Here is a 57671-nt window from a genome sequence, read left to right as displayed (position 1 = left end):
ACAAGAAGTGGACCAATGTTCAACGGAGTTGTCCTTTACTAATTTTTTCTTTTTAGACCAATCGAAGTTTTATTTTCGAAAGGATAAAAAAACACTTGCTATATGGGATAAAAAGACGCGTAGCGAGGAAACCATCAAGTTTAAAAATGAGTTAGTTGACTTTGATATATCCGACGATGGCTTTTGGATGGTGACTGTTGAAAAACTAGCGAGTTCAATGCGCAGGGGCCCCTTTCTTTATGATAAAAACAAGTTTCGCTTATGGAATTTAGATCAAAGGGAAAAGCTTGATCGCTTTATTCTTCCTTTTCATGATTTGATAATCCAACTTTCACCCCAAGGCAAATTCTTAATTCTTCGAAATATCGATGGTTTAGTAAAGCTAAGCGTATGGAAAATAAAGAAAGGAAAATTTCTTCCTTTGTGGAAAATTCCCAATCATTTAAATGTAAAAGGATTGAGTTTAAAGAACACACAAAACTTGGATAGAATAAATGCTTTATTGCTTTCTCAATTACAAAATGAAAAAAACTTTCATAAAGACATCTAAACTTATTTAGTAGTTTAAAATCATTTCCCTTAAAATAGACCAATTTTTTAGGAGAAAAATTGATTATAAAAATCACTAATAAAGTGGAATTTAAGAATGAATAAAAAGTTAAGCATTAAAAGCAGTTAACTTAAAATTAAAAATTAAAAAACACTCCTATTTTTTTGACACAAAATCGAAGTAATTTTTTAATTTTGCTTAATTACATTAACTTCTGTCGTTATCCCGTCTAATCCATTTAGTTAAGTTATACTTGTTATAAATTTCATCAAATCTTTTAGCGCGACCGAAATAATTACCAAACTGGGAAAAGTAGAGCTGGTAATCTCCGTGCATAAAAGCCCATTCTCCTTGGTTTTTTAAAATTAAACATTCTTTATAAAATTTTTCATGAGATTTCTTAAAGAATTTTTGAATAATTCCTTGTAAAGCGATATCCTCTTTTGTGCTTATTGAGGAGTTTGAAAGATCTTTGACATCTTCTTGTTGCTCAGCAATAGCTTGAAGTGGAATAGAGAAAATTTCATGCCTTTGCATGACTGCAGCTAACTGAGCAGAATACTTTAAAAATTCTTCAGGTCCAATAGGGAGGAGTTTTTCTTTAAGGCTTGATCGATAAGCTTGGACGCAGGCAAAAATGTCAAAGAAATGTTGCTCGATCTCCCCTTTCGTTTGTTGTCGAAAAATCTCTTCTATTTTTATATCCGATCTACTTTCCACAATCAAAGGCAAAACTTCGACGATGACATGCAATCTAAAAGGGTTGGTAATGAGTTTCCATAATTCGCTATCTTGTAGCTTTTTGAAAGTTTCCCGGTATTTTTCTGCAGTCCACGTAAGAAAAAGATTATTTTCTTCTTTTTGACGCTCTTGTGCAAATTTTTCTAGATAGTCAAAAATTTGTTGTTCGTCAAAAGGTGTTAAGATGAATTTTTGAATCGTTTTTCCCACAGGTTCAAAGCGTTTTGCATCATTCAGTCCTTTCTTACTGACAAAGATAACTTTGGCTATGTCTTTCTCTGCAAAGTTATTAGCTTCATACATGTTCATATTTTTGGTTTCACTAGGAAGCTTAAGAGGATTGATTTCATCCACAGCATCGCAAATAAATACTACTTTACGCTCTTTTAATTCATTTACCTGATCTGGAGTCATTCCGCGCAAAGCAAATGTCTCTTCTATAATTTTTTCAAGAGGATTATTTAAACTTCCTAAATAGGTATAAAAGGGAAAATAGCTGGTACTAGAATAATTTCTTAATAGCTCGTTGGTTAAAACTTTCATGGTAAGCGTTTTCCCCGCTCCCCCGTCTCCTTCTAGGTAAAGGACAGGTGTATTTTCAGTTTCGAAAAAGTTTTTTAAAGCTTTTTTTAAAGGAAATGAGTCAGAAAAGCCTTCGTCTTCCTGGACATTTGGAGAAATGTAATACACACTTTCTTTTTTAAGTTGATCATCTTTTTCTAATTGCTTCGAGATTTGTTTTAAAGCATTGAAAATAGGTATCTGTTTCACAGCTTGATCAAAAAGTTCATTTTGTGGTTTAGAAGCTGGGGAAAAGATCACATCTTGCAGGTTCAACTCTTTGAGGGCTTCTTCAGTTACGCGGCTCACTGCTGGATCGCCATGGGTCTTACAAGCTAATAAGTAGCCTCTGACAATTTCTAAAATCTGATTTCGTTGTTCATCTGACTCTAACTTAAAAGAAATGGGAGAATTAGGTTTTTCTTTACTCACATTATCTTGGTAAATGCGCTGCAAAAGCTGGATAGCGACCTTTTTTAAAGCAAGATCTCTTGGGACATGGGTAGGAATGTGAAGCACTTCTTTGAGTAAATTAACAAATCCAATAAGAAATAAAGGGTGGTGAAACACCCTCATTGCTTTTTTGCTAAAGCTTGCTTCTTGTGTATTTAATTTATCTAATTCACTAAAAAACTTTTCCGGTTTTTTAAAAAGGGTAAAACGCAAGGCAAGTAAACTAGTAAACCATTGTTTTTTGGAAAACCATTTTTTAAAGCGATAATCTCGGTAAGATATAACTTTTTTAAAATCCTCTAACGAATCAAATAAAGAAACTATGTGCCAAGGCTCAAAGATACTGACGCTATCGGCGATTTTGGCAAAACCGCGCAGAAGATAAAAAGTACGGGACAAAGTAGATTTAGCTGTATCTCCAACCGTTGTATCGTCTGAAATTTGAAGAAAGGAGTTTTTGCCGTAATGAGCAAGATAGTCCATCTCTAAGTTATTTTTTAAGTCTTTGCTCTTTGCTATTTCATTAATGGCTTTATAAGCACTGAGATAAACATCTTTGTTAACTCCTTGGACTTCTTGTATGATCATGGTTTCTAGCAAAGCAACGAGCGCTCTTAGGCGATTTTGAATGGAAGGGATGTTTTTAGAACCAGCCTGCGGGACCAAATTTTCTGTCAAAATCACTAAGATTTTTACTAAATCGTTCGCATCAAATTCGTCTAAAATTTTTGAGGAAAGAAAAACATTATCTTCTTCTGCATCCACCTGCTGCTGGTAAATTGTTTTTTGAAAATAGACCAGAATCTTCTTTAAAATTTTTACAATATTTTGATCGGTTAAAGGATTTTCTACAAAATGTTTGGTAACGCTCCTAAAAACGCGCATTTGGTCGTTTTGCTGCAATTTATCAAAGATATCAATCATCTCCTCGATGGCCTCTGAGCGAGGCTGTTGCATGTTAACAAAGGCGTCTACCATCTTCTTAAGCAATATAGCTATAATTGGATCTTGGGAGTTCCCCTGCTTGAGATATTTTACCAAGTCTTTTGTATGCTTAAGTGATGACAAAGAAAGAGACGATGAGTTTAAAGCAGATAAACATAAAGATTTTTCTCCGTCTTTTTGTTTTATCTGAATTCGAACAAATGATTCAAATTTTGTTAAAAAAAGATATCGAAGATCTTCTAAAGTAAATGTCTCCAAGAAACCCAAATCAAGAGCGATAGGCTTTGTTTTTCCTTTTTTATCTTGGAGAGTTGCTCGGCTTTCTTTAAGATTACTTGGGCATAAGTGTAAAATATAATTTTCCCCTCGCGAAGTCTTACCGGCGATTTCTACCATTACGTGAACAGGTTCTTTTGAGATAGCTTGTCCAAACTCTAGATTTAACTGCTTAACACTTTTTTGTTTTGTTAGGTTGATTTGAGGATGTTGTTGGAACATTTGACGGGAAATATTTGCTAAAAGCCAGTCAGTCGAATGGGTTTGAAAAGTTACCTTCCACATTTTCCATTCTGTTTTCTTGTCTGTTTTCACCTCTGCTTTCGCCGTGATTGCTTGCTTTAAAACTATACGCAACCGATATTCGTATTTGAGATGGCTAGGTACCCTACCATTTAGATGAAAAGTAATTAATGGTGTTTTAATAGAAGGTATGAAAGATATTGTAGGTTCTATCATGCTTTTCCTTAGGTTAGAATAATACGTACGTATATAAGCCTTTGAACCAGGGTTTTTACGTTTGATTTACGGATAAAAATTTTTAAATTTTATCTTCCGCTCTTTTTCTAATAATTGGCAATCTTTTTTTTGAATTTCCATGAAAAGAAAGAGCACGGCATAAGATAAGGGCAAGGCAAAATAATCTTAAAACTTTAGCTCAAAATAAATTTTCCTAAATTTGGCAGAGAGGGTAGTAAATGAGTTTACTTTAATATTCTCAAAACATAAGAACTCATTTTAAAAACAGATCTTTTCAAGTTGTTCCCTGCTGGTGCAGCCCTTGTTAATTAATATTTGACAAGAAATTCTTTAAATCATACGAATAATCAAATAAAAAAAATGAATTGCTTTATTTTAGTATAGTTTACTACCCCACAATAGTTGAATAAATCTTTTCCCATCCCTCTTTTTAGGAGAATTATACGATGCTGCTTTCCTCTAGCATAGATTCTAATATTAATTCTAAGATTTTTGTAGATAACAAACAAAATCCCTCATTCCCTTCTCCTTTAGCTATAAAAATTGGGTTAGAAATATTCAAATATTTGGAATCGCTAGATCAAAAGCAAACTAGGCTAGTGTGTAGGAAATGGAAGCAGCTAATCGATAAAGTACATATTGTTGAAAGATATAATATAAGGCTTATGAATGGGGCCGAGGTGAGACAAGAAGCTACTAATTGCTTAAGCAAATATAAAAAATTAAAAATAGAACAGCGCTTTTTTTTAATGATTGTCAAACTTTCGAAAGATTGCATAAAAATAAAGGTCGCAGCTGCAAATGCCTTGATGATTTTAAAAAAAACCAATTTTTCTTTTGTCGGCTCTGATTTTAGAGGGATTCAAGCCCCTGGTGTTAGGCTTGCCCGGGCAAATTTGAATAAAGCTAATTTCTCGGGAGCGAATCTAGAAGGGGCGGATTTTACTGGCTGCTCCTTAGAAAACGTTATTCTTGATGGCGCGGAGCTTAAAGACGTCCAGTTTGGCCAGCTCCCTTATTTAAATCATCTAAGCAATATACTCGCTATGGCTGTGTCTCCTGATGGCAAGCATTTGGCTTCCGTTGATTGGGACAGTTTCTATATTTGGAATTTGGAAACTTTTGAAGCTCAAACGCAAATATTGGCGACAAGAGTTAATCCAAAGTCGGCGTTCCCTAAGTACAATTTTCTCCAGTTTTTTCAGAATGGCCAATTTCTTTTCAGAGCATCGTGCATGGAAAAAGATAAATTGCTTCGTAAAAGGGATGGGAAAATTGAAATATGGAAAACTAATCCTCTAACAATGATCAATTCACTGCTTATTGAAAATATTGAATTTTTTTCCTTATTGGCTCTTACTCAAGATGAAAAAATGCTTATTACTGTAGGCATAAAAGACCAGTTTTCTCCTATGCCAAAAATAGAAATTTGCCTTTGGCAAATAAATTTTAATACCCTCCATATTCCTCAACTTCAACCAAAGCCAGTCAAAAAAAAAATAATAATGGGCTTCTCGGTAATTGCTAGCCGCTATGCCCCTAAAAATTCTATTATCGCTATTCTTGTAATAGAACATGCGAGAGAATGCTTAAGAGGAGAATGTGTCAAATTTTATACCCTCCCTGATTTAGAAGAAGTAAAACAAGGTTTGGTATTTCAGCTATCTGAAAAGAAGAAAATAGCGCCAGGCAATATAATGTTCTATGATATGATATTTACTCCGCAAGAAAGCCATTTTGTCATAATAAATAGGGCTATAGCTGGGGAAAGTAAAAGTGAAGTACATAGTTGGAGTACAAAAAATAATCAAAAAAAATTTTTATTTTTTGAAGAAGGTACTATAACCCACCTCCAATTTTTGTCAGATAACTCACAAATGGCCTACTTTATAACTAGCGGGCGTCATGGTATAACCTTTTTTCGCATACGTGACAAAGATTTCAAATTAAAGTTCAGCGAACGGTTAAGCTTAAAGAATTCTGATGATTGCGATAATTATAAAGATACACTACACTTTATTTCTAATGGTCAGTTTGTCTTCCAGTCTAAAATAAAACAAATTTCTATTGCTTCTTTAAAAGCTTTTGTGGGCAAAAAAGAATTTCCTCTATCTCTTCGTGATATGTATTTTTCCCCAGATGAGCAAAAAGTCTTTCTCTGGAGTTATGAACACCGAAATACTTACTGGCCTAATCTAGAAAACACCTACATTCTTCATAAAGTTGAAAATAAGCTCTATACCTATCAAACTTTTAATGGGAAAAAACTTAGAAACAAAAAATTACCGAAGCCTTTTTCTGCACCGAGATGGTTCGAGGATTGGGGTTGCCGTCTCTCTTCTAATGCCCAATATTGTATTCGAACATGCCCCTCCGAAAGCAATGGCAAAAACAAAATTACTATTTCTCAAGTTGAAAATGAAAAAGTACAAGCTTCATATGCAGGATCTTTTTTAACTTATTCATTATCAAAAGATAATCGTTATCTTGTCTTTATTTACCAAAACCAATTCAAGCTAATTGAAATAGATTTCGAAAAACATAATCAATTAGTGGACATGGATTCCACGCAACAAAAACTTGCTGTTTCTCTTCCTTGTCTTTTGGGCAAAGAAAAAATTAAATATACTCTTTCTGATCATGTTTTTCCCGTCACAACTCTTGCTTTAAGCAATATTGAAACAGGACAAATCAGCATATGGGAGATTAATTGGGAAGCCAAACAAGTACAAGAGGTGTTTCAGTGTTTAACGAAATTGTTTTCCACTGAATTTTGCTTGTATGGTCAATCCAACTTTTATTTTCAACAATCCAAGTTCTATTTTCAAGAGAATGAACAAGCTCTTGTTGTATGGGACAAAAAAACGCATAGTAAGCAAACCATCAAGTCAAAAACTCAGTTCATTGATTTTGTTACATCCCACGATGGGGTCTGGATGGTAACTATTGAAAAAATAGTAATTTCAATGCATAAGGGAAAATTTTTCGAAGATAAATCCAGGTTTTGCTTAGTAAATTTAGATCAAAGGAAAAGACTTGATCACTTCATCCTTCCTTTTGGTCGTTCAATAATCCGACTTTCACCACAAGGTAAGTTTTTAATTGTTAACCATATGAGTGATTTTGAAGAATTAAGTATATGGAAAATAAAGAAAGGAAAATTTCAACTTTTATGGAAGACTCCTCATTATTTAAACGTAAGGGGATTGAGTTTAAAGAATACACAAAATTTGGATGTAAAAAATACTTTATTGCTTTATGGGCTTAAAAATCGGGTTTCAGAAGAACTCTAATAGAGGAAATCATAAAGTATATCATTAGTTAATTCCCTTTAGAGACCTGTTTCTTTTTCTATGGTTAGCATTAAGTTAAAGAATGAATGCCCTTTCTTCTTATTAAAGCTTATTTTGCAAGAAATAGTTTTATTGAACACTTTTCAACAAGCTTGGTTTTCTTTCATTCGATATATGCAAATTACGAATCTAATCTATTCAAGTAGTGTCATCGTGTTTTAAACTATCTAACAGAAAGTAAAATACTGCATTTCAATCTCCTTTATTGAACCTATTTTTTTATAATAATTACGGGAATTTAAAACTAAACTTGATAACAAAAATATAACTAAATTTTTGCTAAGGAAAATACATTAAATTTAAAAACATTAGATTTTTTTGAAAGTAACTTAAAAATTATAAGTATCCCTAAAGAAAAATAAAGAAATTAAAACTTTGTCCTTTCAAATATAAAAATTTAATTTTAAATAAAACTCTTATTTAGTCTAGTTTATATACCACGCAAACAGTTGAATAAATCCTTCCTCACCCTCTTTTTAGGAGAATTATACGATGCTGCTTCCCTCTAACATAGATTCTAATATTAATTCTAAGATTTTTGTAGATAGCGAACAAAATCCCTTATTTCCTTCTCCCTTAGCTACAAAAATTGGGTTAAAAATATTCAAATATTTGGAATCGCTAGATCGAGAGCAAGCTAAGCTAGTGTGCAGAAAATGGAAACAGCTGATCGATAAAATACATATTATTGAAAGGTATAATACAAAACTTATGAATGCGGCCGAGGTAAGACAGGAAGCTACTCATTATTTGCGAAACTCTAAAAAATTAAAAGCAGAGCAACGCTTTCTTTTAACAATTGTTAGGCTCTCGAAAGATTGCATAAAAATAAAGGTCGCAGCTGCAAATGCCTTGATGATTTTAAAAAAAACCAATTTTTCTTTTGTTGGCTCTGATTTTAGAGGGATTCAAGCCCCTGGTGTTAGGCTTGCTCGGACAATTTTGGATAAGGTTAATTTCTTGGGAGCAAATTTAGAAGAGGCGGACTTTACTGACTGCTCCTTGGAGGACGCTATTCTCGATGGTGCGGAACTTAAAGACGTCCAATTTGGCCAGCTCCCTTATTTAAACCATCAAAGCAATGTACTCGCTATGGCTGTGTCTCCTAATGGCAACCTTTTGGCTTCCGTTGATCAAAATAATTTCTATGTCTGGAATCTGGAAACTTTCGAAGTTGAAAAGCAGCCCTTGGAAATAAAAAGTCCTCAAACTTTTCCCCAGTTTCTTCCACTGGAAACAGAAAATACTCAGCAAACTTTTCTCCAGTTTTTTCAAAATGGTCAATTTTTCTTTAAAGCATCTAGTAAGAAAGAAGGAAAGGCGCCCCAAAAAGCAAGAATTGAAATATGGAAAACCACACCCCTAGAAATGTCCAATTCATTAGTTATTGATGATATTGACTCTTTTTCGTTATTGGCCCTTAGTCAAGATGGAAAAACGCTTATTACTGTAACCACAAAAAAAGTTAAAGGGTTTTATGGAGAATTGTATTTTGATAAAAAAACAGAAATTCGCCTTTGGCAAATAGACTTTAATGACCAAAATCTTCCTCAAATTATCCCTGTCAAGACAAAAACAATAACAGGTTCAGCACAGGAGTGTAGCTATGCTCCCAAGACCTCTATTATCGCTATTATTATCGCTTTTAATGCTTCTTTCCCTAACAGTCTTAAACTTTATACCCTTCCAAACTTAGAAATTAAACAGGAGTGGGCATTAAAATCATTAGAAGAAAAGAGAAAATTCCTAAACAGTATGATATTTACTCCTCAAGAGAACCAGCTTATTATAAATATTGTTACCAAAACAGATAAAATTAAAAGCAAAGTATATTCTTGGAATATAAAAAATAAGCAAAAAAAGAAACTATTTTCTGAAGAACATCCTATAAAAGACCCCCAATTTTTGCCAGACAGCTCACGAATAGCTTACTTTGTAGCCAAAGGACATGAAACTTTTTTTTGCATACGTAACAAAGATTTTAAATTAAATTTTAGTGAACGGTTTTCTAACTTCAGCTATAGGTATAGGATTATAGCTCAAAGTTTTATTTCCAATGGCCAATTTATCTTCCGACCTAAAATCAACCAAATTTCTATTACTCTTTTAAAAACTTTTGTAGGCAAAAAAGAACTTCCTCTATCTATTCGTGATATGTATTTTTCCCCGGATGAGCAAACAATCTTTTTATGGAATTATAATAGTGACGTTCGCGGTTCTCCAATAAACAATTTTTTTAGCAATACTGAAAATAAGCTCTATACCTATCAAACCCTTAATGGGAAAAGACTTGGGTATAAAAAATTACCAACATCCTTTTCTGAGTTAACATGGGGGCGGGGTTGTCAGCTTTCTTTTGATGCTCAATATTGTATTCGAAAGTATTTTCCTGAAAGCAATGGCAAAAACAAAATTACTATTTCTGAAGTTGAAAATGAAAAAGTACAGGCTTCATATGCAGGATCTTTTTTAGATTATTTTTTATCAAAAGATAATCGTTACATCGTCTTTATTTATCAAAACCAACTTAAATTAATTAAAATAGATTTTAAAAAACACGATCAATTAGTAAACGTCGATACCACAGAACAAAATCTTATTGTTTTATCTCTCTTTCTTTTGAGCAAAGAAAAAGTTGTATATACTTTTTCTGATCCTTTATTTCCCATTACAACTCTTGCCTTAAGGAGTGTTGAAACAGGAAATATCAGCTTATGGGAGATTAATTGGGAAACTCAACAATTACAAGGGTTGTTTCTGTGGTCCACGGAATTACCTTCTCCTAATTTTTGCGTGTTAGGTATACCGAAGTTATGTTTTCAAAAATCAAAGTTCTATTTTCAAAAGAATAATCGAACTCTTGCTATATGGAATAAAGAGACATTTAGTGAGGAAAACATCAAGTTGAAAAATGAGTTAATTGATTTTCTTGTATCCCAGGATGGCCTTTGGATGATGACTATTGAAAAACTAGTAAGTTCAATGCATGATAGCGTCCTTTCCGAAGGTAAATCCAAGTTTCGCTTATGGAATTTAGAACAAATGAAAAAACTCGATCATTTCACTCTTCCTTTTGGTCGTTCAATGATCCGACTGTCAACACGCGGTAATTTTTTGATTGTTAATCACAGTACTAGTGATTTTGCAGAATTAAGTATACGAAAAGTAAAGAAAGGAAAATTTCATCTTTTGTGGAAAACTTCCCAATATTTAAACGTAAAGGGATTAAGTTTAAAGAACACACAAAATTTAGATGCAAAAAATACCTTATTGCTTACTCAATTGCAAAATAAGAAAGTTTTAGATGAAAATATTTAAAATTATTTCTAAGAATATGCGAAAGCTTTTGAATTATTGTTTTTCTTAAAAACAAATCCCAATAAGAGACTTTCCATCCATTATGATTTTTAATTTTTTTTATACAATTATCCAAATTGCATTAAATTTAAAACTTTTATTCAAAATTTTATTTAAAATTGAACTAAGGATGTGCGCAAAGATCAAAAAAAACATTTATTTGCGTATTTCCTAATAAACATTTAGGACTTATTTTTTCTTGTTTTGTTTTTCTTTAGCATAATCAAGTCCTGCGTCAACAGCCATCATAAGACCTGGGAAAGCTAATTCACCGCTCCATAACTTAGCTTGCGGAATTGGAAGGACACATAAGAACAAACCGCATGAAGACATTGTAACACCAAAAGCAACCTTAATATGTATCTCAACGAGCATGTTCTTGCTTTTCTTCTGTTTTGCTTTGATTTTTTTTGAAAATTATCAGGTTCTTAAAAATTTTATAGCCTTTTTGGATGATGTCATTTTGAACTTGTTTCAATCCATTTTCGATCGAAATTGATTGACCTACGTAATGTCCGATTTCGCTTTATAAATCTAACATTAAATCAATCATTGTATCTAGATTAGATTTTTTTCTTGTTTCCAAAGATTTTCAACGATTTTTCAAGCCTTATTATCAAAGCTAACTGATCATCGACATGTTACCATTTTTTTGACAATAGCCGACAGAGGTAAACTAAACGTTGTTATCCGTAGCATCAATAAGAATAGAAAATATTAACCATAAAACATCCTTTTGAATGATTGAACTAGTTTGTATGTTATATTTTTTTAAAAATTTGAGTATGTGCTGATTAATAAAAGGTGCCTTTATATAACACGCTCCTATTACTCCTAAGAATATTGCTAAATTATACCAGTTAAAAATTTCTGTCCAATCGCCACTAAAAACAATAGAGGAAATTATAAAGTATATCATTACTTAATTCCCCTTTAGAGACCTGTTTCTTTTTCTATGATTAACATTTAATTAAAGAATGAATGCCCTTTCTTCTTATTAAAGCTTATTTTGCAAGAAATAGTTTTATTCAACACTTTTCAACAAGCTTGGTTTTCTTTCATTCGATGTATGCAAATTACGAATGTAATCTATCCAAGTAATGTCACCGTGTTTTAAATTATCTAACAGAAATTAAAATACTGCATTTTAATCTCATTTATTGAATCTATTTTTTATAATAATTATGAGAATTTAAAGCTAATACTTATAACAAAAACATAACTAAATTTCTACTAAAGGAAATACATTAAATTTAAAAACATTAGATTTTTTTGTAATTAACTTAAAAATTATAAGTATCACTAAAGAAAAAATAAATAAATTAGAGCTTTGTCCTTCCAAATATAAAAAATTAATTTTAAATAAAACTTTTAGATTCCGTCTCCCTAGATAACTCTTGTTAATGTTTGACAAGAAATTCTTTAAATTATACGAATAATCAAATAAAAAATGAATTGTCTTATTTTGGTATAGTTTATCACCCTCACAATAGTTAAATAGAACTTTTTCTCATCCTCTTTTTAGGAGAATTATACGATGCTGCTTCCCTGTAACATAGTTACTAACATAAATTCTACGATTTTTGTAGATAACGAACAAAATCCTTTATTTCCTTCTCCTTTAGCTATAAAAATTGGGTTAGAAATCTTCAAATATTTGGAATCGCTAGATCGAGGGCAAGCTAGGCTAGTGTGTAGGACATGGAAGCAGCTGATTAATAAAGTAGATATTATTGAAAACTATAATATAAGTCTTAAGAGTTCGGCTGGGGTAAGACAAGAAGCTACGCATTATTTGCAAAACCCTGAAAAATTAAAAGCCGAGCAGCGCTTTCTTTTAACAATTATTAGGCTCTCGAAAGATTGCATAAAAATAAAGGTCGCAGCTGCAAATGCCTTGATGATTTTAAAAAAAACCAATTTTTCTTTTATTGGCTCTGATTTTAGAGGAATTCAAGCCCCTGGTGTTAGGCTTACCCGGGCAATTTTGGATAAAGCTAATTTCTCAGGAGCGAATCTAGAAGGAGCGGATTTTACCGCTTGCTCCTTGGAGGACGCTATACTTGATGGCGCGGAGCTTAAAGACGTCCAGTTTGGGCAACTCCCTTATTTAAACCATCAAAAAAATGTACTCGCTATGGCTGTGTCTCCTAATGGCAAGCATTTGGCTTCCGTTGATCAAAATAATTTCTATGTCTGGAACCTGGAAACTTTTGAAGTTGAAAAGCAACTATTGGAAATAGAAAGTCCTCAGCAAAATTTTCTCCAGTTTTTTCAAAATGGTCAATTTCTCTTTAAAGCAACTAGTAGGAAAGGAGGGAAAACACCACACAAAGCAAGGATTGAAATATGGAAAATCACACCCTTAGAAATGATTAGCCAATCGATTATCGGAGATAATGACTCTTTTTTGTTATTGGCCCTTACTCAAGATGAAAAAACACTTATTAGTGTAGCCGTAAAAGATGATGAAGAATTTTCTAATGGGAAAACAGAAATTTGCCTTTGGCAAATAGACTTTAGTGAACAAAATCTTCCCCAACTTACGCTAGTTAGAAAAAAAATAACAAAAGGTTTAGCACAGGAGTGTAGCTATGCTCCCAAAACCTCTATTATTGCCCTATATGTTTTAGAGAAAAGCTGTATCGAATTTTATTCTCTTCCTGACTTAGAAATTAAGCAGGAAAAGACATTAAGGCGGCTATTAGGAGAAAAGGGAAAATTCATAAGCAATATGATATTTACTCCCCAAGAGAACCAGCTTATTATAAATATCCTTACTGGAATTGATAAAATTGATAGTAAAGTTAAAAGCAAAGTATATTTTTGGAATATAAAAAATAAGCAAAAAAAATTTTTGTTTTTTGAAGAACATCCTATAAAAAATCTCCATTTTTTGCCAGATAGCTCACAAATTGCCTACTTTACAGTTTACAACCATAATGCAACCTTTTTTCACATTCGCGACAAAAATTTTAAACTAAAGTTTAGAGAACGATTTAACTCAAATGATATACTTGGAAGTAAAATTTTAGGTTTTATTTCCAATAGTCAATTTATCTTCCGACCTAAAATCAAACAAATTTCTATTACCCCCTTAAAAACTTTTGTGGGTAAAAAAGAATTACCTCTGTCTATTCACGATATGTATTTTTTTACAAATGAACAAACAATCTCTGCTTGGCATTATGCTTATGATTTACATTATTCCTCAGAAGACTTCTTTTTTAAAATTATTGAAAATAAACTATATAGTTACCAAATTTTTAATGGGAAAAATCTTGGGTATAAAAACTTACCTATACATTTTTCTAAACCAATTTTGAATTGGAATTGTCAGCTTTCTTCTGATGCTCAATACTGTATTCGAACGTATCCTTCTAAAAGCAATGGCGAAAACAAAATTACTATTTCCCAAGTTGAAAATGAAGAAATACAGGCTTCATATACAGGATCTTTTTTAAGTTATTTTTTATCAAAAAATAATCGTTACCTCGTCTTTATTTATCAAAACCAACTTAAATTAATTGAAATAGATTTCAAAAAATACGATCAATTAGTAGACGTCGATTCCACAGAACAAAAACCTACTGTTTTTTGTCCCTTTCTTTTGAGCAAAGAAAAAATTGAACATACTTTTTCTGATCCTTTATTTCCCATCACAACTCTTGCCTTAAGAAGTGTTGAAACAGGACAAATTAGCTTATGGGAGATTAATTGGGAAACTCAACAAATACAAGAGCTAATTCAGTGGTCAACGGAATTACCCTCCACTAATTTTAACTGGTTAGGTCAATCGAAGTTCTATTTTCAACAATCGAACTTCTATTTTAAAAAGAATAAACAAACCCTTGGTATATGGAACAAAAAAACGCGTAGAAAGCAAACCATTAAGTTTAAAAATAAGTTAATTGATTTTGTTATATCCCAGAATGGCCTTTGGATGGTGACTATTGAAAAACTAGTAAGTTCGATGAACGAAAGCGTTTTTTCCAAAAATAAATCCAAGTTTTGCTTATGGAATTTAGATCAGAAGAAAAAGCTTGATCAGTTCATTCTTCCTTTTGGTCAATCAATGATCCAACTTTCACCAGATGGTAAGTTTTTGATTGTTAATCATAGGATTGATTTTGCAGAATTAAGTGTACGGAAAGTAAAGAAAGGAAAGTTTCATCTTTTATGGAAAACTCCCCATTATTTAAACGTAAAAAAATTGAGTTTGAAGAATACACAAAACTTGGATAAAATAAACGCTTTATTGCTTTCTCAATTACAAAATGAATAAGTATTTGATGAAAATAGGTAGTGCTAAATAAGTAAGGCTATTTTAATAAACTAATTTAATTGAATAGATTAATTGTCCTAATTCAAGTGAAGAAAAGCAGTGAAATGTACACACTGAGGATCCGATTTGGTAAAGAAGAAAGGCGATACAGGAAAGGAAAAGCAAAATTTTTGCTGTTTAAAGTGTGGCAAACAATGGAGCGAAAACAATGAAACTAAAATCATTAATGAACAAACAAAGGAATTTGTTAGAAAAGCTTTTTGAGAAAAGGTGCCTCAATAGAATTTGTAGAATCTTTGATGTAAAGATGCCATAGCTGCTGCGTTTATAGATTTCATTAACAAAGTTTTACCTGAGTATTTAAATACACGAGTTACTTACTATGAGAACGATGAGTTGGAAAATGACCAGTGGTTATGGCTCGTCTTCCATAAAAAGTCACCAAGTACTTGCTAGGTAAGTGGTCCTCTAGATAAAAACTGCTGAGCTTTTTTTTGTAAAATTACCTGAATCTCTAAATAAAGCTCTCTATTTCAACGATAAATTTAATGTCTATTTTATCTAATGCCTTTGAATTCTAAAATAAAACAATCCTTAGTAACAATAACTTGCTTAAGCTTGTTTTATGATACAATTTTTTTAAAGAAAAGAAAGCTCGTAAACGATAAAAAAACTGGCTTTGCGATTTGAGTGGATTTTTTTTAAGTAAAGTTATTTACTTAATAGTCAAAGATTAGATGAGCGAGTGATTGTTCGCTTGCTTTAGTTTTTGGACAATGAGATTGCGATCAAACTTTTTTCTTAATCATTGGAGTGAAAGATGAATCAAAATTTCACAGATCATGTTGCGGAAGCTATTCAAGCCGCTTTTGCAGAAGCACAACGTTTAAATCACACAGAAGTTACTGAAAATCACCTGCTATGGGCTTTTCTCAAAGATAAAGAAGGATATTTTTACTCGCTTTTAAATGGGCTGGGGACAAATCCGCAAAAATTATTTCAAGAGACTGAAAACAATATTCACCATTTACCAACTTACTCGGGTGGAGGGCAAGCCCCAAATCCTTCCAGAAGCCTACAAAGTCGCATTGTCGATGCTCAAAATATCGCTCAAAGCTGGAAAGATACTTATACGAGCAGCGATCATTTTTTAATCTCTTATTGGAAAAATGGTGGAGATCCTTTTGCTTCTTGGAAAAAGAAAACTACTATCTCTTTAGAAAAGCTGGAAGAACAAATAAAAAAAATTCGAGGTGATCGTCATATGGACTCTCCTAGCTCCGAATCAAATTTACAAGCTCTAGAAAAATATTGCAAAAATCTCACAGATCTGGCTCGTCAAGGTAAGCTCGACCCTGTGATTGGAAGAGATGAAGAAATTAGACGAACCATGCAAGTTTTGTGTAGACGAACCAAAAATAATCCTATGCTTATTGGAGATCCGGGAGTTGGTAAAACAGCGATTGCTGAAGGATTAGCTCAACGCATAGTCCAGCAAGATATTCCCGATTCTTTAAAAAATAAACAGCTACTTGCGTTGGATATGGGAAGTTTAATTGCCGGTACAAAGTACCGAGGAGAATTTGAAGAAAGGCTGAAAGGTATTTTACAAGACATTGAGAAAAGCGAAGGGCAGATCATCCTTTTTATTGATGAAGTGCATACTTTAATTGGAGCTGGCGCGACAGATGGAGCGATGGATGCCGCCAATTTATTGAAACCCGCACTTGCGAGAGGTATTTTACATTGCATCGGAGCGACTACCCTTAACGAATATCAAAAATACATTGAAAAGGATGCTGCTCTTGAAAGACGCTTTCAACTTGTCTTAGTTAATGAACCAACTATAGAAGACTCGATTGCAATTTTGAGAGGTTTAAGAGAAAGATATGAAATTTACCATGGGGTGCATATCACAGAGTCTGCGATCCACGCTGCCGTGTTATTGTCTTCTCGCTACATTACAGATCGTCGTCTGCCCGACAAAGCAATCGATTTGATCGACGAATCAGCTAGCTTAATTCGTATGCAACTCGGAAGCCGCCCTCTTCCCATCGACAATAAAGAACGAGAGCTGGCGGGCCTAATTGTGGAACAAGAAGCGATGAAACGAGAAAGCACTCCCCTAGCTAAAAATGAAGTAGAAAAATTAGAAGGGCGCATTGCTCAAATCAAGGAAGAACTGAAAATTTTACGTGAGCAATGGGATCAAGAGAAAAAAATTATCGAATCTTTAAAAGAGAAAAAAGACAAACTTGAGAAATTGCGTTTTGAAGAAGAAGCTGCAGAACGTAAAGCCGACTATAACCGTGTAGCAGAGCTGCGCTACAATTTGATCCCTCAACTACAAAAAGAGATTGAAGAGGCACAGACTCAGCTTAATAACAAACCTAATAGACTTTTGCAGGAAGAAGTAGACGAGTCCCTCATTGCTCAAATCGTTTCTAAATGGACGGGTATCCCCGTTCATAAAATGTTAGAGGGTGAAGCTGAGCGTCTCTTACATCTTGAAAACGAACTTGAAAAAAGAGTTGTTGGTCAAGAAATAGCTGTTTCAGCTGTGAGTGAAGCAATTCGTCGTTCAAGGTCTGGACTAAGTGATCCTAATCGGCCAATGGGTGTTTTTCTTTTCCTGGGTCCGACAGGCGTTGGCAAAACAGAGCTTGCTAAAGCGTTAGCTTTTCAATTGTTTAACCAAGATGAAGCATTGATTCGGCTAGACATGTCTGAATACATGGAAAAACACACGGTTTCTAAATTGATTGGCTCCCCTCCCGGGTATATTGGGTATGAGGAAGGAGGGCAATTAACAGAGGCGCTGCGAAGAAGGCCTTATGCCGTTGTTCTGTTTGATGAGATTGAAAAAGCTCACCCTGATGTATTTAATATTTTACTTCAGGTGTTCGATGATGGACGCTTAACAGATAGTAAAGGGCGTGTAGTCAATTGTAAAAATGCCCTCTTCATCATGACATCAAATATTGGATCTGACCTCTTATTAGAAAAGATGGAGCAAAACAAACAAGGCCTTGCTAAAGACGAAATTATGTTGGTCTTAGATCCTGTAATCAAAAAACATTTCCGCCCAGAATTTATTAACCGCTTAGACGATATTCTTCCTTTTGTTCCTCTACGTGAACATGATATGGAAAAAATTGTCGTCATTCAACTGAATTTACTTGCTAAGCGTTTAAAAGATCGAGATGTCGAATTAATGTGGACACCTCAAGCATTGGCACACTTAGCCAAAGAAGGATATGATCCTCATTTTGGAGCACGTCCATTAAAAAGGTATATTCAGCAAGAAGTTATTAATCAGTTATCGACTGCAATCTTGGAAGGTAAAATTCCTCCTCATAGCCATATCAAACTTGAATTGGAAGGAAACACAATTCGATTTAAATCGTTTGCTGGAGGAAAAAATTAAATATTTCCCTATTGTCTACAAGCCTCGATTAAGAAGAAGTTTGTAGACAATCTTTTTTTTATTCTAAAATCATGATTTCGTCTCTAAAGTAAGCGATTAATCGTTCTACATCTGCTTGTCTAAATGGACGGATTTCTTCCATACTATCTTTTCCTTCGATTTCATAAATCTTTCTTTCTTCTACCAAATAATCTTCAAATTCATCTGCTTTTGGGGTATCTACGCTGCTTAAACTCCCTTCACGGATTTTCTTTTCTCTAAAGACCTTTATCTCTTCTTCAAAAATTTTTTCGAATGTACTTTCTTTTGTATAATCTAAAATCAGCTTAATATCTGCAATTTCAACCCCTTTTTCTGTGAGTTGTGTGATGGCATATTCTTGCAGATGCCTAGCACGTGCTTCAAAACAAATATTACCGTCGTCAAAAGCTTCATTAAAAAAATCTTCTAGAGTTCCTTGTGATTCATGATAAGCAAACTGCTCTTCTAAGATTTTCAAAGTCCCTTCTATGCTTTCTATCAAAGTTTGAGCAGAGTTAAGTCCAGTATGGATATATAAACCGCTGATTTCTTGCACAAATTGATGGGGACTATCATCCTCGATTAAACGGCGCTTAATTTCATCCAAATTATCTTTTACTTTTGCACATCCTTGTACCATCAGTGAAATATACTCGTATTTGTTCATTCCTTCGTCCTTTAAGCCAATTTTTTTTCCCACCAAATTCCATAAAGTAGAAGGAGCCCAGCTGTTTCTTAGGGCTTTGCTAACAAAATTGCGAATAATATTCATAGAAAAAAACAAGAACGTTTCATTTAATTTTAAATCAGGCCTTGTTTCATCGCTTTTCGCTCCCAATTTTTCCTTATATGAATCGATTGAATTGAGCATTTTTTTATAATTAATGGGAGATTTAGCAGCAGCCTCACTAAGAGGAATATCAACAATTGCTGTGTTGATAAAAGTGTTAAATTGTGTGGGATTTAAAGCCATTTCTTTTGCTAATAAAGGAGCATTTTCCATATCAGTGACAAGAATTTCACTTAAAGTTGTTTGAAAATTGATAATATTTTGCCGCATTTTATGCGTGTCAACAAACTGCGACACTTCTCCTATTTTTTTTTCTTTATTCTCTTCTTTTCCTACCTGTTCAACACCTTTTTCAGCGGTCTGTGATTCTTGAGATGCGTTAGGATTTGCTGAATTAGAAGAAAGTTCAGGCGAACGAATAGAAATTGGCCTATGATTATAATCTCCTGTTAACATAATCCCCCTTAATAAATTAATTATAAAATCAACTATAATTAATATTAAGTAATAATTATTTATTATATTTAAAATATTAATTAATAAAATATTAAATATTTTATTAATTAATGATTTTTAAATTTAACTAATAGATTTTTCATACATTTCGTTGTAGCGAATCAATGTCTTTTAACCTGGGATTGCAAATAGAATGCCAAACAGGCTAAAAAAGATCTGGCAAACCAAATGAGTTAGCAAGTTTGGAGAAGAAGTTGGTTTAAATGTAAAATGGAAAGGAAAGCCCAAAAATTAATTTTTTAAGATAATATTAATTTAATTTAAAAAAACGTTTAAGGATATTCTTTAAGAAATCACTACTTGAATGCTCGCCAGAAAGAGAGAAATAAACAGCCATTAATCCAATTCCTATCGCTGGATTAAACACGCCAATGACACAGCCCAATCCAGCTATGACAACATTGACATACAATTTCCATAGCGTCGCTACGCTTTGGTTCAATTCTTGATTTTGTAAAAGAAAAACCAATGCGCCTAAAGTAGCCAAACTGGCAATTACTAATAGCCCTAAACCAAATACAAGGCAAAAAACAACACCTAAAAAGCAAAGGAACCGTAATGGAAAAGGGCGTTGCGATGTTAAAGATTCTGTATCATTGGTAGGATTACCATCAGAATCATAATGAGTTTGACTTTGTCCACCTTTTCTATCATCAATAAGGATAAATTCTGGCTTTTTATAAACAATGTTTTCTTTTGAATCGTTTTGATTAGATTCTTGAGAAGTTTTATCTGCATCGTTCATTTAGGCCTACCTTCATAGACTTTAATCTTCAAAATCTGAAGTTTTTATTCGAAGTTCAGTTTAATTTTCGTTGAGGTTTTAAGATGCCAGTAAATAGGTGGAATTTCAAGGAGAAAAAACAAATATAAAAAAACCAAATGCGTTTATCAAAGAGTTAAATTCAATTATTTTTTAAATTTAATTTTATTTACTCCGTTTAATGCAGCTACTCTATACCCTTCAGCATAAGTCGGATAGTTAAAAACGTGATCAATAAAATAATCGATATGGGCTCGAAAACTGATTCCCATCTGACCAATGTGAATCACCTCTGTGGCATTTCGACCAATGACATGAACCCCTAAAATTTCTAAGGTTTCGGCATGAAAAAGAATTTTAAAAAGTCCTGTATTGCTACCAGCGATATGGCTACGGGCAATTTCATAATAATGAGCTCTTCCCACTTCATAATGAAATCCCCACGCTTTTAATTCTTCTTCTGTATAACCGCAGCTTGAAATTTCAGGAATAGTATAAATTCCCACAGGATAAAAAGTCGGAAAATGATGCGTTTGAACGCCACAAGCATGGCGAGCAGCCAAACGTCCTTGTTCCATACTTGTCGAGGCTAAACATGGGCCTCCAATGACGTCTCCCACCGCATAAATATGGGGAATTACCGTTTGGAATAAGGCATTCACAGGAATATAGCCTTTCGCATCAACGATGATTCCTGTATTTTCGACGTGTAAAGCTTCGATGTTGGCAAGTCGCCCCAATGCATAAAGTAAAACATCTGCTTCTAGAGAAGAACCATCTTTGAATTTGACATAAGCGTGGTCTTCTACTCTTGAAATTTCTACAGGTTCTTTTTTTCCTAAGAATTTTAATCCGATATCTGTCAAAGCTGTTTGTAAATGAATGCCGATTTCTGCGTCTAACAAAGGAAGCATATGATCTTTTCGATCGATCACTGTGACTTCTGTTCCAAGAGCTGCAAAAAAGCTTGCATACTCTGATCCAATAATCCCTCCTCCCAAGACAATCATGCTTTTAGGAACTCGGCCGATGCCAAGCAAGGTAGTAGAATCTAAAATTACTTGTTGATCAAATGGAACATCAGGAGGATTGCGAGGATTAGAGCCTGTTGCGATAATAAAACTTGTTGCTTTGATTTGATATTTAAGCCGAAAATCATTATCGACAACAATTAAAGTGTGTTGATTTTCAAATCTTGCTGATCCTTGAATAACACGAATGCTATTTTTTTTAAATTGCCTCGTGATAATGTTCCGTTCTTCATTAATGACGGTATGAAGGCGAACATTGAGTTCATCAATCGTGACATTCGGAAGAATATAGTCTTTTCCTGCAAAATGACGATCATGGAAGCGGGTTAAATCAACAACAGCTTCTCTAAAAGTTTTAGAGGGAATAGTTCCCGAGTATAAACAAGCACCACCTAATTCAGGCTCTTTTTCAATTACAATGACATTTTTTCCTAACTTAGCGGCTTGAATCGCAGCTTTTTGTCCTGCAGGCCCTGATCCAATAATAACGATATCTGTTTTAATTTCTTCCATAATCCCTTATAAGCAATTAATCTCTAAAAAACTTTGATATAACGCGTTCAAATGAAAAAATCCATCAAATAATTAATATAACTATCGATGCTGAAAAACCTCTCTTCAACATCAATAGAAGAGAACAAAAAAATAAATTTACCTTTAAGATGTAGTCAAGCCAGGAAGAAATAGGCCGGCCTCGACATTGAAAGTTTTGGCACAATTTATTGCTTCGCCTAGCGTAATCAAATGCCCCTGTCGTGATAAACTCATCTTATAATAAATTTTTTCTTTAACAAAGCGTCCCTTTTCTATTTAAAATTTCCGCTATTTCCCCATTGTGCAAAAAAGAACATCGACTCCCCTTTTGTAACCATTTTGCCCCGTCACATTTTTGTGCTGCGCTACGTTTGACGCGTGGAAATGAATGCAATTTCATTGATTTGGCATGATTTTGAGGAGAAAATATTAAGGGATACGGAGTGTAAGAGTCTAATGGAAATAAATCTGGCATCCTATCTCCTAAATTCAACGAATTTTGGAACAAATTTATTAAAATGACGCAATTGAAAATAACAACGGTTTGAGTAATTGATTTAGAACTTTTAGAAGAATTAAAATTCTTAGCACAAATGATTTTTCAGCCTAGAATCAAATAAATTTTAGAGGTGTATAAAACATACACATATACAAAAAAATTTTATTGGCAAAGAAAAATTTAAAGAAGTGTTGACGATAAAAATTTTATGCTTGCAAGACATAGAGTTTTAACACTAAAGCTAAAATTGTCGTTCCAGCCTTGTAAAAATTTTTGTTTATATAAATTATTTTAAGATTTTTTCATGAGGTTAGGCCTTGCTCGTCAGACAAAGGAAAACTTTAATAGTTCTAAAGTGGGCGGAAAAACGACAGCCTCTAAATTTTATATTTTAAAACTGAAAATTTGAAGGCAAAAAGCTATTTTTAATTCTACTTAAGTAGCTTAAAATAAAAAAGGACACTTTCTAATTAAAAAAGTGTCCTGTAATATGCCCAGAATAGGACTCGAACCTACACACCTTACGGCACCAGAACCTAAATCTGGCGTGTCTACCAATTTCACCATCTGGGCAGATGAATGATAAAGACTATAAAAAACAATACTTTTTGTCAATACTATCGTTACTTCTCCTTACCGCAATATTGCTAGAGGAAAATTTATTTGCTGTCTTTTCTCCCTGATTCCACGAGGAAAACTGTCAATACAACAATTCAAATTAGTAATATTTTCAACAAAAGTATAAAATATACATTTTTTATTTACCTAAGATAAGTGTATGCCCATGCTCCCTGCTGCAATAGGAATAGTTTTAGATCAAACTGAAAAAAAAATTTTATTGGTTAAAAGAAAAGATGTGCCAGTTTGGGTGCTTCCAGGTGGTGGAATTGAAATAGGAGAAAAGCCTTTTGATGCTGTCTTGAGAGAAATTTGGGAAGAAACCAATCTGAAGGTCAAAGTCATGAGGCAGGTTGCTGAATATACACCAATTAATCGTTTAGCAACCTTGACTTTTGTTTTTCTTTGCAAATTGAGAGAAGGAACCCCTCAGCTATCAAATGAAACAAGTGATATTGCCTTTTTTTCCATTGATGCACTTCCTTCTAGCTTATTTAATCCTCATCGAGACTGGATAAACGAGGGTTTAAAAACAAAATCTTTAGTTAAAAAACCTCTTACTCAAATTACGTATTGGGCAACCTTTAAGTATTTTTTTCAACACCCACTTTTTTTACTTAAATATGCTTGGACTAGATGGGTTAAAAATAGACACGAACGAAACTAAAGTGACTCAACGCAAGTTTTATCATTTGACAAACCTCTTCCAAAAGAAATAAACTCTGTTCATTAACTATCATTCTTGAAGGCATTGATGCGAACTTTCTTTTATAGAGAAATTTTTATCCGCTCTTGGTGGGTCATCGCTTTTTTGCTTTTGTGCGCAATTTTGTACGAAAGCGGCTTGAAAAAGAAAAATCATGATTTCTTGCTTCTAAATAAACAACTAATCAATTTGCAAAATGAAAAACAGAAAGCTCTTCAAAAACAACAAGATTTAAAATGGCAAATTAATAGTCAGAGCGACCTAGCTTGGATAGAGCTTACTTTAATGAAGGGGTTAGGCCTTGTTCCTGAAGGAAAGAAAAAAGTTTTTTTTTATCCTTCCGATAATCAAACACACTAAATTCCTGTTTCAATGCCTCAACATGTCTAAGTAAAAGAATTGGATTTAAATTTCGTGATAGTTTTAACAAGAACTTGAATCGTTTGTTTAATATCCTCCTCTGTTGTCATACGGCCCACAGAAAAGCGAATCGCAGATCCTGCACGTTTATTAGAAAAACCCATATTCAACAGGACACGGGAGGGTTCAAGAGCTCCTGATGAGCAAGCAGATCCATGACTCACAGAAATCCCTTGCATGTCTAACTGCATCAAGAGTGTTTCTCCATCAATACCAACAAATGATAAGTTAGAAGTGTTGGCGATACGGGGAGCATCGCCATTAATGATCACCTGATCTAATTGATTGATCAATCCCTTTTCTAATTGATCTCGTCTTGAGCGTAATTGATTAGTAATCTTTTCTTGGCTTTCCGATAAAATAGAAATGCCTTCTGCTAAAGCAACAATACCTGCTAAATTCTCTGTTCCAGATCGACGATTTTGCTCTTGGCCCCCTCCTATTATCTGAGGCATTAATTTTAACCCTTGTCGAACAAAACAAAAACCGATTCCTTTAGGGACATGCACTTTGTGGCCACTAAAAAACATGGCTGATACCCCTTTAGGAATATTAAACATTTCTTTTCCGAGTAAGGCAACCCCATCTACAATAAAAGGGATTTGAGCCTCTTGAGCAATCGCAGCACAAGCTTCTATATCTGTTTTTACGCCTGTTTCGTTATTAGCAGCCATTAAAGTAATGAGTCGCGTTTGAGATCCAATAGCTTCTTTTAGTTTTTGTGGATCTACAGCACCCCATGAACCTGTTTCAAGGAACGTGACAGAATGTCCTTGTTTTTCCATTTTTTTCAAAACTTCATCAACGCAGGCATGTTCGACATTTGATGAAATGATCTGCCCCAAAGAAAAATGTTGAAGAACTCCCTTAATAAGAAGATTAGCTCCTTCTGTTCCGCCTGAAGTGAAAATAATTTCTTGTGGTTTGACTTTTAGAAAGCGAGCAATTATTTGACGACTTTCTTCTAATTTTTTGCGACAGAACTGCCCGTGATAATGAACGCTTGAAGGATTTCCCTCTTCTTCTTGAAGTTCTTGGATCAGAACTTTCAAAACGCGAGGATCGATCGCGGTGCTAGAATTGCAATCAAGATAGACTCGCCGATTCATATTTTCCCTGAACTTTAATAACAACAACTGTGATGTTATCGTGTCCTCCTCTCGATTTCGCCACTTTTACCAATTTTTTGGTAACTTCATCATCAGGAGTATCTGATAAAATTTGTTGAATGTCTTGAATGCTTAATAAATCACTCAATCCATCTGTACACATCAAAATAACATCACCTACTTCAATGGAATCTATTTTGAGGGAAGGTTCAACAAAAGGTCCTGTACCAATTGCCTTAGTGATGATATTTTTATAAGCAAATTCGCACGCTTGATGTTCGCTTAACTGACCTAATTCAATAAGTTCTCGAAGCAGAGAATGATCTTGAGTAATTTGCTTTAAATTGTTATCTCTCAATCGATAAATTCGACTATCTCCTACGTGTCCAAAAATCACCCCTTCCGAATGTAGGCAAACACAGCACAATGTTGTCCCCATTCCACGAAGTATCTCTTGTTCGCGGCCCATTTTATAAATGTTGTAGTTGACTTCCTGAATGGATTCTTTGATCATTTCGAAAGAAGATTTGATATCTTTTGAGCAACGACTGAATTTTTCTTTAAACTTTGCGCAAAGTTGGCTGACAGCTTCCTTTGAAGCAACTTCGCCGGCACGGTGTCCGCCCATTCCATCTGCTAAAACAAAAAAATGATCTTCTAGAATTTGTCCCCAAGAATCTTCATTATTTTGCCTAACAAGACCAACATCCGAGATGCCATAAACTAAGGTTTTATAGAACATTGCTTGAAGAGCCATAATAAAAGGTAAAACCTAAAATGGGGTCGTAAAATCATTAATATCTCTATTAACAAAAAATACCGTTGAGATACTTTTAAGACTGATTCGAAATTAATCAAATTTCTTCTCATTTCAAAAAAGTCAATGAGCTTTACAACTTTTTATTATCATTGGACGCAATCGTTGACTTACCTATACCAACCGTAAATCTCTCTCATCATAATAAATAAAACTTTTTAAGGATAGTGATACCTTTTTTAAAAAAATTATGGCTGCAAAACACGCCCTATGCTCAAAACAGAATGCGTCGATCGTTCGATAATCAAAAAAAAGAAAGGATGATCAATCAGTAATTCTTGCAGTGAAGAATCTTCTGGTTCTTCCATATTTACCCCCCAAGCTTTTGAATCACTTCCTTCTTCTGCAACATGAATTAACGTTTTGTGAATGGCGTGATTAAGTTGCAATTTTTCTCTAGTGATTCCCGTTAAATCAGCTTGTGGAGTAAATAACTCTTTGGCTCCCATCGCTTGTAAAACAGAGTTTAATTGCAATTTTTGCTCTATTCTAAAACGAGGCAAACTAAGCTTGATGCTCTGAGGAATCAAATTTTTAGTCCAATTTTTCCAGTTTTCTAAATTTAATTCTTCAAGAATTGTTTGCCATCCCATCTGCTCTTTAGGAAGTAAAATAACAAGGGAAAAATCAGGAGTAGTACCTTCTTGCGTTAAATAAGGAATTTCAATCATCGTTAATTTTTCCGTTATCAAAATTGGATACTGACCCAGAGTATGCATCATATCTACTTGTCTAACTTGGCTAGAGTTGATATAAAAAGGTTTATGTGTCGTTTGTCCTACCGGAAACATTTTTCCCCACGTCCCTTTTAAATAAAAACTTGTCGTCAAAATGAATTGATTATTTTCTGAAAATGCTTGAGGGCTGACGATATTATGAATGCGATTATTTGTCTGTTTTAGAGTCCAATCATTAATCTCTTTTAAACTATTAACAGAGTTTTCTTTAAAGTTAATTTTTTGAAGTTCTGAAAAAAAATTTTTTTTATAGGCATATTGATAAGCAGGGATGACTGATACATCTTTTTGTAACCAAACCGAATTTGCTAAAAAAACTTGAGATCCATTTTTTTCTTTAGGGATGGTAACAAAAAACTGATCTAAGCTACCAATGAGAGGATTGAAACTCATAGGATAATTTAAAATTTGCCGAATTTGATTTAATGTTGTCCCTTTTGCCCCAAGAGCTAATCGAGATAAACCAGACGCAATACTATAGGAAGAGCAAACAATATTTCCTTTATATTGCTTGTTTAAATGTTGTAATAACGCAAAAGCAAAACGGTTATTGCCATCGACGACAATATTAAAATGTTGGTCTTCCGTAGAAACTTTTGCATTTGTTAAAATCTCTTGTTCTTGAGAAAAAAGATAACTCATCATAGAAATCAACAAAAATATACTCACTCGCATATATTTCATTTGTTTACCTTTTATTTCGACATTAAAATAAAAATGACGCTCATCATATTAAAAAATCCGTGAAGTCCAATAGATGCCCATAACGAACGTTGTTTTTCGTAGATGAATCCCAAAAAACTAGAAAGAATAAACAGAGAAAATAACAATTCAATATTTGTAATTCCTTGTTTAGTAGAAAAATGAAACAGGGCGAAAATCAAAGAGGTTATTCCTATTGCTAAAGAAGTATGTTTGAATTGGCTTTTCAACCAATTTTGTAAAAGCCCCCTAAACAGAAATTCCTCTGTAATAGGCACAAGGACAATAATTTCCAGAGCTGTTACTGAAACTAAAAGAGGACTTGAAAGAATGCGTTTAAAATTTTCTACAACAATTTGTTCTGTAGCCGGTTGTTTAAAAATCACTAACATCAAAATTGCAAGCAGTTGGCTTAACACCATCACAAAAGGATAACTAATCAGCCAAGCCTGTATTCCAATACTCAATTGCTTGTACCAAACAAGGGGAGTTTGTTTAAAAATTTGCAATCTTACATTAAGATTCAAGTCAAAATAAACCATTAAGACAGCTAAAAAACCTCCGAATATAATCAGAACATTAACCCATCCTTTCGCTATACTAGATAAATGTTGTAAGCTAATATCAAAAAAAATTTGACTTATCACTTCAAACAAGGCTGGAAATACAATCAATTCTGCTAAAATAAAGGCCATGAAACCTTTTAAAACACTTTTCCCGCTAATCACAGGAACACAAGTAAAGGGAAAAGGGCGAAAAAACCCTTTATGCCATGCAAAATATCCTGTGATAATAGCTAAAATTAATCCAAAAGCTAATGTATTCACGTGTTGTTGAATATGTTCTTGAAGTTCTACATCACCTAACATCTGTCAATCTCGTTTGTAGTTATGGGTTCATTGCATTTAATTATAGTGTGGGTTGACCTTTATCAAAAAACTCTTTTATATAAATTATTCTGTGAATGTTGACTAGTTTTACATGTATTTTAAAAATCATTAAAACTAATTCCACATTAGTAGCTCCTAACCATTCCTCTCAACGTTTATCTCACGAAAAAGAATGCGAGCAATCTTTGAAAGAATTTGGTTAATTAAAACTTGAACAATTTATTTCTCTTAGAAATCGAACGCAAAAAGAGTGCTTAAAGTTAATTTGGACATGACTCACTAATTATGTCGAATTAAATGGTGAAAGGTTGCGAAATTGGTTGAGATGAGGTGTACAAATCACTTGCTTGAGCTATCACAACAAACAATCTAAAAAGGCTTCAGACACATTCTATGCATCACATGAATCTAAGTAAGGGGTTATGCCTAAAACACATCTGGACGATTATGCATATGATTTTGTTATGTGTGCAGAAGTGATTGCGGAACCAAATAAAAAAGATTAGCGATTATTCTTTGCGTAAGTTAACTAGGATTGCTTAATCCTTATGGGCACATAATCTTCTCTTTTCCTATGAAATTTATACAGAATTTGAGATCATTGACTCAAAAAAATAAGCTACCATGCTTTTTTTATTAGGCTCGAAAAGTTTTACAATATCCCTAAAATGCGCCTAAGCATCGCAAGATCCCTCACTTTAAACAAACTAAATTCAAAAATGAACCCGGCTTAAAAACTTAGTTTGCTCTTCAAACAAAGTTTTCAGTGGTCTGTTTCTAGTTTATTCTCAAACTATTTACCAATTACTTCTTAAATCATCCCAAAATAATCTTCCTTTTTTACATACAGTAGAAATCTATTCGCGAATTTATTTGGAGTGATAAGGAACTAGTCATTACATTTTTCTTCCTAAGCGAAAAGCATTTGTAGCGATAGCTGAAAAGGAAAAACTGGTTGAAGAAATCAGTAGAAAGGAAGTTTGAGATTAAAATAAAAAACCGGAGATTATCTCAAGGCATAAGTATGATTCTTAAGGCTGCTACATTCCTGTCCTGACCTGGTTCGAACTAATTTATTCCATGAGGTCCCCGGTTAAACTTTATTTATCGGTAAACTCTAAGAAAATGTCATTTTATAACGAGTTGTGTTTTCTATCAAGCAGATTCTACACGTTTTTGAGCATTTTCCCACTGACGAAATTGTTGTTCTAATTGAGATAGCATTTTACGAAGTGTTGTTTCTACCTTTATTCCATTTTGAGAGGCCTTTTTAATTAGATTTAATAAGTCTTGCGCAAATAGGTCCTCTTGGGAAGAAAAATGTTCTCGATTTTGCCATGCAAAATCGGTTTTTTCAAATTCTTTAATCATTTTCTCTGCCCGCGCCAATGAAGGGAAATCTTTAGGAATCCCGTCCAACACACTCTGTCTCCACCGATTACCTTTTTCATTTTTCTTAATTATTTCCCATTGATGCTTCACTTGTGCAACTGAATCAAGCTGAATTTCTTCAAAAATATGAGGATGCCGCCTAATCAGTTTTTCATTAATCTCTTTCAACATATCATGCAAAGAAAATTTTTTGTCTCGTTCAGCCAGTTTTCCTAAAAAAATCACATTAAAACAAAGATCACCAAGCTCCTCTTTAATTTTTTCATTGTTTTCAAGATCGATGGCTTCTACTAGTTCGTAGACTTCTTCAATGACTGAACTTCGCATCGATTGAAGCGTTTGCTCTCGATCCCATGGACAACCATTTGGGGCTAACAAACGTTCAATGGTGATAATAAGAGCTTTAAAATCATCCATTTGGTTTCTCCTTTAAATAATAGGACGAAAAAATCAACAATTCGTTAACATCAATTGCAGAAATATTTTTTTAAAATTAGAATCATTTGAATTTGGATTTATTACATGAATAAACAGTTTACAGCAAGTGTTTACATTATTAATGATCAAAAAATTTTGTTAATTAAACATCCTAAACTTCAAAAGTGGCTTCCTCCAGGTGGACATGTAGAAAATAATGAAACACCAGTAGAAGCAGCTCGTCGGGAAGTGAGAGAAGAAACAGGTTTGGAAATTGAATTGATCTCCCAAGAAAATATTTGGGTGAATTATTGGAATGCAAATAGCTTTGAAAGACCCTATTTATGCCTACTAGAAGAAATCCCCCCTTATAAAGATCAACCTGCGCACCAACACATGGATTTCATTTACGTAGCAAATTTAATCTCTGCTAAAAGCTCATCGCCAAGCGAATCTCTAATTTATCAGTGGTTTGATCAAAAGGGTTTAGATTTACTCGAACCCGATGTCGATATTTTCAAAGAAACGCTACAAGTTCTTCAGCACCTTTTGGCTACTTTTTGCTCCATCCCTAAAAAATTGGTTTCTAATTAATCCTGGAGATTGTGACTCACAAATTCAACGCTTTTTTAAAATACTACTTTTTAACCAAAATAGAGATAAATATTTAAACTCTGTACCACCTTATTTAGAGAATCAAATGCCACATAAACCACTTAAAAATTATTATATTTTCGACTCAGTGCGATTCAAGCAACACTAATATTTCAATTTAATATAATAAAAATGAACAGGCTGACACCCAGCTTCATTTAAAAGCAAAAAGTAAGGCAAAAAATTTAGCTCTTGAAATTCTTTAAGGTTTAATCTATCAAATAATTCTTACAAAAAATTTTACCCGAGACATTACTTGTAATTCTTTTTAACTATTTACTTGTTGAGATTTAATTTGGGCTGGATATATTTATTGATTGCTGGTTTATTTGAAATAGGGTTTACGACTTTTCTTAAGTTGTCTAATAATTTTACTCGTCTATGGCCAACAGCTATTTTTTTTATTTTCTCGGTTTGCAGCTTTTTAGCACTTTCCTTAAGCTTAAAAACTATTCCATTAGGAACAGCTTATGCTATTTGGACTGGCATGGGAGCAGTGGGAACAGCTGTGATTGGTATTCTTTATTTTGGCGAGTCTATAGATTTTTGGCGTTTATTTTTTCTTGTCTGTCTTATTATTTCTATCATCGGACTTAAAATATCTTCTGCATAAAACATTAATTAAATATTTAATTAAAATTTTTTTAGCTTAAATTTTTTGTATCTAAATACAAGTGAAAATTTAGAGTTGAAGAACTTTTACAAATTTTTTATAAAAATGAAGTATCGAAATTTCATCCTATGGCAATAAAATTTATAGGCGAATAAATTTTTGTAAACTCTTCCCTCCCCTATTCCCCATTCAAATCCAAAATTTAAGTCAAACCAAAGTATACAAAAGTAAAACATATATTCTATAGAGCATAGATTAAACATTGGTGTTTATGCAGTTTTTCAAACTTTATTAACTTTTGTTTTAGATTTCTTTTTGAAAATATAAATAATTTTAAGCCGCTGCTAATCAAAATCATGCTTCAAAAGACTATTTTGTTTTAGCAACTTCTTTTTTGCTATTATTAAAAATAATTTAAACTTAATAAATATTATTAACAAATAAATATTAGTTTTTAAATTAATCTTTTAATCAAATTTGTTGTTATATCTATAAATTTTACGCCATTTTTTCTAAAAATTTTTAATACTAAATTTATTTTAATTATTATCGAGTAGCTTAGGTGTTTCTCACCATTGAAATGTATTTGTTTATATTTCTCTAATCAAAATTATAAATCCTAAGTAATAATCCAAATATTATTTAAAATAACTGAAGATTTAGCCAAATTTTTTATTATTAAATTTATATTTATTTACTATTTTATAAGCAACAATAAAAATTAAATTGTAAATTACATAAAAATACATGATAATTATTAATAGATAAAAAAACGACGCATTATAAAATTTACTAGTAAATTAAAAAAGGGAAACTCTATGCAATTAAAATATATAGATGGCGATATTCCTAGCAGCTACTCTGCTCTTTCTTCCAGTCCAGATCTAAAATTAAGCCAGAGTACAATAAACAATGGTAAAACATATATTCTTTTAGGAAGCTTTGAAAAAACATACCCTTTAAAGCGTAGAATTGGAATTGGAATATATGCAGCTTTTAAGACTTTATGTACGTTAGGCTTAGGGATTTTTTCTGAAAGTGTTCGAGAAGATTGGAAGTCTTTTTGGAGCGGTAAAAAAAGTAAAATTATTTACTCTTCTTCTCCCTCATTTTTACCAACTAAACTTTTGGCAGACCAAGGCGATGCAAAAGCTCAATACAAACTCGGATTGATGTATGATGAAAGCTGTGGTGTGACACAATCAGATGCAGAAGCTATTAAATATTTTAAACTCGCTGCCAAACAAGGTCATGCAGATGCTCAATATAACCTTGGGGTCAGGTATGCCAATGGGCGGGGTGTGACACAATCAGATCAAGAAGCTATTAAATATTACAAACTCGCTGCCGAACAAGGCCATGCAGATGCTCAATATGCTCTTGGATTTATGTATGCCAATAGGTGGGGTATTGCACAATCAGAGCAAGAAGCTATTAAATATTACAAACTCGCTGCCGAACAAGGTCATGCAGATGCTCAATATGCTCTTGGATTTATATATGCCAATGGACTGGGTGTTACACAATCAGATGCAGAAGCTTTTAAATATTTTAAACTCGCTGCCGAACAAGGCCATGCAAATGCTCAATACAACCTCGGAGTCAGATATTCCAATGGACGAGGTGTTACGCAATCAGATCAAGAAGCTTTTAAATATTACAAACTTGCTGCCGATCAAGGTCATGCAGATGCTCAATATAATCTTGGAGTCAGGTATGTGAATGGGCAAGGCGTTATGCGATCAGAGCAAGAAGCCGCTAAATATTACAAACTCGCTGCCGATCAAGGCTATGTAGATGCTCAATACAACCTTGGAGTCAGATATTCCAATGGACGAGGTGTTATGCAATCAGATCAAGAGGCTATTAAATATTACAAACTTGCTGCCGATCAAGGTCATGCAAAGGCTCAATACAACCTTGGAGTCAGATATTCCAATGGACGAGGTGTTACGCAATCAGAGCAAGAGGCTACTAAATATTATAAACTTGCTGCCGATCAAGGTGATGCAAAGGCTCAATACAACCTTGGAGCCAGGTATGCGAATGGGCGAGGCGTTACGCAATCAGAGCAAGAGGCTGCTAAATATTACAAACTTGCTGCCGATCAAGGCCATGCAGATGCCCAATACGAGCTTGAAACTCTAACTCTGTAAAAAAGGGGCTAGGTGTTGTACAATCCAGTCAAGAAGCTTTGAGATATTATCAACTTGCTACTGATCAAGGGAATGTCCAGGTAGCAGGAAAAATTGACTCTATTATTTCTCAACAAAATAGCTAAACTATTATAAAATTATTATTTATTTTTTAATGAATTAAAAAAGGAATTATATGCGATCAAAATTTATAGATGGCGATATTCCTAGCAGCTACTCTGCTCTTTCTTCCAGTCCGGATCTAAAATTAAGCCAAAGTACGATAAACAATGGTAAAACATATATCCTTTTAGGAAGCTTTGAAAAAACATACCCTTTAATGCGTAGAATTGGAATTGGAATATATGCAGCTTTTAAGACTTTATGTACGTTAGGCTTAGGGCTTTTTTCTGAAAGTGTTCGAGAAGATTGGAAGTCTTTTTGGAGCGGTAAAAAAAGTAAAATTATTTACTCCTCTTCTCCCTCATTTTTACCAATTAAACTTTTGGCAGACCAAGGCGATGCAAAAGCTCAATGCGAGCTTGGACTCATGTATAAAAATGGTCAAGTTGTCGCACAATCAGATGCAGAAGCTTTTAAATATTTTAAACTTGCTGCTGATCAAGGTGATGTAAAGGCTCAATACAACCTTGGATGCATGTATATCAATGGGCGGGGCGTTGTGCATTCAGAGCAAGAGGCTATTAAATATTTTAAATTCGCTGCTGATCAAGGCCATGCAGATGCTCAATTCATTATTGGAATTAGATATAAAAAGGGTCGAGGTGTCTCCCAATCGAATCAAGAAGCTACTAAATATTTTCAGCTTGCTGCCAAACAAGGCCATGCAGAAGCGCAGCTTGAGCTCAAGCTCATTATAGAAAGCCATGATATTGCACAAACGAATCAAGAAACTTTTAAATATTTTAAACTCGCTGCCGATCAAGGCGATGTAAATGCTCAATCCAAACTTGGAACTATGTATAAAAAGGGGTTAGGAGTTGAGCAATCCAATCAAGAAGCTATTAAATATTTTAAACTCGCTGCCGATCAAGGCGATGTAAATGCTCAATATAATCTTGCATTCATGTATGCAAAAGGAAAACGGGTTCCACAATCTCACCAAGAAGCTATTAAATATTTTGAACTCATAGCTGACCAAGGTGAGGCAATTGCTCAATGTGCTCTTGGATTTATGTATTTCCAGGGAAAAGGTATTACACAATCCCATCAAGAAGCCGCTAAATACTTTAAATTTGCAGCCGATCAAGGTGAGGCAGATGCTCAATGTGCTCTTGGGTTTATGTATGCCAATGGACTAGGCGTCACACAATCTGATCAAGAAGCTGCTAAATATTACAAACTCGCTGCCGATCAAGGCCATGCAGATGCTCAATACGAGCTTGGGACTATGTATAAAAAGGGGCTAGGAGTTGAACAATCCAGTCAAGAAGCTCTGAGATATTATCAACTTGCTGCTGAACAAGGGAATACTCAGGCAGCAATAAAAATTGACTCTATTATTTCTCAAAAAAACTAACTAAATTAGTTTAAAATCAAAATTTATATTTTAATAAATTAAAAAGGAAGTCATATACGATTAAAATTCATAGCCGACTTTCCTCATAAATAATCTGTTTTTTTAAGCTTTAAGGTTAGTCAAAAATAAAGCAATATTTAAGACCCATGTCTTTTTAAAAAACTTGGAAAAAAACATATTCTTTAAAGCTTAGAATTGTGTTTAGAATGCACAAAGATTTTAAAAATTTATCACTTAAAGTTTAAGATTTTGTTGGAAGTATTAGAAAAAATTGAAAGTATTATTAGAATAATAAAATATTAAAAAATATTTACAAATTCACCTCATTAATAAAGGAAAATAAATACAAATTTATTAGTTTTTAAACAACTAATTATATAAATTTTAAATCATTAAAAGATAAAATTAATAAATTAAAAAAGAGAATTAAATGTTAGTAAAATATTTATAAGAAATATTATCCTAATAAATAAGTTAATTTTTCTTTTTGTTTAGCTCCGAAGAACAAATTAAAATATATAAGGATGTAAACCATATAAGCTTAGGGAAAGTTTTGGAAAAAACACATCCTTTAATGCGTAGAATTGGGATTAATTTACCTATATTTTTAAAATTTTATTTTCTTTAAACTTCGGTACTTTTTTTCGAAAATATTCGATAAGTTTGGAATTTTTTTTTGAGAGCCGTAAAAAGCAAAAAAATATTTACTCGTTCTCTTCCGCATTTTTACCGAAAATAAATAAAATTGTTTCTAAAAATTATTTTAATAATTTATTGTTGGTGCACAAATTTTATTACCTTAATAGTAAATATTTGAATTTTATTGTAAATATTTTCCCAATTAAATTTGAAAATATTATAAAGTTAATTAAATATTATTAATAAACTAAAAAAAAGAGAATTTTATGCAATTAAAATTTATAGATGGCAACGCTCCTAGCAACTACTCTGCCCTTTCTTCTAGCATGGATTCAAAATTAAGCCAAAATAAAATAATCAATGGTAAAGCGTACATACTTTTAGGAAGCTTTGAAAAAACATATCCACTAGTGCGTAGAATTTGGATTGGAATCCGTGCATTTTGCAATTCTCTATTTTCTTTAAAAGTCGGGCTTTTTTCTGAAAGTGTTCGAGAAGATTGGAAGTCTTTTTGGAACGGTAAAAAATGTAAAATTATTTACTCTTCTTCTCCCCCATTTTTACCAACTAAAAATTTGGCAGACCAAGGCGATACAAAAGCTCAATACAAACTCGGATTGATGTATGATGAAGGCTGTGGTGTGACACAATCAAAGCAAGAGACTTTTAAATATTTTAAACTCGCTGCCGATCAAGGCCATGTAATGGCTGAATATAGCCTCGGAGCCATGTATGATGAAGGCTGTGGTGTGACACAATCAAAGCAAGAGGCTTTTAAATATTTTAAATTCGCTGCTGATCAAGGCGACGCAACGGCTCAATATAAACTTGGAGCCATGTATGATGAAGGCAGCGGTGTGACACGCTCAGAGCAAGAGGCTTTTAAATATTTTAAACTCGCTGCCGATCAAGGCCATGCAACGGCCCAATATAAACTTGGAATCATATATGGCTATGGAAGGTGTGTTACAAATTCAGAGCAAGAAGCTTTTAAATATTACAAACTCGCTGCCGATCAAGGCCATGTAATGGCTCAATATAGCCTTGGATTAACGTATGCTTATGGATGGGGCGTTAAGCAATCAAAGCAAGAGGCTTTTAAATATTTTAAACTCGCTGCTGATCAAGGCCATGCAAAGGCTCAATATCAGCTCGGAGACACGTATAAAAATGGGCGAGGTGTTAAGCGATCAAAGCAAGAGGCTATTAAATATTACAAACTTGCTGCCGATCAAGGTTATGCAGATGCTCAATATTATCTTGGAATCATATATGATAAAAAACGAGATGCTATACAATCAAAACAAGAGGCTTTTAAATATTTTAAACTCGCTGCTGATCAAGGCCATGCAGATGCTCAATACTTTGTCGGAATGATGTACCAAAAAGGAAGAGGTGTCTCTCCATCAGAAGAAGGGGCTATTAAATATTACAAACTTGCTGCCAAACAAGGCGATACAATGGCAGCAAGTAAAATTAACTCTATAATCTCTCGACAGAACTAGCTAAATTGAGGTAAGATCATCATTTATATTTTAGTAAATTAAAAAAAAGTATAGCAATAAAAATTCATAGGCGACTTTCCCTAAATAATCTGTTTTTTCTTTTCGGATCTAGATTAGGTAAATAAAACAATGTTAAAATCTATGTACTCTTAGAAGTTTTGGAAAAAGGGTATTCTTTAAAGCGCAGAATTATGATTTAAAATGCATAAAGCTTTTAAAACTTTATTTTTTTGATTTTAAACTTTTTTCTGAGCGTGTCCAAACATTGGAAGTTTTTTGAAATAATAAAAGCTTTAAAAATTATTTGCAATTTTCCATACTAATAAAAGAGAATAAACGTACATAAATATATCTGAATTTAAATATAAAATTTGATAAATAATAAATTATTAAATAGTAAAATTTAATAAATTAAAAAAGAGATTTAATTGTTAGTAAAATACATAAACGACAACGCTATTTCCAATAAATATTTTAATGCTACTTCCTGTTTGAATCTAGAATTCGAACAAAGTAAGATGTACAAAGGTAGAACATATCTACTCTTGGGAAATTTTGAAAAAACATATTCTTTAATAAGTAGATTTGAAATTGGAATAAGGGTAATTTTTAAAACTTTATTTTCTGTAGGATTTGGGCTTTTTTTTGAATCAGTTAGAGAAGATTGGAAATCTTTTTGGAATGGTAGAAAAAAACAAGTTATTTACAGCTCCTCCCCTTTTTTAGCTACAAAAATTTTAGTAAAGCAAGGAAATGCAACTACTCAATACAAGCTTGGAGTTATGTATTTAGAAGGAAAAGGTACTATCCAGTCTCATCAAAAAGCTGCGAAATATTTTCAACTCGCCGCCAATCAAAATCATGCAGCTGCTCAGAATAATCTTGGACTCCTGTATGCAAATGGATGGGGCATTGCCCAGTCTGATCAAGAAGCTGTAAAATATTACCAACTTGCTGCTAAACAAGGAAACGCTTCTGCTCAATGCAGACTCGGAGATTTATATGTACATGGACGAGGTGTTTCACAATCTTACCAAAAAAGTTTTGAATATTACCAACTTGCTGCTAAACAAGGAAACGCTTCTGCTCAATGCAAACTCGGAGCAATGTATGCAGAGGGCCTAGGTGTCCCACAATCTGATCAAGAAGCTGTGGAATATTTTCAACTCGCTGCCAATCAAAATCATGCAGCTGCTCAGTATTGCTTAGGAGTTTTTTATGCACATGGACGAGGTGTTACACAATCTGATCAAAAAGCTTTAGAATATTGCCAACTCGCTGCTAATCAAGGTATTGCAACCGCTCAGTATAGCCTTGGACTCATGTATGCACATGGCCACTGTGTCCCACAATCTGATCAAGAAGCTGTAAAATATTACCAACTCGCTGCTAATCAAAATCATACAATCGCTCAACGCAACCTCGGATTGATGTATAAAAATGGCCAAGGTGTCGCACAATCGGATCAAGAAGCGGTTAAATACTTTCAACTCGCTGCCAACCAAGGTGATTTAACTGCCCAGCATAATCTTGAGGTTATGAATGAAAATGGCCAAAACATTACATAATAAAATTTTATTTCCTTTAGAAATTTGGCTTTTTCTGAAGATGTTAGAGAGTAGATTGAGAGAAAATCTTTTTGAAACAGTAAGAAAATAAAATTATTTATACTTTCCACTCCTTTTTATCCGTTCGAATTTTAGTCGATTAAAAAGGAATTTTAGTATTATGCGTGGTACCATGCGTAAAAAGGATGCATTGTATAATGTATGTAGCGGGGCAAAATTAGCTGTAGATAATATTCACTTTACTGCTAATCGCTGGAATCATTTGGATAATTTAAAATTATATTATATGCAATCACATAACCTCATACAAAAATATGACTTATAATATAAAAAATAAAATTTGAATTTCAAAATTTTTTGTGCATTAATCCCTTAATTTTTTTACAATTAAAATGAAAACTAAGAAAATAAAATTTGTCAGTAGGCAATTAATATCATTAATTTGGCTTAAAATTTTATTTATAAAATTTAAATTTGAAGGATGATATTAATAAAATAAATTTGTTAACAAATCTAATCGAGGATAGCTTAGGATAGGGTAAGTTTGAAGCTATGTAGGTAAAGAAACGCAACTTCTCGTAATCTAATCAAAAATGTTAAAATATTTTAGTCCTTTCGATCAATGTTGCCGACCTGCCAAATTTGATTTAAAGCTCACGTTATAAAAACAAATACAGCATCGCCCAACTCGCTAAAATAATCATTAATTAATCCTATAAATTATTAATAAATTTAAAAGGACTAACATGACAGTAAAATACATAGATAGCAATGTTCTCCCCAATAAATATGCTAATTTCTCCCCCTGCTTGAATTCAGAATTAAATCAAAGCAAAGTTTACAATGGTAAAACTTATACCCTTTTAGGAAGCTTTGAAAAAACATATCCTTTAATACGTAGGATTGAAATTGGAATACGTGCAGTTTTCAAAACTCTATTTTCTTTAGGATTCGGACTTCTTTTTGAAAGTGTTAGAGAGGATTGGAAGACTTTTTGGAATGGTAAGAAAAGAAAAATCATTTATACTTTTTCCTCTTTTTTACCGGTTAAACTTTTGGCAGACCAAGGCGATGCTAAATCTCAATACCTCTTTGGATTAAGGTATATAAACGGCCAAGGTGTCGCACAATCAGATCAAGAAGCTTTTAAATATTTTCAACTTGCTGCCAATCAAAATTATGCAGATGCTCAATACAGCCTTGGTTGTATGTATGAAAACGGCCAAGGTGTCGCACAATCGGATCAAAATGCTGCGCAATGTTATCAGCTCGCCGCTAATCAAAATCATGTAAAAGCTCAATATAACCTGGGTGTCATGTATATGCATGGCCAAGGTGTCGCGCAATCGGATCAAGAAGCCGCTCGATATTATCAACTCGCTGCTAAACAAGGCCATGCAAAAGCTCAATTCAGCCTTGGATTCATATATGCACATGGAAAAGGTGTTGAGCAATCGGATCAAAAAGCTGTGAAATATTATCAACGCGCTGCTAAACAAGGAAACGCCTCTGCACAATGCAATCTCGGAGTTATGTATTCAAGCGGTCGTGGTGTCCCACAATCGGATCAAGAAGCCGCTCGATATTATCAACTCGCTGCCGATCAGGGTGATCTAATTGCTCAAAGGAACCTCAGAACTATGCGTGAAAATGGACGCCTTAATAATATAGCGTAGGAAAAGTTAGCTATAAATAATATCAATTTACTGCTTACTGCTTACTGCTTACTGCTTACTGCTTACTGCTTACTGCTAATTGCTGAGAAGATCAACCGAATAATTTAAAATTATATTTTATATGCAATCATAAATTTTATAAAAAATACGATTTATATTTCAAAAAATAGATTTTGTTAAAAATTTTATCGTTAAATCAATTTTTAATTTTTATTTTATATTTATAATAAAAAATTGTAAATAATATATATACATATATTATTAATAATAAATTAAAAAGGAAATCATATGCGATTAAAATTTATAGACGGTGATACTCCTATTAACTATTCTACTTTTTCTTCTAGCACAGATTCAAAACTCAGCCAAAGTAAAATAATTAAGGGGAAAATGTATGTGCTTTTAGGAAGCTTTGAAAAAACACATCCTTTAATACGTAGAATTGGAATTGGAATACGTGCAGTTTGCAAAATTCTATTTTCTTTAGGATTCGGGCTTTATTCGGAAAGTGTTCGAGAAGATTGGAAGTCTTTTTGGAATGGCAAAAAAAGTAAAGTTATTTACAGTTCCTCCCCAACTTTATCGATTAAACTTTTGGCAGATCGAGGCAACGCAACTGCTCAGCATAAGCTCGGATTGATGTATGAACAGGGACAAGGTGTCCCGCAGTCTGATCAAGAAGCTATTAAATATTACCAACTTGCTGCGGATCAAGGTAATGCAGACACTCGATATAACCTGGGACGTATGTATAAAAAGGGGTGAGGTGTTCCACCATCTCACAAAAAAGCTTTTGAATGTTTTAAACTCGTGGCAGACCAAGGAGATCCATTCGCTCAATATTATGTCGGGGTGATGTATAAAAAAGGGCAAGGTGTGGCTCAATCCGATCAAGAGGCCGACATATATTTTAAATTTGCTGCGGATCAAGGAATAGTAAAATAAATGAATACTAAACAACAATTTTTAATTGCGAGTTTATAGCTTAATTATGATAAACATTTGATTTAGCAAATCCGTTGTTTAACCACCACTTAGAAAAATGTTCGACTAAAGTGTTTATCGGAATATTTTTTATACAATTACCTGTAGGGCATGTACGCAAAATAGGACACCGCTTTTCAAAGACATTCCCATAAGGACATAATCCTTGAAAAGCTTCATGTAAAAGTCCTAATGGTTTGTATTTTTTAGCAGATGAAGGTCCAAAAATACTATAAGTAGGGGTCGATGTCGTGCCTGCTAAATGTAAAGCCAAGGAATCAACGGAAATCACTAAATCTATTTTAAACATTAAAGTTTGCAAAAGAGGTAATGTTAAGCGTTCTACAATTAAACTAGTCTCTGGAAATTTAGCTGTTAACTCCCCTACAATTTTTTTTTCCTGTAAAGTTCCCCAAATAAAAACAAAGCAAGCATCATACTGGCTCGATAAATACGACAGAAACTTTTCAAATGTATCTAAAGTCAGTTGTTTATTAGGCCAATTAGATCCAGGGCAAACCATGACCTTGAGTGATTTTTTTAAATAAGGTGAGTGAAGAATTTGTGCAATTTTTTGTTCTTGTTCAAAAGAAACGTTTAGTTTAACTCCTGCTTGATGGGATTCTTGTTTGTCTAAAGTTTTTTGAATTAAAAATAAATAATCTTCTCGAATATTTGCCCCCTCAGGAGGGTTGTAACGCTCTTTAGTTGCTAAAAGATTGGGCCACTCGGACACAGTTTGACGCCCAAATCCAATTTTTCGCTTTCCTTTCGCTAGTTTTGTTATCAAACCTGATTTACTATTTCCCTGTAAATCAAACACAAGTTGATAAGAAACCTGTCTAAATTCTTTGATCCATTGAGCCATTGCTTGCCACGTTCGCTTAGTCCAGAATTGCTTGCGCCACTCTTTTAGCGGAATGGAAATTGCTTGGCTTAAATCGGGATGAGACTCAATAAGTTCTACAAATGATTTTTCAACCACCCAATCAATTTGCGCGTCAGGATAGAGACGTCTCAATAACTGCAGTGCAGGAAAAGCATGGATAATATCTCCCAAAGAAGACGTTTTTACAATTAAGATTTTCAAGCTGTCTTTCCTTCAAATAGTTTTTTATACGCACCTAAAAAATCCTCTGGCAAAATCGCTTGAACAATCAACTTTTGTCTTGTTCTGGGATGGATAAAACCCATTTCTTCAGCATGTAGTAAATATCTTGGAGGATTGTAAAGACATGTGAATTTTTTTCCATACTGATAATCCCCTAAAATGGGATGTCCAAGACCTGCCAAATGAACACGAATTTGATGAGTTCTTCCTGTTTTGGGAAAGCATCTGACCAATGAAGCTTTTTTGCCTATTTCTAGACAGCTCCAATACGTAGAGGCATACAATCCTTGAAAAGAAGGAACTTCTCCCCAAATCGACTGTCCTTGATACACATGTTTTTTTCCTAAATAGTTTTCTATATGCCCTTTAGATGACGTTAATATCCCGTCAACAATGGCCCGATAACTTTTAGACACTTTCAACTGTTTAAACTGATTAACTAGAGCTTCAAAAGTAGTTTTATTCTTTGCTAAAGCTAACACTCCTGTTGTCTGTCTATCTAAACGGTGAATTAATTGAATGGATGGAAAAGAGGGTCTTAGTAGTGCAATAATTCCCTGCTCATCACAATTCATTTCAGCAGGTTTATCATAAATAAATAAATCTTCATCTTCATAAAGAATGCGAGATTGCTCTAATTGACGATTAAAAGTTTGTTGAGGATTTTTAAGGTTCAGAGAAACTCTATCCCCTGTTCCTAGAAAAGTAGAAGCAAATCGTTCTATGCGCCCATTGACTTGACAATCATTTTGCTCAATCATGCGTTTGAGTTGACGAGAAGAATAATGGGGGCTTAACTGCTTGCTTAAAAACGAGACCAGTTTACTGCCTGATTCTTCATTTGAAACCACCCAATCTAATGCATCAGGCATGCTTTGTCCTAATTGGCTTTTACAACAAAGTAAATTGTTGTAAGAATCTTAGATCATTTTCTGTGAATAAACGAATATCTTGAATCCCTCTCAACATCATAACTAAACGCTCTAGTCCCATCCCCCAAGCAAAACCTGAATAGTGCTCAGGATCGATGCCCCCATTTTTGAGAACTTCGGGATGAATCATTCCAGCACCTGCGACTTCAACCCACCCTGTGTGCTTACAAAGTTGACATCCTTTGCCTTCACAAACTAGGCAACTAATATCTACTTCAAGCCCTGGTTCCACAAAAGGAAAATAGCTCGGTCGATAACGAGTTTCAATAGTTTGCTTAAACAATTTTTTCAAAAATTCATCCATCGTCGCAAATAAATCGGCAAACGAAACATGTTGATCGATATAAACAGCTTCAACTTGATGAAAAAAGACATGTGAGCGAGCTGTAATTGTTTCATTACGATAAACTTTTCCAGGAGCAATAATACGAATGGGGGGCCTATTTAGCTCCATTGCTCGCGCTTGAATATTCGACGTATGAGTACGAAGCAAAACATGAGGAGAGATATAAAAAGTGTCTTGCATATCTCTTGCTGGATGCTCAGGAGGGAAGTTGAGAATTTCGAAATTGTAATAGTCCGTATCAATATCAGGCCCATACTGAACCGAAAAACCCATCTTAGACAGAATATGGATAATTTGATCCATCGCTTGAGTCAACGGATGTTTTCGGCCAACAAATCGCTGTCGCCCTGGCAATGTAACATCAATAGTTTCGTGAGCTAACTGAGCATTTTCTTCTTTAGCAATTAGCTGATGTTCTAATTCATCGCAATGATTAGACATGAATTCTTTCAATTCGTTGATGAATTTGCCAACCAAAGGTCGCTGATCAGGCTCAACATTTTTAAGCTCTTTCATGAGACCTTGTAAGGACCCTTTTTTGCCTAAAAATTTTATCTTAAGCTGCTCAAGTTCAAGTGTAGTTTGAACTTGTTCTAAATCATGGAGGAATTGCTGACGAATTTCATTGATCAATGGCTGCACAGAAGACCTCATCAGAAGATAAGAGAACATTTATTTAATGTCGAACGACACAACAAAGTCACTTATGAGACTTAATAGAGTTAAACAAGAGATATCATAAATAACATCAACTAAAAAGCCAAGGTTTAAGCTTGGCTTTTTAGTTTACACAATTTTAAGCTAAAGCTTCTTTTGCAAATCCTACGATCGCAGCAAAACTGCCAGGATCACGGATAGCCATATCAGCAAGAACTTTTCTATCGAGTTCGCATTGCGCTTTTTTTAGCCCATAGATGAATTTACTATAGGAAATTCCATTAATTCTGGCAGCGGCATTAAGACGCATAATCCATAAACTACGAAAATCGCGCTTCTTTTGTTTACGATGTGCATAATTGTATGCCATCGCTCGCATAACCGCACCACTCGTCAAACGCAAGTGATTTTTTCGATCTCCGACAAAACCCTTTGCTAACTTGAACAATCTCTTCTTGCGACGATGAGAAGCTACAGCATTGGTTGCTCTAACCATAGCTAGTCTCCACGTTAATCAATTTACCGTTAAACGGCTTAAACTTTATTACGAACTTAAGCTTTTGCTTAAGTCACGACTTGCTTTCCGGATGCTTTGCCTGTAAACAGACATCAATCAAAATAGATGAGCAAGTTATAGAACCTTAACAGAGTTTCCCCTATTTCATTTATAAACACATCAGACGTTTATATGTCTTGAGATGACCATCATCTACAAGTCCTGGTCGACGTAACTGACGTTTGCGCTTAGGTGTTTTACCGGTCAATTTATGGCGTCTGCCCGGACGACTAGCCTTAAGCTTGCCTGTTGCCGTCACGCGAAACTTAGAAGCAACGGCTTTGCGGGTTTTCATTTTAGGCATTGTCTTTTCTCCTAAATTGTTAAATCTCTTCAGTGAGGAAGTTATTACGTCTAGTTGGTAGTAGACTCTTCAGTCCCACCACTTGATTTGACTCCCTCTTTTTTCTTTTTTCCTCCAGGGGCTAAAACAACAAGCAGCATGCGTCCCATCATTTTCGCAGGTGATTCAGGCGTTGAAATATCTTCTAGTTCCTGACACATCTCTCGAACGATTTTCTCTCCAATCTCTGGGTGCATCATTTCTCGCCCACGAAATGTACAAGTGACTTTAACTTTGTTACCACTTGCTAAAAAGTCTCGGGCATGTCTTGTTTTTGTTTCAAGGTCATGAACATCAATATTTGGCTTAAGCTTAATTTCTTTTACCTTAATTTGATGTTGAGCCTTTTTATTTTCCTTCTCTCGTTTACTTTGGTCATAACGGAATTTTCCAAAATTCATGACTTTACAAACGGGAGGGCTGGACCCTGGAACAATTTCAACTAGGTCTAATCCGTGTTCTTCGGCCATTGCCAAGGCTTCATATAAGGGAATAATCCCTACTTGTTCACCTAAATGATCAATGACTCGAACTTTTGGAGCTCGTATTTCTCTATTAACTTTCAAGCTAATCTAGTCTCTCCTCTTCATAGTTATTATCCAACACTGTTGGACAAACACATTTTTGGCGTATTTGTTCTAAAAATTCCTCTAATCTAATTGATTCGCTTTTTCCAGGCTTTTCAACTGATCGGAAGGTTATCGCATTTCGCTTAATTTCTTGCTCTCCAATAATTAGGAGATAAGGAACTTTTTCTTTTTCCGCCAAGTGTATTTTTTCGCCTAACTTAGTCGATTTTTTAAAATCAACTCCGACTCTCAATCCTTGAGAACGACAGCGAGTTTCAATTTGCCTTGCATAAGAGAGGCTGCCCTCTCCAACTGCTAAAATTCTTACTTGTTCAGGAGCTAACCATAAAGGAAAGCTACCTTCAAAGCGTTCAATTAATAAAGCTATCAAACGATCTAGTGATTCCCATATTTGCCTTACTATAACAAATGGAATCGTTATTTCGTTTTCTTGCTTTTCAGTCTTATCTTTCTTCAAATAGTGAATAGAAATAAGAGTCAACGCCGATATAACCCATTCCCGACCAATTTCATCAGCTACTCTGAGTTCTAGTCGGGGTCCTTCTAAACAATCACTTTCGAAGTGTTCATCTTGCAAAGGATAAGATAAAGTACAAAGAGAAAGGATTTTCTCAATCCGATCAATTGCAGCCTTTTCTTGCCTAAATTTAAAACTTTTTTGTCTCGAAGTGACAAGACACCAACGGGCTTCAAAACCAAAGATTCTAATGATTTGTTCAATGAATTGCAAGGAAGAAATGAATTCTTGGTTAAGTTGTTCATCTGAAGAAAAGATCGTAGAAAAATCTCCACTCCAACCAACGGCATTGAATAATCCTTCTTTTAAAGGATGAGTTGATAGGACATATTTTTTCGCCCATTCAAAAAAATGAATAGGTAAGTCACTAGAATCTTTCTTTTTGCGTTTAAAAAGATAATGATGCTGAATCAAAGGAGATGGACTAAAAACATATTCCTCTGTTCCCATCTCAACAGTCGGTAAATAATCCACATTGAATTTAAAAAAATGAGAATTAACCACATAAGGAGTATTAACAGGTTCCCATTTCCCGATTTTAGAAAATTCTTTGGTTACCCACTCTTTTAAAAGCATCAACAAAAGGTTTCCCTTAGGATGCCAAACACATTCTAACGCCGTTAATTTCTCTGGAAAACTAAATAAATTTAAATCACTTCCTAATTGTCGATGATCTTTCTTTTTTCGATAGCTATCGTATAGCTTTAAAAATTGCTTGAGTTTTTGATTATCTGGAAAAGAAGTACCCAACAAGCGTGTCACAACCAAAGTTTCCCCTTCTCTCTCTTCCTGTCGAAAGTCCAACTCTAAGAGTTTAACCACGCCAATTTCTTCTGTCGAAGAAATAAGTGGAAAAGAGCAGAGTCCATAAAATTGTTTGAATTGTAATATTTCAACAATATTTTCCTCTTTTTCTCCTGCTAACTCAGCTAAAAAAGGTTGATCATGATGGTCAAATAAAGCCTGCGCATTTTCACGCATCATACTTAAAGCTTGGATAGGATGATTTTCTTTAATTAAAGTTTTTAAGTGAACTTCAATCAGAGAAACAAGGTTATTATCGACTTTTTGTTGGAAAATGAAATCATAATAAAACCCGTATGAAGTCTCTCCTCCCCCCATTAAGTATACTCCAGGAAAAAGCTGAGAAACAACAGAAGCCAAGAGCTCTGCCACCGAACGGCGTTGAATACGTAAAGATTTGTTTGAATGAAGAAAAGGCATAATTGATTTTAAATGAGATTGAGATATAGCTGACTCGAACAGCTGACCTCCACGATGTCAACGTGGCGCTCTAACCAACTGAGCTAATATCTCATCGAGTGAAGCGCAACTATATAGAAGTCTTTCTATTTTCAGCAACGAAAAAAATGTTTCTTTGTGAATATCAATCGAATTTATTTTATAGGTCCAAAATTATTGAGTACAGGTGAGCTCATTTAACTCATCAAAGTTTTATGGTTTATCAGATAGTAAACACCCTCAAAAATGCTAGTGTACATTTAGTTATTTCTAGAAATAAATTAAAAGTATTAAAAAAATATAAATAAATATTTATTTAAAAAATAATTAAATTAAATAAATAAATATTAATTACATTATTTTTTTATACAAATAAATTAAAATTGTTATTAAATTGCAATTGATTTTAATTAATCAAACATCTAAAATTATTAATGTTTTTATTAACTTTTAAATTAGGAGATAATATGTCCCCATCTATATGTAATGAATCTAAAAACTTTTCAGTCGTCTTCTTCGACACTGATTCTGTAAAAACTCATGCAAATGAAGTTACTGACAAAGTTGTTAATCACGCCACAACTATTGTTAAAACAAGTTTACAAACAAACGTAGATACAGCAATTGATAAATCAGCTGATGCGGTTGGATCAACTATAAAAGCCTCAGTAAAAAAACATGTTCCTTCAGTTGGAAATCTTACAGATCCATGTATTGATGGTTGTGTAGGTGCGGCTAAAAATCATGTTAAAAATTCTCTCCCTTCAGTAATAGAGTTGACAGCAGAAGTTTCAAAAGAAGTTTTAAAAAAAAGTACTGGTAAGTCAGTAGACTCTACAAAGTCTTTTTTTCACTGGCTCTTCCCTAAACAATGCTAAATTAATAAACCGTGATAAAAGAAACCTTTGCCTTTCAGGCAAAGGTTCATGATGATAAGGAGAAATTTTTCATGTATGTGACACATAATCATAATCCCTGTTTCTTGCGTATTAATGATGAGATAAAAATAGATATCAATAGCGATTGGAAAGTTCGTAATTTTTGGACAGTCAATGAAAAAAAGATTAGCTTATTTACGAAAGATGATCAGTTGAAATGCAAAACTTGTGACGCTGCTGGTAAAAAAATCACAACTGATATTTTAAAGCTGCAACCAGAAGCTGAACAAATTTCAAAAAAAAACACCATCTCTTACGTTTTTGAGTGTAAAGCCGCCTTAGAAGATGATAATACTATAAGTTTTTCGAAGCCAATTTTAACACAAACATTTGGCAAGAAAGAGATTACTTTGCTACGTAGAAAAAATGATTTTGTTTGGCAATTATTTTATAAAAACTTGAAAATAAGTATTCAGGTTCCGGTTGAGCGCATAACATGTTCTAGTCAATGCAGCATGGAAACTGTGCATAAGGTTAAAACAGTAAGAGAAGGACTAAGTTTAGAAGAACAAAGCAAATTTTTTAGTAAATTTTTTACTGTTTTTAATTGCTCAGACCATAAAAAATTAGCAAAAGAAATTGCAGTTTGGCAAATTATTGAAGAAAAAGAATTTGAATCAGTTAAAGATGCTGTAATTGTAAATACAGCTGTAGGATCCATTGTTAGTTTAGGGACTTTGCTTTTTTCTCCTAGTAACGCTGCCCTATTTAGTATATTAGCGACTATACGAGCAGCTCATAACTCTTATCGCAACTTTAGGGAATATAAGAATAGAATTAAAATTCAAAGGGATAGATATAGTGCTGAATTCACTAAGATAGAAGAACAATTAAAGAATGTGAATTTTACAGTTGAAATAGAACCTTATAACGCTCCAAGTCAGCTTGATGAACGAGTAAGGGTAAGTTCGTTTCAATGGGCTGTCACTTTGATTACTAATAATGGAATACTTGGTAATCATGCACTAATTTGCTTTGAAGGGATAACAGAAGGCAACTATTTTGCAAAACTTGGCGAATTTACTGGTTTAAGAGTACGACTTAATAGGGATGTTAAAAAAGTTGAATTTCAAACACGATCTGTAATTTGGATGAAACAAAGTGAAGAAGTCCAAAAAGTCATTGATATCATTGATGAAGAAGACAGGAATCGGGTTGTTATTCCTTATTCCTACTGCGGCGAAAGTTCTATAATGGGAGGAAATTCGAATTGTCTGGATTGGGCGCGGAAAAAATTACGTTTGTTAGATATTCAACTAGAAAAAAGTGCTTTTGAAAATCTTGCTGCCTTAGCTAAATTGTATACAAAACCACCTGAGTATTATTTTAACGAAAAAGTTGGGGTATCCCTTTAAAATTATCAAAATAAAAATTTAATGGATCAAGCACATGCATTTAGAAAATAGTTTATATCAAACAGATAAATTTGTTGAATTAGAACCAGTTATAGAACACGTTAAAGAAGGTATTACCTTCTGGGGCACTCGTTACGTTTATTTTTCCGAAAGCTCAGATAGATTCCACATTGACATTTTAGCCAGACGCGTTATTGAGCTGATGGAAAAAACGAGATTCGAATATACGGAGGAAGAAAGAAATGCAGGTAAAAAAATTGCATCTAAAATTAATCAGATTTATCAAGATAATGATAAAAGGTTATCACGAAAATGGTTCCTGACGAGATTTTTTTGCTATCTGCAAGATAATATTGGAATGCTTAGAGAAGGTGGATATGGCCCTCATTTTTATTGGAAATCTGATAATAAAACTTTTAATTACTATACAGCTTCTCAATATCAAGAAAAATTTAATCGCATGCCCGATAAAGAACAGATAGCTTCAACCACACATTATAATGCATATTATAAAGATCTTGGAACTATAGTTTTATATTTTCCTCCTGAAGACAGACAAGACACTTAGCTTAGTGAGTCTCAGACAAAATAGCTGTCTAGATAGTTAGATCAAATTTTCGCTAAGAGCTACAATTATTTTGTCTGAAATTCATGGTCTTTTTTATCTGTAGTCATAAGTAAATTTGTCTGAAATTCATAGCGTTCTTGAATCTATAAATTTAGGCGAACTATAGAGCGAGCCATAGCCAAAGCGTAAAATACTTAAATAATTTTATTGTTTCATTACACTCTAATTCTAAAAATAAATTTTATTTGTTAAAAATATTTATTTTTTTAAAGCCTAGTTAGTGAGTTATATTTTTTTAAAAAATAAAAAGTTGTTCCTACTAATCATTTAGGTAAAATTGAGATTTTTTTATGCAAATACGCCTAAAGTCAGCTAAAAAATCTATTTAAAAAGATTGGATTTAAAATAAATACGCTTACCGCGCTCTTTTAATGAATCACTCTTTTCTTCCTTGAAAGAATGTGCGGATTGCTTCAATGTTGGCGGCAGAAATTCCCTTTACTTCACGCAGTTCTGCATCAGCGGCTAATTCAATTTTTTTTAAACTTCCAAAATGTGTTAATAAAGTTTTTCTTTTGGCAGGTCCAATACCAGGGATATCGTCTAAAGCACTTTTGAGTGTTTTTTTTGATCTTCTTTTACGGTGAAAAGAAATGGCCACGCGATGCGCTTCGTCTCGAATTTTTTGGAGGAGAAATAAAATAGGAGAATTTGCCTTCAAAAGAATTGGCTCTTTTTGGTAACAGGTAAAGACTTGTTCGGCCGTCATCCCTTTATCGTGTCTACCAGCTTCTTTCGCCAGCCCAAGGAGGTCTACTCCGGTAATATTAAGTTCTTCAAACACTTTAATCGCAATGTTTAATTGCCCCTTTCCCCCATCCACGACCACTAAATCTGGCATGTCGTTTTCTTCTTTTGCCCGCTTGTAACGCCTTGTTAATACTTCATACATTGCCGCATAGTCATCAGGCTTAGAACCAATTTTTAAACGATAGGTGCGATATCTTTTACTGTCTTTAAGCCCATCGGTAAAAGCAACCATCGAAGAAACGGGTTCTGATCCAGCAATATTAGAATTATCAAAACACTCGATTCGTGTCGGATAATTGGTGAGAAATAACAACTCTTGCATTTCTAATAATGTTTTTTCACGTAATGTGGCTTCATCTTTTTGCGTTTTAAATAACGCCTCAGCGTTTTTTTGAGCAATCTCAATTAAAGCTTTTTTTTCTCCTCTTTGAGGAATTTGTAAATTAACTTTTTGCTCCCGCCTTGCCGACAAAATTTCTTCCACAGGATGTTCATCAGAAATTTTACTTGGCAATAAAATCTCTGAAGGAATTTCAGTTGCGCCTTCATAATGTTGTAGAAGAAAAGAAGTTAACAATTCGTGATCTTCTTCAATAATATTATCAAATTCAAAATGACGAGATCCTACAAGTTTTCCTCCTCTAAATATCATGAGGACCACAACCACATGCTCTCCATAACGAAATAAGCCTATCGCATCAGCATCATGTCCTAAAGGGCGATCTACATATTGACTTTCAATTGTTTTCTCAATATATCGAATGGTTCGTAAGAGATGGTTGGCTTTTTCAAATTCTAACTGTTCTGATAAAAGACGCATTTCTTCATAAAGATCTTTTAAAACATCTTTATTTTGTCCTCTTAGAAACTTAATTGTTCGATCAAGATGTTGTTGATACTCCCCTTTAGTGCATTTTTGTGTACAAGGGCCTACACAACGCTTCATTTGATAGAGTAAACAAGGACGTGTGCGCCTTGCAAATTCTTGATCAGAGCACTGTCTAAGAGGAAATAATCTATTTAACAGATCTAATGTTTGGCGAGCTGCTTGTGCACTAGTATAAGGGCCGAAATAAAGGCCATCTGGCTCCGGTGTACCTTTGTAACGCACTAAACGAACTGTGGCCCATGCATCATTTTGGCTAATTTTGAGAGCAATATAGCTTTTATCGTCTTTTAACAAAGCGTTATAGCGAGGCTTATGCTGCTTAATAAGGTTATTTTCAAGCAATAAGGCTTCTTTTTCCGATGTGACAACAATCGTTTCAATGTAGTTAATTTTAGCCACTAAGTAGGGAATCATGAGTCGCCCATCTCGACCGGGAACAAAATATTGTTTCACTCTTTGACGTAAATTCTTAGCTTTTCCGACATATAAAACTTCTCCCTCTTCATTTTTCATTAAATAAACGCCAGGCAGGGTCGGAAAGAGGTCAATTTTTTTGGGATCGTAGGACATTCAAAAAGGCCTTAAAATTGTTGTTGCCTAATTTGTTGAACGAGTTGTTGAAAACTACTTTGAAGAGAATTGAGACTTTCAGTTAATTTTTCTTGGATTTTAGCCTCATCTTCCATAGGATGAATGACTTGTTTCTGAACATTATTTACTTTTGAATTCACTCCAACAGTAAAATAGTGTTCTTTTAGAGGAGAAACATTTTCTTCTAGGTGATTGAATAAAGATTCTGCCGCAAACGCTGACACACTGTCTTTGCATGTTAACGGTTGATCAATGTCAGACGCTGACTCAGCAAAAGCTTCTCTCCCGGCTTTTTTAATGGCAGGAAGATATTCATCTTGTGCATAAGATGGAAGAGCGTTTGACCAATCTGGTGTAACAAATCCAGTATCCATTTTAACCACTTATTAAATTTTAAAAATCAAATTAACCTCTCGCTTTATCTAATGCTGTTTAATTCAGTCATAAATAGACAAACCGAGTTTGTAAACTTTGTTTTTTAGTTAGTTTTTAAAACCAACTTAATACCAATATACATCAATATTATTTTAGCATATGTATTTATTATATCAAATTAGAAAATATAAATATATATTCCCGTATAGCATGTTCATTTAAGATCCAAATGCGACTTCTTTTAACATAGGAAGCCCTGTTTGCCCCTCTCGTTCTTGTAAGGCAAGTTGACCGCAAGCCGCTCCAATATCGTCTCCTTTCGTATAACGGCATGTATTGACAATATGCGACCCATAAAGGACACTTCGAAACTGTTTAATCGCTTTTTTCTCTGGTCTCTTTAACCGCAATCCTGGAATTGGGTTATAAGGAATCAGATTAACTGTACATTGTTTCCCTTTCAATAAGTGTGCCAATTCATGAGCATGATCGGGATGATCATTAATGCCCGCTAGTAAAGTGTATTCGAAGGTAATGTCTCGTTTAGTTTTTTGAGCATACTCATCCATTGACTCTAATATTTCTTCTAAAGGATATTTTCGAGCATAGGGGATAATTTTTTTACGAATATGTTGATTAGGAGCATGCAGAGATAGGACTAAATTAACCTTTAATCCCTCTTTAGATAAGCGTTTGATACCTTCCACGACTCCAACTGTAGAAACTGTGATTCTTCTTTGAGAAATATTACAAAAGTCAGGGTGACTTAATACCCTAATGGAGGCAACAACAGATTCATAATTTTTAAGCGGCTCTCCCATTCCCATATAAACAACATGCGAAACTTTTTCTCCTTTGCTAGAAAGCCAAGCATTAATTTGCAAAATCTGTTCAATAATTTCAGTCGGCCTAAGATTTCTAAAAAAACCTTGCTGGCCAGAAGCACAAAAGGCGCATTTAGCTGGGCAGCCTACCTGAGAAGACACGCAAACAGTTCGACGAATTCCGGATAAAATTAAAACAGACTCTACTAAATTTCCATCTCGTAAACGCCATAAGAATTTAATAGTTTCTTGATCAATTGATTCAGTATAACGCACTAATTCTAAAACGGGTAATCTAATATGCTTCGCTAGTTTTTCTCGTAAAGATTGGCTTAAATTAGACATTTTATCCCAAGACAAAACCCCTTTTTGATAAATCCAACTCAAAATTTGCTTAGCATGAAACTCTTTCTCTCCATGTGCCTTAAGCCATTCAACTAGTTTTTGATGATCAAAATCTGCGTAATCCATAATAAGCCATATTAGTCAGGTTTTTTAAGAACAACCTGGTATTTTATTAGTCTAAACTTGAAAAAATCGATTTTTTAAAAAGTTTTATTCAATATTTATAGCTCAATTAAAAATATAAATCTAGAGATTTGCTTATTTTATTGATTGTAAAGGCTAATTTAAACTATTGTTAATATTTGTTTAAACTTGACTTATACTTAATTAGTTTTATAACTTTAGCTGAATAATAAAATCGGAGTAAACGATGTTAAAGAAAATTTTATGCTTGATGACATTAGTTGCTTTTAATTTAGTTTGTGCCCATGCAAGTAGCACTGAACCAAAAGAGACAACAAATGATGCATTTGCTAATTGCAGATGTAAAAATAAGCGCGAAAAATATAGCGATTCTGCTGGCACATCCGTTGTTCTCAATTTTGACGGCGAAACTCAATTTTCTGGAATTTTATTAGCTTGCAAAAACTGCAATTAACTTTCATTTATTTAGGCTGTGTCAAATATACAGCCTAAATTTTTCAACTTTGCCTTCTCTTAGCCTGCCCACTTTTAATCAAGAAATTAAAATGATGAGTAAATTTAAGTAGTGCTTTTGATCAAAAAATTTTAAATTTAAAGGGACAAATCAGATACCTTTTCAAAAAAGAAAGGATACTTCGACTATTGTGATAAAATCACTGGTTAATTAAGCTCTTCCCATAACAAATTCAATTAAAACCGCATTCGATTTAAATGGCTCAACTTTAGCCTGCAGGATTTTTATGTTAACATTTCAAGAGTTCTTACGCACATTATCAACCTTCTGGGAAAAACAAGGATGCATCATCCATCAAGGATATGACTTAGAAGTTGGAGCGGGAACTTTTAACCCAGCGACATTTTTACGAAGTTTAGGACCAGAGCCGTATCGCGCAGCTTATATTGAGCCTTGCCGAAGACCTGCTGATGGACGTTATGGAACAAATCCGAATCGTTTACAACATTATTTCCAATATCAAGTCATTTTAAAACCATCGCCTTTGAATATGCAGGAATTGTATTTACAATCATTAGAAGCTTTAGGATTTAATCTTCAAGAACATGATATTCGCTTTGTACATGACGATTGGGAAGCTCCAACCCAGGGCGCTTGGGGGCTTGGATGGGAAGTCTGGATGGATGGGATGGAAATCACACAATTTACCTACTTCCAGGCAATTGGAGGTATTGAGCTAAGGCCTATTACAGGTGAAATCACTTATGGAATAGAGCGATTGGCGATGTATCTTCAAAAAGTCGATAGCATCTTTGATTTAAAATGGAATGATGAATTGACCTATGGAGATGTTTATCAACGTAACGAAGTAGAATGGAGCCATTACAATTTCGAAAAAGCGTCTACTTCAATGTGGTTCAGACATTTTGATGACTACGAAAACGAAGCGAAACAATTGATTGCGAATAACCTCCCTATCCCTGCTTATGACTTTGTCATGAAGGCGTCTCACGCATTCAATTTACTTGATGCACGTGGAGTCATTTCTGTGACGGAGCGAACAGGTTATATTGGCAGGATTAGAGAATTGGCGAAACAAGTGGCAGAAAGTTACATAAAAAGTCGCGAAGAGCAGGGCTTTCCCTTACTTAAACATGTTAACCCCTCGTCTTCAATTTCTCAACCCTGCTCTAAAATAACTGAAGATTTAATTAATATTCATCCTGACGATACGGACGATTTTGTTATTGAAATTGGTTCTCAGGAATTACCAGCTTCGTTTGTCTCGATAGGAGGTCAAAATTTAGAACGTGCAATTCGTGCTTTACTCGAAAAAGAAGGCATTTCCTTTGAACGTATTGTCGTTTATGGCACTCCTCGAAGAATTGCTGTTTACATTTACCAACTTTCTAAGGGTAAACCTTCTCAAACAATTGAAAAAAAAGGGCCGCCTGTTGAGCAAGCGTATCAAGTTGATGGAACGATCAAAGTCGCTGGAGAAGGTTTTTTCCGCTCGTTAGGAATGACTACTCCAACACTAGCCGCAATCCAAAATCATGAAATTAGTGAAATTGAAATTCGCCCCATTAAAGGGATTAACTACTTGTTTGGCTCAGTTAAACAAGAAGGGAGAGCAACAACCTCTATTTTAGCAGAAAAACTTCCTTTGTTAATTGGTAGTTTAGACTTTCCCAAGAAAATGCGCTGGGCAGATTTAGAAATAACTTACGCAAGGCCCTTAGAATGGGTTTTAGCTTTATTTGGAAAAGACATCATTCCTTTTGCCATTGGAAATCTTTTTTCGGACAGAATAACTTATGGACACAGACAACTATCTCCCCAAGCAATTCATCTTGACCATGCAAAAAACTATTTGAAAAGTCTACATCAACATTCTGTGATGGCCGATCCTAACGAACGCGAAGAATCGATTCTTGAGCAATTGTCAAATTTAGAAAAACAAGAGCAAATCCAGATTATTGAAAAAAATCGTGTGATTCCTCAAGTTCTTAATTTAGTAGAATGGCCCTATTTAACAATTTCTACTTTTCGTGAAGAATTTTTAAAAGTGCCTAAAGAAGTTTTAATTTCTGAAATGGTTGAGCATCAAAAATATTTCCCTGTCACTGATTCAAATGGAACGCTAAAGAATCTTTTTGTGATTACGGCGAATATTATTCCTACAGAACAAATCAAGCAAGGGAATCAAAAAGTACTCTCTGCTCGTTTATCCGATGGTGTTTTTTTGTATGAAGAAGATTTAAAAGTCCCTTTAGCCTCTTTTAATGAAAAACTGAAAAAAGTCACATTTCAAAAAGAATTAGGCACTGTTTATCAAAAAGTAGAGCGAATTATCCAACATGCTAAAGTTTTACAAATA

At 33.8% G+C, this 57671-nt stretch carries 42 protein-coding genes, 2 tRNA genes, 1 other RNA gene and 1 pseudogene (2 of these 46 only partly in view); 22 read left to right on the top strand and 24 right to left on the bottom strand.

Going from position 1 to position 57671, the window contains the following annotated elements; all coding sequences use genetic code 11:
- A protein-coding gene (locus PC_RS11080) for a WD40 repeat domain-containing protein (RefSeq protein WP_044044879.1) crosses the window boundary here: on the top strand, window positions 1–550 show its end. Its footprint begins 2015 nt before the window's first position; 550 of the gene's 2565 nt are visible here — the last part of the coding sequence; its start codon lies beyond the left edge, outside the window; it ends in the stop codon at window positions 548–550.
- 207 nt (window positions 551–757) lie between these two features.
- On the opposite strand, the gene PC_RS03535 is transcribed toward PC_RS11080, so the two are convergent.
- A complete protein-coding gene (locus PC_RS03535; RefSeq protein WP_011175285.1) occupies window positions 758–3985 on the bottom strand; it encodes an NACHT domain-containing protein in 3228 nt (1075 codons plus the stop codon).
- A 467-nt stretch (window positions 3986–4452) separates the two neighbouring features.
- Between PC_RS03535 and PC_RS03530 the strand changes: the two genes are divergently transcribed.
- Window positions 4453–7299, top strand: coding sequence for a pentapeptide repeat-containing protein (locus tag PC_RS03530; protein ID WP_011175284.1), 2847 nt, complete (start codon window positions 4453–4455; stop codon window positions 7297–7299).
- Window positions 7300–7851: 552 nt separating this feature from the next.
- Complete coding sequence (locus PC_RS03525; protein ID WP_011175283.1) at window positions 7852–10677, top strand: pentapeptide repeat-containing protein; 2826 nt, start codon at window positions 7852–7854, stop codon at window positions 10675–10677.
- Between the two features lie 228 nt (window positions 10678–10905).
- Here PC_RS03525 and PC_RS03520 read toward each other — a convergent pair whose 3' ends face one another.
- Window positions 10906–11049: a hypothetical protein gene (locus tag PC_RS03520; RefSeq protein ID WP_181679042.1), complete on the bottom strand. Its 144-nt coding sequence runs from the start codon at window positions 11047–11049 to the stop codon at window positions 10906–10908.
- 1204 nt (window positions 11050–12253) lie between these two features.
- Between PC_RS03520 and PC_RS03510 the strand changes: the two genes are divergently transcribed.
- The 3 genes and pseudogenes from PC_RS03510 to PC_RS03505 all read left to right on the top strand — a co-directional run bounded on the left by PC_RS03510 (window position 12254) and on the right by PC_RS03505 (window position 18428).
- Window positions 12254–15001 (top strand): pentapeptide repeat-containing protein, encoded by a 2748-nt coding sequence (locus PC_RS03510; protein WP_011175279.1) that lies wholly within the window; start codon window positions 12254–12256, stop codon window positions 14999–15001.
- Between the two features lie 126 nt (window positions 15002–15127).
- Window positions 15128–15560 (top strand): annotated as a pseudogene (locus PC_RS11075) (IS1-like element transposase); the annotation flags it as partial.
- 261 nt (window positions 15561–15821) lie between these two features.
- On the top strand, window positions 15822–18428 hold the full coding sequence (locus PC_RS03505; protein ID WP_011175278.1) for an ATP-dependent Clp protease ATP-binding subunit: 2607 nt from the start codon (window positions 15822–15824) through the stop codon (window positions 18426–18428).
- A 58-nt stretch (window positions 18429–18486) separates the two neighbouring features.
- Here the strand turns inward: PC_RS03505 and PC_RS03500 are convergent, their stop codons facing one another.
- The 5 genes from PC_RS03500 to PC_RS03480 form a co-directional block, all read right to left on the bottom strand.
- The gene (locus PC_RS03500; protein ID WP_011175277.1) at window positions 18487–19695 is read right to left on the bottom strand and encodes a hypothetical protein; all 1209 of its coding nucleotides are present in this window, start codon (window positions 19693–19695) and stop codon (window positions 18487–18489) included.
- A 310-nt stretch (window positions 19696–20005) separates the two neighbouring features.
- Window positions 20006–20500 carry an ABC transporter permease family protein gene (locus tag PC_RS03495; protein WP_011175276.1) on the bottom strand — a complete coding sequence of 165 codons (495 nt, stop codon included), beginning with the start codon at window positions 20498–20500 and terminating at the stop codon, window positions 20006–20008.
- A gap of 164 nt (window positions 20501–20664) precedes the next feature.
- A complete protein-coding gene (sthA, locus tag PC_RS03490; RefSeq protein WP_011175275.1) occupies window positions 20665–22062 on the bottom strand; it encodes a Si-specific NAD(P)(+) transhydrogenase in 1398 nt (465 codons plus the stop codon).
- Window positions 22063–22336: 274 nt separating this feature from the next.
- The gene (locus PC_RS03485; RefSeq protein ID WP_044044877.1) at window positions 22337–22558 is read right to left on the bottom strand and encodes a hypothetical protein; all 222 of its coding nucleotides are present in this window, start codon (window positions 22556–22558) and stop codon (window positions 22337–22339) included.
- Between the two features lie 515 nt (window positions 22559–23073).
- Window positions 23074–23155 (bottom strand) — tRNA-Leu (locus tag PC_RS03480).
- Window positions 23156–23360: 205 nt separating this feature from the next.
- Here PC_RS03480 and PC_RS03475 point away from each other — a divergent pair.
- Both PC_RS03475 and PC_RS03470 read left to right on the top strand, forming a co-directional pair.
- The gene (locus tag PC_RS03475) at window positions 23361–23867 is read left to right on the top strand and encodes an NUDIX hydrolase (protein ID WP_011175273.1); all 507 of its coding nucleotides are present in this window, start codon (window positions 23361–23363) and stop codon (window positions 23865–23867) included.
- Between the two features lie 87 nt (window positions 23868–23954).
- A complete protein-coding gene (locus PC_RS03470) occupies window positions 23955–24266 on the top strand; it encodes a hypothetical protein (protein WP_044044876.1) in 312 nt (103 codons plus the stop codon).
- A gap of 26 nt (window positions 24267–24292) precedes the next feature.
- Here the strand turns inward: PC_RS03470 and PC_RS03465 are convergent, their stop codons facing one another.
- The 6 genes from PC_RS03465 to PC_RS03445 all read right to left on the bottom strand — a co-directional run bounded on the left by PC_RS03465 (window position 24293) and on the right by PC_RS03445 (window position 30390).
- Window positions 24293–25435: a cysteine desulfurase family protein gene (locus PC_RS03465; RefSeq protein WP_044044874.1), complete on the bottom strand. Its 1143-nt coding sequence runs from the start codon at window positions 25433–25435 to the stop codon at window positions 24293–24295.
- Complete coding sequence (locus PC_RS03460) at window positions 25413–26192, bottom strand: Stp1/IreP family PP2C-type Ser/Thr phosphatase (protein WP_011175270.1); 780 nt, start codon at window positions 26190–26192, stop codon at window positions 25413–25415. Before PC_RS03460 ends, PC_RS03465 begins: the two co-directional genes overlap by 23 nt.
- Window positions 26193–26440: 248 nt before the next feature.
- Complete coding sequence (locus PC_RS03455) at window positions 26441–27673, bottom strand: serpin family protein (RefSeq protein WP_011175269.1); 1233 nt, start codon at window positions 27671–27673, stop codon at window positions 26441–26443.
- 11 nt (window positions 27674–27684) lie between these two features.
- Complete coding sequence (locus PC_RS03450) at window positions 27685–28560, bottom strand: CPBP family intramembrane glutamic endopeptidase (protein ID WP_011175268.1); 876 nt, start codon at window positions 28558–28560, stop codon at window positions 27685–27687.
- Between the two features lie 1016 nt (window positions 28561–29576).
- An RNA gene (gene ffs, locus PC_RS10305) (signal recognition particle sRNA small type) lies at window positions 29577–29675 on the bottom strand.
- 61 nt (window positions 29676–29736) lie between these two features.
- Window positions 29737–30390: a MazG family protein gene (locus PC_RS03445; RefSeq protein WP_011175267.1), complete on the bottom strand. Its 654-nt coding sequence runs from the start codon at window positions 30388–30390 to the stop codon at window positions 29737–29739.
- A gap of 105 nt (window positions 30391–30495) precedes the next feature.
- On the opposite strand from PC_RS03445, the gene PC_RS03440 reads away from it, so the two are divergent.
- The 9 genes from PC_RS03440 to PC_RS11690 all read left to right on the top strand — a co-directional run bounded on the left by PC_RS03440 (window position 30496) and on the right by PC_RS11690 (window position 41665).
- Window positions 30496–30984, top strand: a complete 489-nt coding sequence (locus PC_RS03440; RefSeq protein ID WP_052278644.1) for an NUDIX hydrolase — start codon at window positions 30496–30498, stop codon at window positions 30982–30984.
- A gap of 355 nt (window positions 30985–31339) precedes the next feature.
- Entirely contained in the window at window positions 31340–31657 is a 318-nt protein-coding gene (locus PC_RS03435; protein WP_044044870.1) for a DMT family transporter, read from the top strand.
- Window positions 31658–32475: 818 nt separating this feature from the next.
- Window positions 32476–33813, top strand: a complete 1338-nt coding sequence (locus PC_RS03430) for an SEL1-like repeat protein (RefSeq protein WP_011175264.1) — start codon at window positions 32476–32478, stop codon at window positions 33811–33813.
- Between the two features lie 175 nt (window positions 33814–33988).
- Window positions 33989–35332, top strand: coding sequence for a tetratricopeptide repeat protein (locus tag PC_RS03425; RefSeq protein WP_011175263.1), 1344 nt, complete (start codon window positions 33989–33991; stop codon window positions 35330–35332).
- A gap of 905 nt (window positions 35333–36237) precedes the next feature.
- On the top strand, window positions 36238–37476 hold the full coding sequence (locus tag PC_RS03420; RefSeq protein ID WP_011175261.1) for an SEL1-like repeat protein: 1239 nt from the start codon (window positions 36238–36240) through the stop codon (window positions 37474–37476).
- Window positions 37477–37904: 428 nt separating this feature from the next.
- Window positions 37905–39044 (top strand): tetratricopeptide repeat protein, encoded by a 1140-nt coding sequence (locus PC_RS03415; protein WP_011175260.1) that lies wholly within the window; start codon window positions 37905–37907, stop codon window positions 39042–39044.
- Window positions 39045–39790: 746 nt separating this feature from the next.
- Window positions 39791–40720, top strand: a complete 930-nt coding sequence (locus tag PC_RS03410) for a tetratricopeptide repeat protein (RefSeq protein ID WP_011175259.1) — start codon at window positions 39791–39793, stop codon at window positions 40718–40720.
- A 288-nt stretch (window positions 40721–41008) separates the two neighbouring features.
- Window positions 41009–41485 (top strand): tetratricopeptide repeat protein, encoded by a 477-nt coding sequence (locus PC_RS11070; protein ID WP_011175258.1) that lies wholly within the window; start codon window positions 41009–41011, stop codon window positions 41483–41485.
- Window positions 41486–41530: 45 nt separating this feature from the next.
- Window positions 41531–41665 carry an SEL1-like repeat protein gene (locus PC_RS11690; RefSeq protein WP_232086052.1) on the top strand — a complete coding sequence of 45 codons (135 nt, stop codon included), beginning with the start codon at window positions 41531–41533 and terminating at the stop codon, window positions 41663–41665.
- A gap of 40 nt (window positions 41666–41705) precedes the next feature.
- On the opposite strand, the gene PC_RS03400 is transcribed toward PC_RS11690, so the two are convergent.
- From PC_RS03400 to PC_RS03365, 8 genes are all read right to left on the bottom strand, one after another.
- Entirely contained in the window at window positions 41706–42794 is a 1089-nt protein-coding gene (locus PC_RS03400) for a glycosyltransferase family 9 protein (RefSeq protein ID WP_011175257.1), read from the bottom strand.
- Complete coding sequence (locus PC_RS03395; protein ID WP_011175256.1) at window positions 42791–43687, bottom strand: RluA family pseudouridine synthase; 897 nt, start codon at window positions 43685–43687, stop codon at window positions 42791–42793. Before PC_RS03395 ends, PC_RS03400 begins: the two co-directional genes overlap by 4 nt.
- A gap of 19 nt (window positions 43688–43706) precedes the next feature.
- Window positions 43707–44747, bottom strand: a complete 1041-nt coding sequence (gene pheS / locus PC_RS03390; RefSeq protein WP_011175255.1) for a phenylalanine--tRNA ligase subunit alpha — start codon at window positions 44745–44747, stop codon at window positions 43707–43709.
- Between the two features lie 142 nt (window positions 44748–44889).
- Window positions 44890–45246 (bottom strand): 50S ribosomal protein L20, encoded by a 357-nt coding sequence (rplT, locus tag PC_RS03385; protein WP_011175254.1) that lies wholly within the window; start codon window positions 45244–45246, stop codon window positions 44890–44892.
- Between the two features lie 169 nt (window positions 45247–45415).
- Complete coding sequence (gene rpmI, locus PC_RS03380) at window positions 45416–45610, bottom strand: 50S ribosomal protein L35 (protein WP_011175253.1); 195 nt, start codon at window positions 45608–45610, stop codon at window positions 45416–45418.
- 50 nt (window positions 45611–45660) lie between these two features.
- The gene (gene infC / locus PC_RS03375; RefSeq protein WP_011175252.1) at window positions 45661–46215 is read right to left on the bottom strand and encodes a translation initiation factor IF-3; all 555 of its coding nucleotides are present in this window, start codon (window positions 46213–46215) and stop codon (window positions 45661–45663) included.
- A gap of 1 nt (window position 46216) precedes the next feature.
- Window positions 46217–47980 (bottom strand): His/Gly/Thr/Pro-type tRNA ligase C-terminal domain-containing protein, encoded by a 1764-nt coding sequence (locus PC_RS10300; protein WP_079890397.1) that lies wholly within the window; start codon window positions 47978–47980, stop codon window positions 46217–46219.
- 19 nt (window positions 47981–47999) lie between these two features.
- Window positions 48000–48073 (bottom strand) — tRNA-Val (locus PC_RS03365).
- Between the two features lie 392 nt (window positions 48074–48465).
- Between PC_RS03365 and PC_RS03360 the strand changes: the two genes are divergently transcribed.
- The 3 genes from PC_RS03360 to PC_RS03350 are packed head-to-tail and all read left to right on the top strand — an operon-like array spanning window position 48466 to window position 50859.
- On the top strand, window positions 48466–48876 hold the full coding sequence (locus PC_RS03360) for a hypothetical protein (protein ID WP_011175250.1): 411 nt from the start codon (window positions 48466–48468) through the stop codon (window positions 48874–48876).
- A gap of 11 nt (window positions 48877–48887) precedes the next feature.
- Complete coding sequence (locus PC_RS03355) at window positions 48888–50291, top strand: hypothetical protein (RefSeq protein ID WP_181679041.1); 1404 nt, start codon at window positions 48888–48890, stop codon at window positions 50289–50291.
- Between the two features lie 34 nt (window positions 50292–50325).
- On the top strand, window positions 50326–50859 hold the full coding sequence (locus tag PC_RS03350; RefSeq protein ID WP_011175248.1) for a hypothetical protein: 534 nt from the start codon (window positions 50326–50328) through the stop codon (window positions 50857–50859).
- 436 nt (window positions 50860–51295) lie between these two features.
- Here PC_RS03350 and uvrC read toward each other — a convergent pair whose 3' ends face one another.
- The 3 genes from uvrC to rlmN form a co-directional block, all read right to left on the bottom strand.
- A complete protein-coding gene (gene uvrC, locus PC_RS03345; RefSeq protein ID WP_011175247.1) occupies window positions 51296–53128 on the bottom strand; it encodes an excinuclease ABC subunit UvrC in 1833 nt (610 codons plus the stop codon).
- Window positions 53129–53139: 11 nt separating this feature from the next.
- The gene (locus tag PC_RS03340; RefSeq protein ID WP_044044865.1) at window positions 53140–53523 is read right to left on the bottom strand and encodes a hypothetical protein; all 384 of its coding nucleotides are present in this window, start codon (window positions 53521–53523) and stop codon (window positions 53140–53142) included.
- A gap of 219 nt (window positions 53524–53742) precedes the next feature.
- The gene (gene rlmN, locus PC_RS03335) at window positions 53743–54819 is read right to left on the bottom strand and encodes a dual-specificity RNA methyltransferase RlmN (protein ID WP_044044863.1); all 1077 of its coding nucleotides are present in this window, start codon (window positions 54817–54819) and stop codon (window positions 53743–53745) included.
- Between the two features lie 244 nt (window positions 54820–55063).
- Here rlmN and PC_RS03330 point away from each other — a divergent pair, with 244 nt between their 5' ends.
- A complete protein-coding gene (locus PC_RS03330) occupies window positions 55064–55291 on the top strand; it encodes a hypothetical protein (protein WP_011175244.1) in 228 nt (75 codons plus the stop codon).
- Between the two features lie 286 nt (window positions 55292–55577).
- Window positions 55578–57671, top strand: partial view of a glycine--tRNA ligase gene (locus PC_RS03325; protein WP_011175243.1) — the 5' portion only. Its footprint extends 960 nt past the window's final position; the window shows 2094 of its 3054 coding nt (coding positions 1–2094); it begins with the start codon at window positions 55578–55580; the stop codon falls past the right edge of the window.

Origin of the sequence: Candidatus Protochlamydia amoebophila UWE25 (assembly GCF_000011565.2) — a bacterium.
Taxonomy (GTDB): Bacteria; Chlamydiota; Chlamydiia; order Chlamydiales; family Parachlamydiaceae; genus Protochlamydia; species Protochlamydia amoebophila.
The sequence above is the reverse complement of the archived record's forward strand: the minus strand, read 5'-3'. Positions and strand labels throughout refer to the sequence as shown.

What these genes read in the sequence shown, in the direction of transcription:
- PC_RS03535 (WP_011175285.1), bottom strand. Translation starts at nt 3,985, where the DNA reads ATGATAGAACCTACAATATCTTTCATACCTTCTATTAAAACACCATTA.
- PC_RS03530 (WP_011175284.1), top strand. Translation starts at nt 4,453, where the DNA reads ATGCTGCTTTCCTCTAGCATAGATTCTAATATTAATTCTAAGATTTTT.
- PC_RS03525 (WP_011175283.1), top strand. Translation starts at nt 7,852, where the DNA reads ATGCTGCTTCCCTCTAACATAGATTCTAATATTAATTCTAAGATTTTT.
- PC_RS03520 (WP_181679042.1), bottom strand. Translation starts at nt 11,049, where the DNA reads ATGTCTTCATGCGGTTTGTTCTTATGTGTCCTTCCAATTCCGCAAGCT.
- PC_RS03510 (WP_011175279.1), top strand. Translation starts at nt 12,254, where the DNA reads ATGCTGCTTCCCTGTAACATAGTTACTAACATAAATTCTACGATTTTT.
- PC_RS03505 (WP_011175278.1), top strand. Translation starts at nt 15,822, where the DNA reads ATGAATCAAAATTTCACAGATCATGTTGCGGAAGCTATTCAAGCCGCT.
- PC_RS03500 (WP_011175277.1), bottom strand. Translation starts at nt 19,695, where the DNA reads ATGTTAACAGGAGATTATAATCATAGGCCAATTTCTATTCGTTCGCCT.
- PC_RS03495 (WP_011175276.1), bottom strand. Translation starts at nt 20,500, where the DNA reads ATGAACGATGCAGATAAAACTTCTCAAGAATCTAATCAAAACGATTCA.
- sthA (WP_011175275.1), bottom strand. Translation starts at nt 22,062, where the DNA reads ATGGAAGAAATTAAAACAGATATCGTTATTATTGGATCAGGGCCTGCA.
- PC_RS03485 (WP_044044877.1), bottom strand. Translation starts at nt 22,558, where the DNA reads ATGCCAGATTTATTTCCATTAGACTCTTACACTCCGTATCCCTTAATA.
- PC_RS03475 (WP_011175273.1), top strand. Translation starts at nt 23,361, where the DNA reads ATGCCCATGCTCCCTGCTGCAATAGGAATAGTTTTAGATCAAACTGAA.
- PC_RS03470 (WP_044044876.1), top strand. Translation starts at nt 23,955, where the DNA reads ATGCGAACTTTCTTTTATAGAGAAATTTTTATCCGCTCTTGGTGGGTC.
- PC_RS03465 (WP_044044874.1), bottom strand. Translation starts at nt 25,435, where the DNA reads ATGAATCGGCGAGTCTATCTTGATTGCAATTCTAGCACCGCGATCGAT.
- PC_RS03460 (WP_011175270.1), bottom strand. Translation starts at nt 26,192, where the DNA reads ATGGCTCTTCAAGCAATGTTCTATAAAACCTTAGTTTATGGCATCTCG.
- PC_RS03455 (WP_011175269.1), bottom strand. Translation starts at nt 27,673, where the DNA reads ATGAAATATATGCGAGTGAGTATATTTTTGTTGATTTCTATGATGAGT.
- PC_RS03450 (WP_011175268.1), bottom strand. Translation starts at nt 28,560, where the DNA reads ATGTTAGGTGATGTAGAACTTCAAGAACATATTCAACAACACGTGAAT.
- PC_RS03445 (WP_011175267.1), bottom strand. Translation starts at nt 30,390, where the DNA reads ATGGATGATTTTAAAGCTCTTATTATCACCATTGAACGTTTGTTAGCC.
- PC_RS03440 (WP_052278644.1), top strand. Translation starts at nt 30,496, where the DNA reads ATGAATAAACAGTTTACAGCAAGTGTTTACATTATTAATGATCAAAAA.
- PC_RS03430 (WP_011175264.1), top strand. Translation starts at nt 32,476, where the DNA reads ATGCAATTAAAATATATAGATGGCGATATTCCTAGCAGCTACTCTGCT.
- PC_RS03425 (WP_011175263.1), top strand. Translation starts at nt 33,989, where the DNA reads ATGCGATCAAAATTTATAGATGGCGATATTCCTAGCAGCTACTCTGCT.
- PC_RS03420 (WP_011175261.1), top strand. Translation starts at nt 36,238, where the DNA reads ATGCAATTAAAATTTATAGATGGCAACGCTCCTAGCAACTACTCTGCC.
- PC_RS03410 (WP_011175259.1), top strand. Translation starts at nt 39,791, where the DNA reads ATGACAGTAAAATACATAGATAGCAATGTTCTCCCCAATAAATATGCT.
- PC_RS11070 (WP_011175258.1), top strand. Translation starts at nt 41,009, where the DNA reads ATGCGATTAAAATTTATAGACGGTGATACTCCTATTAACTATTCTACT.
- PC_RS03395 (WP_011175256.1), bottom strand. Translation starts at nt 43,687, where the DNA reads ATGCCTGATGCATTAGATTGGGTGGTTTCAAATGAAGAATCAGGCAGT.
- pheS (WP_011175255.1), bottom strand. Translation starts at nt 44,747, where the DNA reads ATGAGGTCTTCTGTGCAGCCATTGATCAATGAAATTCGTCAGCAATTC.
- rplT (WP_011175254.1), bottom strand. Translation starts at nt 45,246, where the DNA reads ATGGTTAGAGCAACCAATGCTGTAGCTTCTCATCGTCGCAAGAAGAGA.
- rpmI (WP_011175253.1), bottom strand. Translation starts at nt 45,610, where the DNA reads ATGCCTAAAATGAAAACCCGCAAAGCCGTTGCTTCTAAGTTTCGCGTG.
- PC_RS10300 (WP_079890397.1), bottom strand. Translation starts at nt 47,980, where the DNA reads ATGCCTTTTCTTCATTCAAACAAATCTTTACGTATTCAACGCCGTTCG.
- PC_RS03360 (WP_011175250.1), top strand. Translation starts at nt 48,466, where the DNA reads ATGTCCCCATCTATATGTAATGAATCTAAAAACTTTTCAGTCGTCTTC.
- PC_RS03350 (WP_011175248.1), top strand. Translation starts at nt 50,326, where the DNA reads ATGCATTTAGAAAATAGTTTATATCAAACAGATAAATTTGTTGAATTA.
- uvrC (WP_011175247.1), bottom strand. Translation starts at nt 53,128, where the DNA reads ATGTCCTACGATCCCAAAAAAATTGACCTCTTTCCGACCCTGCCTGGC.
- PC_RS03340 (WP_044044865.1), bottom strand. Translation starts at nt 53,523, where the DNA reads ATGGATACTGGATTTGTTACACCAGATTGGTCAAACGCTCTTCCATCT.
- rlmN (WP_044044863.1), bottom strand. Translation starts at nt 54,819, where the DNA reads ATGGATTACGCAGATTTTGATCATCAAAAACTAGTTGAATGGCTTAAG.
- PC_RS03330 (WP_011175244.1), top strand. Translation starts at nt 55,064, where the DNA reads ATGTTAAAGAAAATTTTATGCTTGATGACATTAGTTGCTTTTAATTTA.